The sequence below is a fragment of the Pedobacter boryungensis genome (assembly GCF_013204825.1).
Lineage (GTDB): Bacteria > Bacteroidota > Bacteroidia > Sphingobacteriales > Sphingobacteriaceae > Pedobacter > Pedobacter boryungensis.
In genome coordinates this window covers 1-57,671 of record NZ_JABMKV010000001.1, presented here as the reverse complement: position 1 = coordinate 57,671, position 57,671 = coordinate 1, and the positions used below count along the sequence as shown (strand labels likewise).

The following is a 57,671-nucleotide window of genomic DNA, read 5'->3' as shown; positions in this document are numbered from 1 at the left end:
TCTACAACAGTTGCAACAGTATTAGTATCATCACCATGCAATTGAATTTTTTCCGTTTTCTGAAAAACCAACAGTCCCGTAATCACAACAGCAATACTTGCAGCGGCCATCCAATAAATCGGGATAACACGTTTACGTTTCGGCTCCAACTGTTGTTCTATATTAGCCCATAAATTTGCAGACGGTTCAATCTCCGCATCCTCAAACTTATTTCTAATAAAATTATCGAATTCCTTATCCGGCATGTGTTGCATAACCAAAGCCCTCCATTTTAATAATTTCTTGTTGCAATATTGCTCTCGCCCTACTTAATTGAGATTTACTAGCACCCTCCGAGATGCCTAACGTTTCTGCAATTTCCTTGTGCGAGTACCCCTCTATAATGTACATGTTAAATACCATCCTATAACCATCAGCCAACTTCTGTATCACCTTCATTAAATCCTGCATACCTAAACTGCTAAAATCAAATCCAGCCGATGGTTGCTCATAAGCATCTTCAATTGGCACTACATTTAGCATACGCAAATTTTTACGATAACTTTCTATCGCAGTATTCACCATTATTCTTCTAATCCAACCCTCAAAAGACCCATCACCACGATAGTCCTTAACCTTTTGGAAAATCTTAACATAGCCCAATTGTAAAACATCTTCAGCCTCCATACGGTCTTTGGCATAGCGCATACAAACAGCCAACATTTTCGATGCAGTTTGCTTATACAGCAATTCTTGCATTTTCCTGTCGCCAGCTTTGCAGCCTTCCAGTAAGTCATCAATCGTATATGTTTTAGTCACCTTCATTTGTTGTTTGTATAGGGTAGATGAACCCTAGAAGTAAAAGGTTGCACGGGGTTGCAAATATTTTTTTATTTATTAATTTCACAGCATAAAAATACAATTTTAAGCACTTAAGAACATAAAATTCTTAATTAGCTAAATTTCTTACCGATGAAAAAATTATTTGTGAAAACGAATGTTAGTGTTTTATAGATTCTATAGCCCCGCTATTCGTTACAATCTTTTTGGCATTGTCAACCTAAGCTATCAAAGAAAATGTAGCAAAAAGTATTTCCACTACTATCGGGTTTAAGAAACCAAAAACAGTACACCAACTACAACATGTAAAAATGAAATTGCTCATTGCAAGCTTGTAGCTGAGCACTGCAAGTTTGTACCTAGCACCTGCAAAGTTGTAGCTAACACCTGCAAAGTTGTAGCTAGCACCTGCGAGTTTGTACCTAGTACCTGCAAGTATGTACCTAGCACCTGCAAAGTTGTAGCTAGCACCTGCGAGTTTGTACCTAGTACCTGCAAGTATGTACCTAGCACCTGCAAAGTTGTAGCTAGCACCTGCAAGTTTGTACCTAGCACCTGCAAGTTTGTACCTAGCACCTGCAAAGTTGTAGCTAGCACCTGCGAGTTTGTACCTAGGCACTGCAAGTTTGTAACTAAGCACTGCGAGTTTGTAGCTGAGCACTGCAAGCTGCAAAAAACAACATCCTATCTAGGCATCTAAACTTTCATACTTTCCCCACTTCCCAACTTTACCAACTCCCCTGACTTCCGAACTTATTTCCTTTTAAAAATTCTAAAATCTTCCTTATAGGTTAAGAAAAGCGAATGATTAAACTGCAAATCAGCATCCGGAGTTCCCAAATCAAAATGCGGTTCAAAGCGAACATCTAAATATAAATTAGGAATTAACTGCTTTTGGTAAACATACCTAACAGCTAAAATACTTCTGCTACTCTGTTTAAAACCTGCATCATATAAATTTTCAGAAACCGACTGATACAACGGCATTCCTTTTATAGTAAGAAACTTATTTCCCTTCCAATAAGAAGCAACTAAACTCCCCCACTTCGTATCCATACCCGCATTTAGCCAAACACCAAAACCACCCTGGTAAGCCCTAACTTTTGTTGGCGAAAAATCTTTGTAAACAGCTATATAATTATCCGTAAACACTTCCCTTACCTTATCACCAACCGTTTTATGTAACTTAAATCCAGCAGCGCCATTAAATAGTGTGCTAATCGGAATATTTTTTAATACATCAATTTGCCCACCCTGATGATAGGCCAAAAATTGCACAGGAATACTCAACTTCCAACCAGCTCTTTGCATCAAAGTTGATTCTGTACTTAATCCACCAACAATTTCTTCTTTTTCCGGAGAACCCTTGTAAATCATTTTCTGCCAAGAAATCCAGCTATCTAGTTTAAACTTTTCTCTATCAATTAATAATTGCGTTCCGTATTCAATTGGCGTGGTAATTTTACGCTCAAAATCATAGATTGGCTCAATATAATTATGCTGAATGTTACCCTCTAAACTTCCAAAAACCAGCGTTAAATTTCTTTTATGGTATTTTAAGCTAAATAAAGGTTTAGCATCATAAACCCCTTCATTGCCAAAATCTTTACGCAAATAAGCCCCAGCCACAATAGCCAAATTCGGATTAGCATAATAAACCAATTGCGGTTCTATCTGCGTTCCGTATAAAGTATAACCATCGTGAAATTTATTCGAATATTCGTAATTACGAACGTAATTGAAATTGTAAAAATTAAAATGTAGTTCTTTTTCTAAACTATCTGCAGGTCTAATTCGATTGAAAATAGCTTCATTGTTAAATTGAGCCTTTGCAGCAATGGAAAACAAAAAGATGAAAGCTAATAGTAGATTTTTTTTCATTGTATAAAGATGAGATTGCTTCGTTCCTCGCAATGACGTTACCTGTTCGTCATTGCGAGGAGGCACGACGTGGCAATCTTAGCAAAAAACTATTTTTTCTCTCTATATCTTTTATAAATCTTAACCGCCATCATAATAATCACCGAAAAAGCAATTAATCCAAGTAAACCGTAAATCCAGTTAACAGCGCTTTTCAAAATTACAGTAAATACAATTGCAACCAATAAAATAGTAGCAACTTCATTCCATAAACGTAATTGATTAGAAGAAAACTTAAATACTCCATTTCTCAATTGCTTCATTATACCCTGACAAATGAAATGATAAATGATGAGTAAAATTACAAATGCAATTTTTACCCACATCCAGTTTTGAGTAACTAAAAAATCGAAACGAGTATAATACATTAAACCACCCGCCACAATTGTTAAACACATTGCCGGAATGGTAATGATATTCCATAAGCGACCTTCAATTTTTGTGAATTCTTTTTGAAGGATATTTTTTTCTAATTCTGGCCTATCGTTAGCCTCAGTATGGTAAATGAATAATCGAACACCATAAAACAATCCAGCCATCCAACTTACTACAAAGATGATATGAACCGCTTTAAAATATTCGTAATATTCTTCCATAATTCAGGAGAAGCTTTTGTTTAATATCTAAATTCCTTCACTACTTCAATGGCATATTTCACATTATCAAAAGGAATATCTGGCATAATACCATGACCTAAGTTAAAGATAAAACCTTCTGTACCACGCATTCTTTCAAACAATTGATAAATGTGTTTTTTGATAACAGGTTGGTCTGCATATAAAATATGTGGATCTAAATTACCTTGAACAGCAATTCCTTTTGGTAAAGCGTTTTTGATATTTAATAAATCTGCATTCCAATCAACAGAAATCACATCAGGTTTTGCCTCTGCCATAATTGGTGCAAAAACTGAACTCCCTTTACAAAAAGAAATTACAGGAACATTTGTTCTATTTAATCCAGCAATAATTTGTTGGTTATATTGATGAGAAAACTCCTGATAATCGTTCCAAGATAAAGCCAAAGCCCAGCTATCAAATAACTGAACAGCATTCACACCAGCTGCAATTTGTAAGTTTAAATAATCGGTAGTTACCTTGGCAATTTTAGCTAATAAACGGTGGGCTAATTCTGGGTGATTATGCATTAACAACTTAGTTAACTTAAAATCTTTTGATGACCCCCCTTCAACCAAATAACTCATTACCGTAAAAGGTGCGCCAGCAAACCCAATTAATGGAATGCTACCATTTAAACGTTGTTGAATTACTTTAATCGCATCAGCAACATATTCCAGTCTATTTACAACATCAACTTCTAATTTGTCAATATCTGCAGCAGTACGAACAGGATTTGCGAATTTTGGCCCAATACCTTGAGTAAAACTTAAATCTCCGCCCATTGCTTCGCCTGTTACCAGAATATCACAGAATAAAATAGCTGCATCAATACCCAATAAATCAACTGGCAACATCGTTACGTCAGCAGCAATTTCAGGGTTTTTACACATTTCTAAAAACGAATATTTGTTTTTAATTTCCCAGTACTGAGGCATAAAACGGCCAGCTTGGCGCATCATCCATACTGGTGGGCGTTCTGTAGATTTTGAATTTGCAGCGTCTAAAAATAAGTTATTGTTCATCGTGTATTATCCCAAGCTATTTGCTTCTTTCTCTATAATTTTTATAATTTCTTTAGCTCTAGATGTTGTCGCCAACTCTTTTGCTTTCTCTATATATACTTTTGCCCTCTCGCCATCTTTTTTCCGCAAAGCGAGATTAGCTAAGTGGATCATCACAAAAGCCTTATCGTTTTTACCTCCCAATGGGAAACGACTAGCAATTTGAAAATGAAATTCAGCAGTTTCAAAATCTTCTCTTTGCAGGGCGATGTTTGCTTTCATGAACTCATAATAGCCACGGCGATTTTTTGCTAACCGATCTGGATTCTTAACTTCTGCTAAGACTTTTTCAGTTCTATCGTAATCGGCATTTTTAAAATGTTTAGATGCTAATAAAACCGAGCTATTTTTAAAGTGACTCCACAGAATAAATGCAAACAAAAAGCCAGCTATTGCAGCTAGCTGGTATTGACTGAAATATAAACTTACTAATGCAGAAAGGGCGAAAGTTGCCATTAATGCATATCTGCTCCAAGTGTTATACATTAATGTGTGCTATCTGTAAACTTATAACCTACACCTCTAATCGAGTGAAAATACACTGGATTTTTCTGATCAGGTTCGAAATACTTACGGAATGTTAAAATAAAGTTATCAATCGTTCTTGTAGAAGGATATACATCGTAATTCCAAACTGTTTCTAAGATTTGCTCACGCGAAACAGCTTCGTTTTTACGTTCAATCAATAATTTCAACAACATTGTTTCCTTTTTAGTTAAAGGCACAACAACACCATCGTCTTGTTTTAGTTCAAAAGAGTTAAAATAAATAGTTTTATCGCCGATTTTATAAGAATTTAATTCCTTTAAATCATCTGATTTTAAGCTGCGTTTTACTAAAATTCCAACACGTAAAATTAATTCTTCTAAGTTGAAAGGTTTTACTAAATAATCATCAGCTCCTTTTTTAAGGCCCATTACACGGTCTTCACTCGTATTTTTTGCAGTTAAAAACAAAATAGGAACTTCAGTATTTTCTAAACGTATAGTTTCACAAACTTGGAAACCATCCATTTCTGGCAACATTACGTCTAAAATAATTAAGTTGAAACGTTCTTCTTTGAAAATTTTTAGCGCAGTTTTACCATCTTTAACAGCATGAACTTTATAACCCTCTAGTTCGAGATTTAATTTAATGGCATCTAACAAATGATCTTCGTCTTCTACCAACAGTATTCTTAATTTTTGTTGCATATCAATTAAATGTTACTTCAAAAATTGCACCTTGCGGTACGTTATCTTTAACGCTAATATCAGCGTCGTGGTTTTGTAATACCTCTTTAACAATAAACAAGCCAAGTCCAGTACCCTTAGATTTGCGTACATTTTCATCGCCAACGCGGTAAAATTTATCAAAAATAAGCATTTTTTCACCATCTGGAATGCCCGGACCTTTATCAGAAACTGTTAAAAAGGGCTTACCGTCATTTTGACATAACTCTACTGCAATTTCGGCACAAGGACCAGAATATTTAACTGCATTTTCTACCAAGTTCGTTACTACCGATGATAAAGCAAATTTATCTCCCAGTAATTTAATGCCTTTTTTAATTTTAGTATTGATTAATTGTTGGTTTCCACACGAATGAACTTGCAATCGATCTGTTATTTTAGTTACCATTTCAGAGAAATCAAACTCTTCTTTAGGGAAAGAATAAGTACGGCTTTCAATCTTAGTGGCCAACAACATATTCTCTACCAAATCATCCAACCGCTCAATATCCTTTAGTGAATTATTTAGTAATGAGGTTTGCATTGTCTTCTCCAAATCTCGTTTTACGATAGTTTGCAAACTTAGTTTTATTGCTGCCAAAGGCGATTTTAATTCATGAGTAACCGACATTAAAAAATTCTGTTGTTGCTCTTTTAATCTATCTTCCTTTTTAATAGAAGCATGGATAAAATAAGCACCCACGCAAAGTAAAAAGATAAAAATCGAGCCCTCTCCCATTATCATTCCCATTTTTTGAGGTTGTAAATCGATTACAACAGAACCCCACCAAAACATTTCTAACAATGCGTAGAGGAGCAAAAAATAAAATATGAGAATTGATTTCTTCATTACGCTTTTCTAAAAACTAAATCTAATGCATCAAAAATTGCTCTTTTTGCTTTTTCTAATTCAATCTTTGTATGCGCTGCAGATACAAAACCAACTTCGTAACCAGATGGACCTAAATAAATTCCTCTATTTAATAGTTCGCGATGCATGATTTTAAATTTCTCCATACTAGCCGGATCAATGTCTTCTGCCGTCTTAATGTCTTTATCTGTAAAGGCAAACCAGAAAATAGAACCTATAGTAAACACTTTAAATTTATAGTTTCTTGCAGTTGCAAAACGCTGAATGCTATCTACAAACTCTTTTGTCTTTTGATTTATATCTTTGTAAAAGCCTGAGCGTAGTAACTCTGTTAAAGTGGCAATACCCGCAGCCATTGCTACCGGATTACCAGATAATGTTCCAGCTTGATAAACTCCACCATCAGGCGAAATGTGTCCCATTATTTCTGCAGAAGCGCCATACATTCCGACAGGTAAACCACCACCAATAATTTTTCCGTAAGTTACGATATCAGGTTTTATCCCATAATGTGCTGCTGCACCTTCAAAACCAACTCTAAAACCGGTAATTACTTCATCAAAAATTAACAAGGCTTTATTTTCTGTGCAAGCTTGTCTCAAAAACTCAATATATTCTTGATCTTGCATTAATAAGCCATTATTTGCAGGAATACCTTCTATAATAACCGCTGCAACTTGATCTTTAAATTGCTCAAATGCTTCAAAGATTGCTTGTTTATCATTTAAGGGAATGACAATGGTTTCAGCCGCAAAAGATTTAGGCACACCAGCAGAAGAAGTTTCGCCAAAAGTAACTAACCCAGAACCCGCTTTTACCAATAATGAATCGCTATGACCATGATAACAACCTTCAAATTTGATGATTTTATCTTTTCCGGTATAGCCACGTGCCAAACGAATTGCCGACATTACCGCTTCAGTTCCAGAACTTGTGAAACGTATTTTCTCCACATAACTGTTATTTTTAATAATCAGTTCTGCTAATTCATTTTCTAATGCAGTTGGTGCGCCGAAGCTCATTCCATTCTGCATAACGTCAATTACCTTTTCTCTAATTTTAGCATTATTGTGTCCTAAAATTAAAGGTCCCCAACTTGCACAAAAATCAATAAATTGGTTTCCATCTGCATCCCAAACGTAACAGCCATCACCTTTTTGAATAAATAATGGCGTTCCATAAACTGATTTAAATGCTCTAACTGGAGAATTTACTCCGCCTGGAAAATAAGTTTTCGATTTCGCATACAACTCTGCAGATTTCTCACGACTAATATCAGGTTTACTTCCTGTATTTATCGGCATTTCTTCTTCGGTTCCCGAAAATATTTTCTTTAACGATTCTAACATTTCATTAAGCTATAAAGTTTAAAGTTTAAAGTCCTTCCATCAGAAACTTTAACTTACAACTATTCTACATCCAACCTTGTTCTACTATATCTCTAATGTGGTAAGTGGTAATGATACTTGCCCCAGCTCTTGCAAAGGCATGCATCGTTTCCATTACTACTTTTTGTTCATCTATCCATCCTCTTTGCGCAGCTGCTTTGATCATTGAGTATTCTCCAGAAACATTGTAACAGGCAATTGGTAAATCAGAGTTCTGTTTTAATTTGCTAATCACATCTAAATAAGCCAGAGCAGGTTTAACCATCAATACATCTGCACCTTCACTTTCATCTAATAATGCTTCTCTAACTGCTTCGTTTCCATTTCTGAAGTCCATTTGATATGCCTTTCTATCGCCTTTATTTGGTGCACAATCGGCAGCCTCTCTAAACGGACCATAATATGCAGATGCAAATTTGGTAGCATGACTCATAATTGCCGTGTTTACAAATCCACTTCCATCCAATTTATTTCTTATTGCAGCTACACGACCATCCATCATATCGGAAGGCGCTAACATATCTGCACCAGCTTCTGCGTGATTCAAAGCCATTTTTGCAATTAATTCTACCGACAAATCATTTTGGATATAATCATCTTTCATGATCCCACAGTGACCATGTGTGGTGTAAGAACATACGCAAACATCGGTTACGATATATAAATCATCACCAAAGTTTCTCTTCAACTCTTTAACAGCAACTGGAACTAATGAATGTGGATCGTAGGCAGATTTAGCGTCTTCACTTTTTTCATCTCCAACACCAAAAAGCATAATTTTATTTACACCAAACTTTAATCCTTTTTCTACATCTTTCAATAAAGTATCAGTAGAAAAATGGTTTACACCTGGCATAGCATCAATTGCTTTGGTTACTCCATTTCCAGGAACCACAAAATAAGGATAAATAAACATGTCCTTTGATAATCGCGTTTCGGCAATTAACTCTCTTACAACTGGATTTTTTCTTAACCTACGGGGTCTGTGCATCATAATATCAAGTATATTGAATCAAGTTTAGACTTGATTCACTGAGGTTTATACATCAATTCCAAAAACAGCTTCTGCTAAACCAATTTCATCTGGTGAATAAGGCAATATGCATTTTACCCCCATTTCATCAAATTTCTTACCTGTAGAATTGCCAATAGCAATCACTTTCTGTTCTGGGTCTAATAAATTATCTGTAAAATATGCATCAACATTACTCGGACTTGTGAAAATCAATACTTCTGCAGTTGTTCCATCAATATCATCACTTACTACAGTTTCGTAAATTGGTAAATCGACAATTTTAGTTGTTTCACCTAAAGATTTTTGAATGCTTAATAATGAATCTTGTGCTCTCGGAAATAGTACAGTCTGACGATCAACTAATCTTGCGAACTCATCTGCAACTTCTTTAATATCTCCACTCTCGCCAACAAAATCAGCTAAATGCCCAAACTTTCTCAATGTATCTTCACTACCACGACCAACCACACCAAACTTCACTTTTTTACTTAACGAAGGATTTAACTTAAAGAAATACTCTACACCATTTCTACTACTGAAAAATATCCAATCGATATTCTTTAAATAAAATGGATCTAGAATATTCACAATAGGAAAAGTACGAATTAACGAACGTCCATCTATTTCTATATTGTGTTTTTCTAGCGCTTTTCTAAAATAACTATGTTCGCCAATTTCTCTCGAAATAAAAACCTTAGCAGGAAGTTTTCTTGCTTTATCAAATTTAGCAACAATTTTCTCTGCTAAACCTTCAGTAGTTGCAGTTCTTAAAAACAATCGATCTGGAAAATTTTCATCCGTTTCTGCTTTAGATGTCCAAACTTCGAATTCCCCATCTTCTTTTTTGCAATAACAGCCCAAAGGCATGTGGCAACCCCCTTCAAAAAGATTTAACACTTTACGTTCAACAGCAATTTCTTCTGCAGTTGCGGTATCGTGTATTTTCTGTAAAGCAGTAAAAAGTTCTGAATCGTTTTCGCGAATTTGAATAGCTAAAGCTCCTTGTGCAGGTGCCGGAACTAACTCTGTAGTGTCTACGACTTCCACATGAAATTCGCTTAAATCTATATTTAATCTATTTACACCAGCTTTTGCGAGTAAAATAGCATCGTAATCTTCATCACGTAGTTTTTGGATACGCGTAGGCACATTTCCACGTAAATCTTCAATGTTTAAATCTGAGCGTAAGGCTAATAATTGTGCTTTACGTCTATTAGAAGATGTACCAACCATTGCTCCTTTTTTTAAGGATAATTTTTGACTTACATCTACACAGTCTTTTAAAATTAATAATAATTCTGATGGATCTTCACGTTCTGTAACTGCCGCAATAATTAATCCTCCAGGATTGGTAGTTGGCAAATCTTTGTGAGAGTGAACGGCAATATCAATAGTCCCGCTTAACAATTCTTCTTCTAACTCTTTGGTAAAAAACCCTTTCCCTTCTAATTTATCAAGTCTAAGATTTAATATTTTATCGCCCTGCGTTTTAATAATTTTCAATTCTGCATCTATTCCAATACTTGCTAACCTATCTTTTGTGTTGTTAGCTTGCCATAATGCTAAATCGCTTCCGCGTGTACCAATAATTATTTTCTTCACCTTATGTTAGTTTTTGCGCTAAATTAAGAAATTTCAATGATTGAATGAGTTGAAAAGTTAGAACGTTGAAAGGTTGTAATGTTCAGTTGCCCGATACTTAAACTAACTACGTAAAACTGATAACCTAACTATTTTTTACTAGGATTTCTTTTGCCATCACCATTGGTATAGTAATGCATTTTTTCTCCATGTAATCCATTACTCGTTCCAAAACTGCTCTCGAATTATCATCTAAAGTATTTATTTCATCAGCAAAAACACCATTGATAGCCGTATGTTTTATCTCTTTGATTTTTTTAGGCACATCACTCATCGCAATTTCTATTTTGCGTTGGCGTAAAACGGATTCAAATTCTTTAATATTTTCGTCGATGATATGTTCTGCATTAACTAATTCATCGTAACGTTCTTGAATATTTTTGCGGGCAGTTTCTTTTAATGATTCTACTTCGATATAATGTAATGGAAAGTTTTTAACCACTTCTGGTGCTATATCATTAGGAACTGCTAAATCTACAACTATCTTTTTACCAGTATCTCCGTTCAATAATTTAGTATAAATTTCTTTGGTGATAATTGGTTCAGTTGCACCAGTACAGGTAATAATCACATCAAAGCCTTTTTCATAATCGGCCAATGCCGAAAGCGGATGAGCTATTCCGTTTAACTCTTTAGCTAAAGCTTCGGCTTTTTCTATTGTTCTATTAAATATAGAAAAATTTGAATATTTATGTTTTTTTAGATATTGCGCAATATTTTTATTGGTTTCGCCAGCACCTATAATTAATAAACGTGGGTTTGCACACATGGTCAGTTCTCGTAATTTGCGATACGCTAAAGAAACGATAGAAACTGGATTTTTTGAAATATTAGTGTGGGTATAAACTTCTTTGGCTGTTTTAACAACACGATTCATAACCATTCGCATATAATCGCCTGTAAATCCAGCAACTCTACAAGCTTCGTATGCTTTACGAATTTGAGCAAGAATTTCTTTCTCGCCAACCACTAAACTTTCTAACGAGCAAGAAGTACGTAACAAGTGATTAAATGCATCTACTTTTTCGTATACCGAAACATTTGAAATAAATTGCTCCATGTATTCTTCGGGCAAACCCATATCCAATACATATAAAAACCGATTGATAAATGCTTTATCTATTTCTTCTGATGAGGTAAATACAAACTCGACACGGTTGCATGTACCAACATAAAATATTTCTTTTATGTTTAATCCTGATTGGATATTTCTCAACCTATCGTCCAAAGTATGCTCACATATAACTAATTTCCCTAAAGCTTTTAGGTCAATCTGTTTATGTGTAAATGCAATAATCTTTAAATATTCCAAAATGGTACAGCCTATTAATTTAGTGCGAACAAAAGTACTAAACCCAAACCTGCAAAACTGTCATTATGCTGTAATTTAGGCTAATTTAGAAAGGTTTTAAATTAACTTAGAATTAACAAACCCAATCTTTTTAAAATTGTTATTAAAGTTTAAAATACTAAGTTTAAGATAGATTATGATACGTAAAGAAAATTTTTCGTTAATTGGGGCAGAGCAAAAAATCATCATTGGCGATATAACTTATGACGATAAGAATACAAAGGCACCATTAGTAATTTTTGTTCACGGATTTAAAGGTTTTAAAGATTGGGGTGCTCATAATTTGGTAGCTCGTTACTTTGCTCAAAATGGATATCGTTATTTGAAGTTTAATTTATCACATAGTGGAGTTACACAACAAAAACCAAACGACGTTAGTGATATGGATGCTTTTGCTGCCAATACTGTTTCTAAAGAAATGTTAGATGTTGATTTAGTAATCCATTATGCTTTAAAAAATTTAGATGTAAATGAGGTATTTTTGATTGGACATAGTCGAGGAGGTGGATTAAGTATTATAGAGGCCGCAAACAATCCACATATTAAAGGTTTAATTACTTGGAGTTCTATTGCAGATTTTAGTAGCCTTTGGGGAAAAGAACGTGAAAAAGAGTGGAAAGAAGAAGGCAAAATTTTTGTAATAAATGCTCGTACAAAAGAGAAAATGCCTTTAAATGTGACTTTGTTAGAAGATTTTGAAGCCAATAAAGAGCAGTTACACATTATTAATGCCGCAAAACAGATAAATATTCCTTGGTTAATTGTGCAGGGTGATGATGATGTAAATGTTCCATTTGAAGCGGCGCAAAAACTAGCCGACGCTAATCCAAGTAGTAAGTTAGTAAAAATCGAAGGCGCAAATCATGTATATGGGGCATCTCATCCTTATGATAAGGAAACTTTACCTGCAGAGTTATTGCAAGTTTGCGAAAAGAGTTTATTGTTTTTAAATGGGATTTGAGATAAATCTTATAGCAAAAAATAATAAAAAGGATACTACATAAAATCTAAATCTTTCAAAACTGTATCTTTATAGCCTATTGAAACATCATGAAAGAAGAAATTTTCCGTCAATTTGCCGATATTGAAGTGAAAGAAATGAGCCCTGGTTTCTTTTCCAAACTAATTCACACAGCCAATAATACTATCAATTTTATTGACATTAAAGCAGGTAGTGACTCTCCTATTCACAGCCATCCGCATCACCAATGTGCATTTGTTTTAAAAGGTCAGTTTGAAATGACAGTTGGCGGAGAGACCCAAATTTTAGATACAGGAAAATTTGTTGTTATTCCAGGCGGTGTATTACATGGTGGAAAAGCAATAACTGATTGTACTTTATTGGATATTTTTAGTCCAGGGAGGGAAGATTTTAAATATTAATTGAAGGATGATTTATGAAAATGCTTCAAAAAACGATTAGCTTAAAGATAAGAAATAGAGGTTTTCATTTAATTACCGATGAAATCTTAAAAGCTTTTCCAGAAATTGATGATTTGAAAACTGGAATGCTTCAAGTTTTTATTCAGCATACTTCAGCCTCTTTAACAATTAACGAAAATGCTGATCCAACTGTACGAATGGATTTTGAAATGTGGTTTGATAAAGCTGTTCCAGAAAATGATCCAGATTACAAACATGATTACGAAGGCTCAGATGACATGCCGGCTCATTTAAAATCAGCTCTGCTAGATACTTCTGTTTTAGTTCCAATAAGAGATGGAAGATTAGCACTTGGAACTTGGCAAGGCATTTATTTATGTGAACACCGTAATTATGGTGGGAATAGAAATGTAGTAATAACAGCTTGGGGTGAATAATTTTGTCACTCGGAGCAAAGCGAAGAATCTCATTCAATTAGTTATCATTTTGAGATTCCCCCAAAGTAGGAATGACAAATGTTAGTTAATTGTCTCCACCCAATTCCCATCTTCTCTAATAATTTCGATGAGTTCATCTAAAGCAGATGGTGTATTCACATTTTTCTTAACTACTTCTTTACCACGGTATAAAGTAATTTTTCCAGGGCCAGTCCCTACATACCCATAATCTGCATCGGCCATTTCTCCTGGTCCGTTCACAATGCAACCCATAATAGCAATCTTAATCCCTTTCAAATGATCTGTTTTTGAACGAATGTATTGTGTAGTTTCTTGTAAATCGAATAATGTACGCCCGCAGCTTGGACAAGAAATATATTCCGTTTTTGAGATACGAGTTCTTGTAGCTTGTAAAATTCCGAAACTAGTAGAGTTTACTAATGACAAACTAATGTTTTGAGGAGCATCAATCCACACTCCATCACCAAAACCATCTGTTAGTAAGGCACCCATATCGCTGGCCGCATATAGCATCAATTGATCTGAATCTATATTAATATATTTTCGTTTAATGATTACTGGAACTTGAATATTCTGTTGTTGCAGAGCGACAAAAAACCCTCTTTGTTGCTGTATACCTACGTATTGAGAAGTTTCTAGAATAACAATAGTAGTATTATCAAATTGTTGAATTGTTGAATTATTAAATTGTTCAGCATTTACACTTACAAAATTTAAAACCTCATCTTTAATTTTAACTTCGTTAAATTCTGCTTCGCTAAATAGTGGATAACAATTGTATTTATCCTTTAACATTAGCCAAGTCTGATAATTATAAACTTGTTTTAAATTTCCTGGCAAAGAGAATGAAGGCAAAGAGTCGCCTAAATAAACTAAATCGCAAGCTTGGTCTGTAAGATTGTATTTATCCAAACCTGCACTATAATTATAACCAATAGCACTTAAAAAATAAGGATCCTTTAAGTTTTGACCAGTAACATCGATTACAACAACTGGATGAAAATGTCCTCCAATTTGCTGAACTGGTGTTGTAATGCGACGAGTATATTGGTAAGGGCTATAAGTTGCGATTTGTCCTTCGCTAGGCTCAGAATGAGAAGCTTTGTAATGAGTTTGAACTTCCGACTTAGGACTCAAAACTTCAGACTTTCTCTCGTATCTATCTGCCAAAGCTCTTGCAACTGGCGCTTCAAATTCTGGATCTTCCGTTAAAGAAACCCTAATTGTATCTCCTAATCCATCAGCTAATAATGTTCCTATACCTACAGCAGATTTAATGCGCCCATCCTCTCCATCACCAGCTTCAGTAACACCTAAGTGCAATGGATAATTCATACCTTCTTTCACCATTGTTTCGACCAATAAGCGATATGCCTGCACCATTACCTGAGTATTGCTAGCTTTCATAGAAATACACAAATTATAAAAGTTTTGGTCTTCGCACATGCGGATAAACTCCATCGCGGATTCTACCATACCTCTTGGTGTATCTCCATAATGGCTCATAATTCGATCTGATAATGAACCATGATTAGTACCAATACGCATAGCGGTACCATATTCTTTACAGATTTTAACTAAAGGCGTAAATTTTTTATAAATACGCTCAAGCTCTGCCTGATAGGCGTCAGTAGTATATTCTAAGTTTTCGAATTTCTTTTTATCGGCATAATTGCCTGGATTTACACGAACTTTTTCTACAATCCGAGCAGCAGATTCAGCAGCATTGGGAGTAAAATGAATATCAGCAATTAAAGGAACATCGTATCCACGAAAGCGTAACTCCTTTTTAATATTAGCAAGATTTTCGGCTTCTTTAATGCTTGGCGCAGTGATACGTACATATTCACATCCAGATTCTACCATGCGGATGGTTTGCTCTACAGTCGCAATTGTGTCCATAGTATCAGTTGTAGTCATGGACTGAATTCGAATAGGATTTAAACCTCCCATTGGAATATTACCTATCTGAACTTCTCGAGTTAAAAATCGAGAATAATTGGTTAAACTGTTACAATAAACGCCATCTAACTGGTATGGTTTAACTTCTTTTTGCATGCATTGCAAAGATAATGTAAATGTTGAATTGTTATATTGATGGATTGTTAAATTAATCGTTGTTTAATTACGAGTGTATTTGCAATTAAATCATGAAAGCATTGCTGCTTTTTATTAAGAAAACTATAAAAATAACCCAAAAACAATGGTAAAACTGAAATAGTTTTTGCTAAATTTCTACCAAAAGAAACTCCCAAAGGAATGGGATTACCTAACATATCAGTGACTTTAATATCTAATAAGCGTTTGCCAATCGTGGCTTGTTTGACTGAAGCTTCTGCAAAACTGCTATACACCAATTTAGCTACTGGAATAAGTGCTAAAAACATCAAAGCAGTTGTAATGCGCATTGCCTTTTGATCAATAAAAATGAATAAAACCAATACAACTACCACATACGCAATCATTAAAAAGAAATAATCAATTGCTGATGCGAGTAGTCTTTGATCAAAAGATGCAAAATATTGTGGTGCTGTTTGTTGATAACGAAAACCTAACCATTCGCGTAACTCAGGTAATTCATGCGCTTCTTTATAATCATCCATACCCGGCGTTCTAATAAAAGTGCCGGGTTTTATATTTAGATCTTTTAATTCTGCTAAACTATATGGACCTTCTGGTTTCCCATTTATAATAACTGTATATTCCATTTAGGTAAAGTTACTGGTGTTAAGGTATAAGTTTATCTGCTACCTTACAAAAAATGGGTAAAAAATGATTTGATTTTCATCTTTTACCCATTTAAAAAAACTTATAATTAGTATCTATCTACCTCAAAGCTACTTAAACCACCATCAAAATTTATAAATATTTTTTTAGTTGAAGATTGATAGTTAGGTGTTTCATAAATGCCGTCGCTAACTTTTGTAAAACCGGTAAAATCTTTTGATGACAAACCTGTTTTAGTTTTAATACGACATCCAGAACCTGTCGGAATTTTAATTTTTACATCAGCTACCCCAGTTTTAACGTTCACATCTGTAATTGGCAATAAATCTCCTAATTTAACATCAAGTTCTGCTGCGCCTCCATCAAAATTGAATTTTCTTACCTTATAGTTGGATAAATCGAAATCTATTTGACCCGCTCCCATTCCAAAATGCATTTCCCAAATTGGTTTTGTATTTAAACGAACATCTACATTATTACCACCATTTCCAATCGACCATCCTCTGCGATTACGTTTATCCTGCATTTTAAAAGTTAATGTATTTACGCTATCAGATGTGGTTTTATCTAATGCAAAATTTCCATTTCTTTTTTTAACATCTGCGGAGAATAAGCTATCTGTTTCTCCTTTTAGATTGAACGAAGTACCTCCGCCAGAAATATTTAAGATCGTTTTTTTAACTGTATCCTCTGCAGTAAATGGTTCAGAAAAATTCAATTTTGTATAATCAGAATTATCGTCGTTATCATCATCCATATCTATATTTACATGATTATCATCATTCCACCAAAAACCGCGTTCTGGTCTTTGCTGTCCTTTTACGAATAAAACAGATAGTGTAATTATCAAAATACTTAAGGAAATGATATTCCCTGTTTGAGAATTGTTTCTGTTAAAAAGAATATTTACACCCAATATGATTAAAAATACTGGCCAAAAATCCCATACGTTACGCCAATAGAAATTTATAACGTTAAAATTATCTAACAATAGTACACCACCTATAAATAAAAGTAGCACACCCCATATTACTTTATCTAATTTCATCTTTTTTAAATTATTTGTACTTGGTGTGTAGTTCGCATGAAAACTATCCAACCCCAATTAATTATTTATCATGCTTGTTTGGTTTTTCTATTAAGGATTTGGTGTTGCCGAATCTTTATTTTCTTCAATTATTGTGACATCTTCAACTGGCTTTTCTGTAGCTGTATTTTGAGCTTCTTCAGTGGTTTTTTTAAAATTATCCCACTCGGTTTTTCTTTGATTTCTAAAGATTAAACTTATTCCTAATGCTACAATTGCTAAAGGCCATAATTTGTAGATTTTAAAAATGTTAAACCAATGAGGGATTACATCAAACTGTCTAAGTAAGAAATAAAAACCTAAAATTAATAAGATTAAACCTCCAATTGTACGGCCTGTATCATTCCCTTTTGGAAATTGATTGATCGCATTAGGGTCTTTAAAATCTGGGCCTGCATTTGGTGTATTCCATTTAGTTTGGTCGCCAAAGTTTGATGGGTTATTAAACGCATTTGGCGAATTAAACATAGAAGAATCTTGCTTGTTTTTATTAAAATACTCGTTAAACTTTGCATAACGAGCAGCAGGATCATTATTTACCGGCACAACAATCCACATTACTATGTAAACTAACAAACCTGTACCTGCTAAAAATATGGTTGCCAAAACAAATAACACTCTTATAATTGTGATATCTACTTGCATATAATCTGCCAAACCAGATGCAACACCTGCAACGGTTTTATTGTGTTCGTTTCTAAACAATCTCTTTTCCATAACGCTTTCTCCTTCTATTTATGTGTTAAAATTTAAAGGCTTCAAGACTATCTCTTCAACGTTTACTCCACTACTTAAATTTAAAATGGAGTATAAAGAATTAGCAATATCTTCTGGTTGTACAAATTTTTCTGGGCTTATGTTAGTGCCTTCCCATGAAGCAGTTAATGTAGAACCTGGCAAAATTGCTGTTACTTTAACGTTGTATGCTGATAACTCTTTCCGCAATACATTATTAAGACTTAGTATCGCGGCTTTTGTTACACTATAACTACCTGCATTATCAATTATCTCTGTACTCGCTATGGAACAAATATTAAAAATATGACCAAATTGCTGGTCTTTCATTATTTTTCCAAAATATTTAGATAGATAATAAGGAGCATTTACATTTACCGCATTTTGGTATTCGAAATTTTTATCTTCTTCATCCAACATATTTCCTGGTATAAAGACTCCTGCATTATTCACTAAAACATCAATTTTATCAAAAGAACTTTTTACTTGGTTGCAAAAACTATAAACTTCTTCCTTATTGCCCATATCCGCCTTTATAGCAATAATTTTAACCTTTAAGTGGGCTAATTCACTTTTGAATGTTTGCAAATCACTTTCAGTTCTAGCACAAATTGCAAGGTTAAATCCTTGTTGTGCTAATTTTAACGCAATTGCTTTTCCAATTCCTTTTGTTGCCCCAGTTATTATGGCATTCATAACTAATAAGATATTTGTTTATTGCAAAAAAGGGTATTAATATTGGGAAACAATAATATTTTTTAACAAATACACAAAGGCTGAACATTTTTTATTGTTTCTTTGTATTATATTGTATTACACTACAACTAATCTTTATTAAATGAACTTTACCAATTTTGGCAAGTATATCCTGCTATTAAAAGCAGCGTTCAGAAGACCCGAAAAAACTAAAATATATTTAAAATCCATTTTTCAACAAATGGAATTTATTGGCGTTGGCTCATTAGGCTTAATTAGTATTATTTCTACTTTTATTGGTGCCGTAATGACCTTACAGATTGCTTTCCAGTTGGTAAGTGATTTTATTCCAAAAACAATTATCGGTTCTGTTAATCGCGATTCAAGTATATTAGAGTTAAGCCCTACCATTAGTGCTATTGTATTAGCGGGTAAAATCGGCTCTGCTATCTCATCAGAAATAGGTACTATGAGAGTTACCGAACAAATTGATGCTCTAGAAATTATGGGGATCAATGCACCTGGTTACTTAATTCTACCAAAAATTATCGCAGGTATCACTATGGTTCCTGTTTTAGTAGTTATTTCAATGGTATTAAGTATTACTGGTGGTTATTTGGGAGGAACACTTTCTGGAGCAGTTTCTGCAGCAGAATATGTACAAGGTATTACTACAGATTTTAATCCATATACCATTACAGTTGCTTTGGTAAAAGCCTTTGTTTTTGGATTTATTATTACATCTGTACCAGCTTATGAAGGTTTTTATGTGAAAGGTGGTGCCTTAGAAGTTGCACAAGCAAGTACAAGAGCAGTTGTAGTAAGTTGTATTAGCATTTTAGCATGTGATTATATTGTAACCCAATTATTATTATGATCGAGATTAAAGATATTCACAAATCGTTTGGTGATAATGAAGTTTTAAAAGGAATTTCTGGAAAATTTGAAGAGGGTGTTACTAATTTAATTATTGGTGGTTCTGGCTCGGGAAAAACTACCTTATTAAAATGCATGATTGGCTTACACCAACCTGAAAAAGGCAGTGTACTATACGATGGACGAGAATTTACTCAGCTTAATTTTGAGGAACGAATAGAAATCAGAAAAGAGATTGGTATGTTATTTCAAGGTTCTGCATTATTTGATTCGATGACGGTTGAGGAAAACATTATGTTTCCTTTAAATATGTTTACGGACCAGGCACGAAGTGAAAAATTAGATCGTGTTAATTTTTGTTTAGAAAGAGTTAATCTTCCTGATAAAAACAAATTATTTCCGGCAGAGCTTTCAGGCGGAATGAAAAAACGTGTAGGTATTGCTCGGGCTATTGCTATGAACCCAAAATATCTTTTTTGCGATGAACCAAACTCCGGTTTAGATCCAAAAACTTCAATTGTAATTGACGAATTAATTAAGGAAATTACAGAAGAATATAAAACAACAACCATTGTAGTTACGCACGATATGAACTCAGTAATGGGCATTGGTGATTATATTATCTTTTTACACGAAGGAAAAAAATTCTGGGAAGGTTCTAACAAAGAAATAGCTAAAACAGATATTGAAGAACTTAATGATTTTGTATTTGCAAGCCGATTTATGAAGGCCGCGAAAGGCAAATTTTAATTTACAAACCATTTATGATTAGCCTTTTAACCCCAACACACTGGAAAGATTACGAGTTAATAGATTGCGGAGATTTTGAAAAATTAGAACGCTTTGGCAATCTTGTACTTTCTCGTCCAGAACCGCAGGCAGTTTGGAAAAAAGTATTATCTCCACAAGAGTGGAAGAAAAAAACTCATATTAATTTTAAAGGCCGTTCCGCAACCACTGGAGAATGGATTAAAATTGATAAAAATGTTCCAGACCGCTGGAATGTAAATTATAAAAATGATGATATCAGTATCAATCTACGATTAGGCCTTACTTCCTTTAAGCATGTGGGCGTTTTTCCAGAGCAAGCTGTTAATTGGGATTACATTTCATCATCAATCAAAAAGTTTAAAACTCCCATACCAAAAGTACTCAATTTATTTGCTTACACAGGTGCAGCATCTTTAGTGGCTAAAGCCGCAGGTGCAGATACCACTCATGTTGATTCCATTAAGCAAGTGGTGAACTGGGCAAATGAAAATCAGGAATTATCGAATTTAAAAGATGTACGCTGGGTTGTTGAGGATGCATTGAAATTTGTGAAAAGGGAATTAAAACGCGGTAAAAAGTACAACGGAATTATTTTAGATCCACCTGCTTTTGGCCATGGCCCAAATGGTGAAAAATGGAAATTGGAAGATCATATTCAAGAGATGATGCAAGATGTTGTTCAATTATTGGATGAAGAAGAACATTTCCTCATCTTAAATACGTATTCATTAGGCTTTTCATCGGTAATTGTAGAAAATTTAATCAAAACTTCTTTTCCACAGGTAAAAAATTTAGAAACTGGGGAACTTTATTTACAAGCCACATCTGGTATTAAACTACCATTGGGTGTTTTTGGCAAGTTCAACACTTTTAAAAAATAACTTTCTAATCTCAATAAAAATCAGCTTTTTTGACAGAATGTTAATCTGTTGATAATTATAACATACGTCCAAACCGAATTGGTGTATTTTTGATAAAAGATAACGCTAAAAACTAAAAATTAAATACTACTTATGAAATTAACCAAGATTGCGGGAATATTCTTAATCGGAATAGCTACAATTAGTACATTTTCTTATTGCACTTCTGATGCGAAAAAAAGTAATGGTAAAACTGCAAGTACAGACTCAACCAAAGTTGAAGAAGAAAATCAACGTACACCAGTTGATACGGCAAAATACAATGCCTTAATAAAAAAATTGGCCAATGGCGATACTACTGGAAAATGGCCAGTAAAAAATCAACCTTACCCAATTGATGGAGCAATTTTACCTTTTAAACGAATTGTAGTTTATTATGGAAATTTACACTCAAAAAAAATGGGCGCATTAGGAGAATATGCTCCAAAAGAGATGTGGCAACGCTTAAATGCTGAGGTTAAAAAATGGCAAAAAGTAGATCCATCTACTCCTGTACAAGTTGGCTTACATTACATTGCAGCAGTAGCTAGTGGTACTCCTGGTAAAGATGGGAAATACATTAATAGAATGGGAAATAAGCAAATTGATTCCGTTTTAAAGATTGCTAAAATGCACCCTAACACCATTGTATTTTTAGATTTACAAGTTGCTTTAAGTACTATAAAAGCTGAATTACCTCACATAGAAAAGTATTTAGAAATGCCTAATGTACATTTAGGTATCGATCCAGAGTTTTCTATGAAAGATGGTTCATTGCCAGGCAAAAAAATCGGTACTTATGATGCGGCAGATGTTAATTATGTAACTGGGTATTTAGCAGATATCGTTAAAAAGTATAATCTTCCTCCGAAAGTTTTTGTATTACACCGTTTCACTAAAAAAATGGTAACAAATAGTCAAAACATTAAATTGAGACCAGAAGTACAAATTGTAATGCACATGGATGGTTGGGGTGAACCAGATTTAAAATTAGGAACGTATCGTCACTTTATTTATGGCGAACCTGTACAGTTTACAGGGTTTAAATTGTTTTATAAAAACGATATTAAAAAGGCTCCTAATCGCATGATGACTCCAGAAGAGCTAATGAAATTAAAACCCTTACCTAGTTATATTCAATATCAATAATTAGATTAATAAAAAGGCTTCGAAAATTTCGAAGCCTTTTTATTAAAATTCTCCTTTTCCGGCTTTAGGTGGATCTCCTGTTCCTCCGATACTTTCAAAGCCTAGATAACCAAATTGATAATCTTTATTTATTACAATACTTACATCAGCTTCTATCAGATTTGTTTTTGCATAAAAGATATATTTATAAACATAGTCTTTGTAAGAAATAAATTTAATAGATTTCAATTTACCCATCATTCCAAAAACTTCCTTCATCTGTGCAGTTACTGTTTCTAAAGGCACTTTTTGTTTATAAACAGATGCATATAGATCATAAGCACCTCGATAATTCTTTTCATTAAAACAATCTATCCATTTATTTATAGCTACTTCAACATTTTTATCTTGAGCAAATGTGATTAAGCTAATAAACGATAACAATCCAATAATAAGTATTTTCTTCATATTAGTATCCTTAAAAAAAACCTAATTGTCCTTTATCATCAATCTTAATATCATCTGGATTGGTAATTTCAAAATCTACTTTTTTAGCAGGTTTTGGTTCATCAGTTTTAGGTTCAAGTTTTGCTTCCTTATCTTCTATTTCCTTTTTCTCTTCAACTTCACCTTTCTCCCCTGTCGCTGGTTGTTGCTCAATTTTAGCAGGTTTAGATTCGAAAACTAGCTTCTTCTTTTCCGGTTCTTCAATAAGTTTTTCCTTTTCTGCTTTTATTTCAGACAGTTGATTTTCTTGTTCTGTTGCTAAATTAATTTGATCCGGAGATATTTCTTCACCTATTTCAGTTGTATTTTCAGTTAAATCTTCTTCATAATTAGATTCATCAACATTTACTTTTGAAGTTTCAACCAGCACTGTTCCTATTTCTGATTCTGCATTTACCAAGTTCACTTTTTTCACATCATGTTGCGAAAGTCGATTGCCATTAGCTTTTAGTCCCTTCACATCAATTAATCCTGCTAAGTCTAATACTAAAGTTTCTGGAGTTTTAGATTTTCCTTTTTCTACGTCAACCTGAACTTGTGCATCTGCCTTTCCTGTGATAAAAATCATTTTAGACCCTGGTTCTTCGCTAATAATGCTTACTTCTTTACCAGCAGGTTGTAATTCGAACACAAAACGTTTTACATAATAGTTTTTCGCCTTGGCATCGTAATGTATTAATCCGTAAATTTTTTCAGGATCAAATTTTTGCATTAATACAATTCCTGGATCAAAGTGATTACTTAAATCGAATGATGTTAGTTCGTACCAACCTGCAGCATTAACTTGCAAAATTTTATCATCGCCATCAAATTCACCAAGGTATTTCCCTCTCCCATCTACATTTAAGCGTTTTAGTAATTCATCATACCAAATCTTTAATCCTGATAAGGTAGAAACCCCTTTACTCTTAAATAAAACTTTTTTAATAGGATATTTTGAAACTATATTTCCTTGAGACGCTCGTCCTTTTATAGCAGTTTCTGCAAAATCTATATCAAATTGTAGCTTTTTAAGTTTAGAATGTGGCTTAAGCTGTACGGTAATTACTTCTGCTTCGCCATTAGGATTTGCTGTAAAATATAAAATCTTAGATCCTTTTGTTCCTTTGGTTAAATCGTATTCTTTATCGCGAGTAACACCTAAAACCGAGAAACGTTTAATGTAACTTGTTCCGTTTGCACCATCTCTATAAATGAGATTATACACGGTTCTATCATCCCCTTTTTTAAATACTTGCGCATGAATAATTCCTTTACCTACAAAGGTTTTATCGGCCACCTTTGTCACAATACACTTTCCATCTTCACGAAAAACAATGATCTCATCAATATCAGAACAATCTGCAACGAACTCGTCCTTTTTTAAGCCTGTACCAACAAAACCGTCTTCTTTATTCACGTACAACTTTACGTTTGCTAACGCGACTTTGCTCGCTTCAACTCTATCAAATAAGCGAATTTCGGTTTTACGCTCCCTGCCTTTTCCGTATTTATCTTTTAGTTTCTGAAACCAAGCGATCGCATAATCAGTTAAATGGCGTAAATGACCTTTTACAACTTTAATTTCATCTTCTAAAGCTTTCATTTGCTCATCAGCCTTTTTCACATCAAAACGTGTGATGCTACTCATTGGCTTATCGATTAGCTTTTTAAAATCTTCTGGTAAAATTTCTCTATAGAGTGAGGCTTTAAAAGGTTCAAATAAAATGTTTAACACATTCACAACAGCGTCAAAATCACTTGCATTTTCATATTCAGGATTTTTATACATCCCTTCTTGAATGAAAATCTTTAACAATGAACTAAAGAAAATTCGCTCTTGCAATTCGTACAAACGTATTTCTAATTCACGTTTTAATAGGAATTTAGTGTGCTTAGTGTTTTGCTCTAATATATCATTTACTGTTAAGAAATGAGGTTTATCATCCTTAATAATACAGGTATTTGGAGAAATAGAAACTTCGCAAGCGGTAAAAGCATACAAGGCATCGATGGTTACATCTGGTGAAATACCAGGGGCTAATTGAATAACAATTTCCACATTTGCAGCGGTATTATCTTCAATCTTTTTTATCTTGATTTTGCCTTTATCATTAGCTGCTAAAATACTATCAATAACAGATCCCGTTGTGGTACTGTATGGAATTTCAGTAATTACCAACGTTTTTTTATCCTTCTCGGTAATTTTTGCACGAACTCTAATTCTACCACCACGCATTCCTTCGTTGTAGTTAGAAAAATCGGCCATGCCTCCTGTAAAGAAATCTGGTAAAATATTACTCCTGTTTCCTTTTAAAATTTCTATCGAAGCATCTAACAATTCAACAAAATTGTGCGGCATTACTTTAGTGGCTAAACCTACTGCAATACCTTCTGCTCCTTGTGCTAATAATAAGGGAAATTTAACAGGTAAGGTTACAGGCTCACTGTTTCTACCATCGTAACTTAATTGCCAAATGGTGGTATCAGCATTAAAAACTACATCATTTGCAAATTTCGATAAACGAGCTTCGATATAACGAGGTGCTGCAGCGCTATCTCCTGTGATAGGATCTCCCCAGTTCCCCTGGCAATCTATTAATAAATCTTTCTGTCCAATTTGAACCATGGCATCGCCAATTGAGGCATCACCATGTGGATGGTATTTCATGGTATTCCCAATAACGTTGGCCGCTTTGTTAAAACGTCCGTCGTCCATTTCCTTAAGCGAGTGCATAATACGGCGTTGCACGGGTTTTAAACCATCGTGTATGTGCGGAACTGCCCTATCTAGAATTACATAAGAAGCATAATCGAGAAACCAATTTTCATAAAGCCCATTAATTGGGGTAATTGTATGTTTATTTTCTTCGTTTAAGTTGTTTTCTAATTCTTCACTCATTCGCTATAAAAGTATTTGGGATGCGTAAATATAACGCTTGTTAATAGAATTTTAGTGAGAAGTTTTAAACAGGGTGTGAAATAAAATTACACTATTGAGTTTTAGATTTCAGGTCAGATTTGAAAAGCAAAAAACAGTAACTCTTTTTAAAGTTAGTCCCGCTGTTCGCTTTACTTCGTGTTCGCTACCATCGGGTTTAGTTAACACAGTAATGTGCAACTATCTTAGATTTTACCCGCCTAATCTATCCTCTACAAAACCAAAAGGTAATAAACTCTTTACTCCTTTTACTTTAATTATTTTGCCATCAATGCAATAAAACAACACATCAATAGGCAATTTTTGCCTTTGTTCATATTCTGCCATTACTTGTAAACAAGCTCCGCAAGAAGTAACAGGATTTTCTATTTTAAAATTTGCTGTTTGTGCTGTAATTGCCATCGATTTTATAACCGCATTCGGATAATTTGATCCGATGGTAAACAACGCAACCCGTTCTGCACACAATCCAGATGGGTAAGCTACATTTTCTTGATTGCTACCTAAAACTACTTGATCATTAGTCAATAGAACTGCTGTACCAACTTTAAACTTAGAATATGGTGAGTGTGAAGAAGTCAAGGCGTCTTTTGCTTTGTTGCATAGCATTTGGTCTGTTTCCGAAAGTTCTTCTATATTATCAAAAGTTTCGTAGCTGATTGTAAAATTTTGTGTAATCATAATAATTAGTTCCACAACTAATTTGCGGGGTATAAACCTAAGCTATTTTTTCTTTAAATACTAAAGAACATTTTTAGCTCAATTTTGTTTAAAAATTACATGTTATGGCATGGTTATAGTTTAAAGATTAAATCATCTCAATTTATTTCGCTTGAACAAGTATTTACGTAAAGGTTTAAAGATTATTTTATGGATAATTGCTAGTATAATTATGCTAGTTATACTTGTTGCAGTTTCTCTAAATATCCCTGCTGTACAAAATTTTGTTAAAAATAGAGCCATTAGTTATCTCAAAAACAAAACAAAAACAGAAATAAGACTAGAAAGTATTAAAATCGCTTTGCCAAAAGATGTTGTTTTAAACAAGTTTTATATTGAAGACCGAAAAGGCGATACGTTACTTTATGCAGAGAAATTACAGGTTGATATTAGTCTTTTTAAGTTGCTTAAAAACACCGTTGAGGTTAACAAAATTGAACTAAAAAAAATACGTGCTAACGTAAAACGAATAAATCCAGATACGAGTTTCAATTTTTCTTTTTTGGTAGATGCTTTTATGACGGAGGAGAAAAAAAATCCGGAAAAAGATACGTCTTCTGCACCGCTAAAATTCAGAATTGATAAGGTTTTATTTACAGATATTGGCATTACCTACCACGATGATGTAGCTGGAAATGATATGAAGTTACATTTGGGTGAGTTTAAATCGAGAATTAAAGATTTTGATTTGGCTAAACAAAATTATGTCATCAAGGAATTAAGCTTAAAAAATTCTTCGTTAAATTATCTTCAACAGAAACCTTTAACACAATTGGTACAACATATTACCAATAGCGTTGATAGCACACAAAAAACGACTGGAAAATTACCAACGATCACTGTGCAGGATTTTTCATTTAATAATGTAAAAATCAATTATGATGATCAGTTATCAACTACAAAAGCTATAGCAAATCTTAATGATTTAGGTTTAGTTAATTTAAAATTAGATTTAACGAATGGCAAGTATAATGCCGATGAAGCAAAATTAAACAAGTCTAAAATCTTGTTTGCGTTTAAGCCTGCACCTAGCAATAATTTAAAAAAAGTAAAAGATACGGTTGTTGTAGAAGCATCGCCCTTGGCCTTATTTTTAAAGAAAGTTGACTTTAATGATAATGAAATTCAATATGATAACGTTGCTACAAAGCCAACAAAAGGTTTTGATTTTAATCATCTTAACATTACTAATTTAACTTTAGGTGTAGATGATTTAAATTTCAGCAATGGAGGGATAACTGTTAAGGTTAATAATGGTTCTTTTAAAGATAAAAGTGGTTTTATTTTAAATGATTTAAAAGGTGATGCGATTTATAACGACAAGCAAATTAAATTGGCCAACTTCATTTTAAAAACTCCAAATACAACTATTGAAAATGCTACTGAATTAAGCTTTACCTCGATAGATGATTTAACCAAACATCCTGAAAAGGTAAAACTAAGTTTAAACTTTAAAAATACCACTATAGGTTTAAAAGATGCTGCCTTTTTTAGTAATGCAATTCCTACAAATTATCGAAATGAAAAAATTAAAATAAATGCGAATGTAAACGGATATCTAAACAATTTGAATATTCCACAATTGCAGATTAGCGGTTTAAAAAACACTCAAATAGATATTAGTGGTAAAGTAAAAGGGTTACCGGATTTAAATAAAACTTATCTCGATTTAACGATTAAAAAACTTCATTTAACTAAAGGCGATATTTTAGTTGTTGTGCCGAAAAAATCGTTACCTCCTTCTATAGAATTACCTAATGTGGTTAATGCCAGAGGAATTTTCAAAGGTTCGATGACTGATTTTAATACCAACCTTAATATACAAACTGATATGGGTGGGGCAGTGATAGTTGCGAATATGAAAGGGCCTAAAGGTAGGGAGAGTTATAAAGCGAACATCAGTTTAAACAATTTTAATGTAGGCAGATTGTTGAAACAACAGGCAACTTTAGGTAGAATTACTGCTAAAGCTGATGTAGTTGGAACAGGGTTAGATCCTAAAAAAATTAATGCAAAGTTTAACGCGAAGGTATTAAGTGCGACTTACAATAAATACAATTATCGAAATTTGAGTTTGAGTGGAACATATGCTAATCAATTAGTAAATGTTAAAAGCACTATGCCTGATAGTAATGCAAACTTTAATTTAAATGCACAGATAAATTTGGCTGGGAAATATCCTAGTATAAAAGCTAATGTAGATTTGAAACAAATTGATCTGCAAAAATTGAATTTTAGTAGCACAGAGTTTAAAGTTGCTGGTAATATTAAAGCAAATTTAAGTACTGTTGATGTAGATTATTTGAATGGTGATGTTTTTGCTACTGGTTTGCAATTGGTAAAAGAAGGCAGAAAATTTAATGTTGATACTGTTGAGTTGCATGCACTTTCTACGGCAACATCAAATAGTTTAATTCTAAAATCAGAATTGTTAAGTGCAAAAATTGATGGTAAATATCAGTTAAGTAAAATTGGAAATGCTGTTATCAATCAAATCAATAAATATTATCAATTTGGGGAAGTTACTTCCATTCCAGATCAGCGAATTAGGTTTGCCATTAACATTTACAATCCGAAATTTTTAAAAGATTTTGTACCAGAGCTCACTACTTTTTTACCTTCAAAAATTAATGGACTATTGGATACACAAAAGGATAGTTTATTAATGAATGCTTCCTTTCCAAAAATAGTTTATGGCGATTATACAATAGATAGCAGTCGAATTGCGGTAAACAATACCAATCAAAAGCTAAATTATAATTTCACTATTAAGAGTATTCAAAGTCCTGCTATCGTGTTATTTAATAGCGAAATTTCTGGTGATGCGGCGAATAATCAGTTGAATTTAAATGTATTTCTTAGAGATAGACAACGAAAAGACAAGTACGTAATTGCAGGAATTTTTAAATCGTTTAATAAAGATTTTAGATTTAATCTTGATCCGAACAAACTCTTATTAGATTATGAAAAATGGACTGTTGATCCAGCAAATTACATACAATTTGGACGTTCGGGTATTTTGGCCAATCAGTTTAATTTAAGTCAGGGCTCACAATTATTGAGTATTAATAGCATTACTAATACTCCAAATTCGCCATTACAAGCAGAATTTAAAAATTTCCAGATTGAAACACTTACCAAATTTGCTGAAACTGATACTACTTTAGTTGGTGGTACAATTAACGGAAAAGTGAATGTTAAAGACTTAGTATCAAACCCTAAGTTCGAAGCTGATTTAACTGTCAGTAAATTGCGTTATCAAAAGGATGAACTTGGAGATTTGAGTTTATTAGTAAACAATAATACAGCGAATGCTTTTGAAGTAGACGCGAGATTAAAAGGCGTTCATGAACTGAGCGCAAAAGGTTTCTATTATACAGCTCCAGAAAGTGCATTAGACTTAGCGGTAAATATTGATAAAATAGATCTTAAAGAAATAGAAAGTGTTAGTTTGGGTCAGATTAGAAATGGAAAAGGAACATTAACAGGACAGTTCTCGGTAAAAGGAGAATTAACGTCACCTAAAATATTGGGAAATCTTAAGTTTAATAATGCTGGATTTAATGTTGCCTACATCAATTCTTATTTTACAATGCCAAACCAAGAAATAACTTTTAATAATGAAGGAATTAGGTTTGATGATTTTACACTAATTGACTCTTTAGGGCAAAAAGCAATTATCGATGGAAATATTTATACCACAGATTTTAAAAACGTAAGGTTTGGTTTAGACATTAGAACAAACAACTTTAGAGCAATAAATTCTACAGCAGCAGATAATGACATGATTTATGGTACGGTATTTTTAACCAGTACAATAAAAGTTCGTGGAGATTTAAATCAACCAGATGTTAACATGGATATTAAAGTTAACAAGGGAACAAAATTCTTTTATGCCTTGCCAATAAATGATCCATCGGTAATTGAACAAGAGGGAATTGTACAATTTATTGATAAAGATGCGCCACCTTTTAACGGCAAAAAAGATTTAAAAGCAGACAGTGTAAGTAAATCTCCACTAAAAGGATTAAATCTTGTTGCAGACATAACCATAGATCCAGAAGCTGAGTTGAATGTAGTTGTAGACCCGCAAAATGGAGATAACTTAAGCGTAAAAGGCAATGCCAATTTGAATGCAACAATTGATCCGAGCGGAAAAATTAGTTTAACAGGACGCTACGAGGTTGAAGAAGGTTCTTATAGTTTAACAGTTGCCCCATTAGGAAAAAGACCATTTAAAATTGTAAAAGGAAGTACCATTATTTGGACTGGTGAACCCACCGCAGCAACTGTTAATTTAACCGCTTTATATGAAGTAAACGCAGCTCCAATTGATTTAATTAACGAACCAGATAATATTAGAGCTAAAACAAAATTGCCATTTCAGGTTTATTTATACATGAAAGATGAGTTGTTAAAACCAACTATCTCTTTCAAAATTGATTTACCTGAAAACGAACGTGGCGCATTAGAAGGAACCGTTTATACCAAATTGCAAAATGTAAATAGAGATGAAAATGAGTTGAACAAACAAGTTTTTGCACTGCTCGCCTTAAACCGATTTATTGCGAATAATCCTTTCCAAAGTTTAGTAGGTGGCGGTGGGGGAGCTTCGACGTTAGCTCGTTCTAGTGTAAGTAAATTATTAACGGAGCAATTGAACAATTTAGCATCTGATTTAATTCAAGGTGTAGATTTAAACTTCGGTGTAAATTCTTCAGAGGATTACTCAACTGGGTCATTGCAGCAAAAAACAGATTTAGAAATAGGTTTATCTAAAAAATTATTAAGTGATAGATTGACGGTAACTGTAGGAAGTTCGTTTGGATTAGAAGGCCCTAAAACACCTGGACAAAGCTCATCAAATATTGCTGGCAATGTAAATATTGATTATGCACTATCTGCTGATGGAAGATATAGATTAAGATTTTATCGTCGTAACCAAAACGAAGGAATAGTTGAAGGTCAGATTATAGAGACTGGACTTGGATTTACTTTAGTTGTAGACTATAATAAGTTTAGAGAAATTTTCCAATCACGTAAGAAAAAATTAAGAAATCAAATAGAACGTAAACCAAAAGATGAAACAACTAATTAAATCGATATTATTTTTATTGGCTTGTTTGGTTGTGGCGAGTTGTAGTACAACCAGCAGATTAAAACCTGGACAATATTTATATACTGGGGCGGATATAAATATCAATCCAGATTCTTCTACAAGAATTGATAATCAAAAAGAGGTTAAAAAAACGTTAGAAAGTAAAACCAGACCACGACCAAATAAATCAATATTAGGTATTAAATATAAGTTGTTGATTCACAATTTAGCCCCTGATACTGTTAAGCCAAAGGGAATTGGAAATTGGTTAAAAAACAAAATTGGCGAACCACCAGTTTTACTCAACGATGTAAAAATTAAATATAATAATGACGTTTTAAAAAGTTACTTAATTAGTCAAGGATATTTACAATCTGATGTTACTGGCGATACAGTGATTAAGGGTAAAAAAGGAAAAGCTGTATATACTGTAAACACAGGAATTAGGTATAAAATTAATAGCATTACTTTTCCAAAAGACACAGGGGATTTAACGCATATCATCAATTTAAATAAAGATAAAACACTATTAAAAGTTGGAGATTTTTATGATTTGGATACTTATAAAAATGAAAGAATTAGAATTGATAACGATTTAAAAGAAAGTGGCTATTTCTATTTCAATCCAGATTATTTGATTTTACAGGTAGATAGTACAATTGGAAAAAATTTAGTTGATGTTAATGTAAATATCAAAAACACTTCTCCAGATGCTGCATTAAAACCTTACACTATTCATAACATCAATATTTTCCCTAATTATAATTTGCGTAGAGATAGTTTGTTGAGGAGTTTAAAACCTATACAGTACAATGATTTCAATATTTATGATAATAGAAACACTTTCAAACCTAAATTATTCGATCGGTTAGTTTTCTTCAAAAAAGGAGAAAATTATAATAGAAAAGATCATAACCAATCTTTAAATAGAATGGTAAATATTGGTGCTTTTCAAGATGTTAGAGCAGAATTTTTGCCAATAGATAGTTTCAGAAATAATCAGTTGAACTTAAATATCTATTTAACTCCTTTGAAGAAAAATTCACTGACTTTTTCGGTTACTGGAACAAGTAAATCGAATAATTTTGTTGGTTCTGAAGTTAAATTAACTCAAACTACACGTAATTTATTTAGAGGTGCTGAACAGTTAGATATAAGTGTAAGTGGTGGTTTTGAAACACAAGTGAGCGGAATTGCTAAAGGCCTAAATTCTTATTCATTTACAGCAGAAGGTAAATTAACATTCCCTCAATTTATAGTTCCTTTTTATAAGCCAAAAACCACCAATGCATTTATTCCAAAAACCATTGCTTCTCTTTCTTATCAATTATTAAGTAGAGGATCTCAATATTCATTAAATGCATTTAAAACAGAATTTGGTTACAATTGGAAAGAGAACATCAGAAAAGAACATAATTTCAATCCAATTTCAGTAAACTTCGTACATGCAAGTTTTCCAGATAGTGCAACAAAAGAAAACCTTTTTAATTCAAACCCAATACTAAGGAGTTCTTTAGAAAATCAATTTATTATTGGAAGTAACTACAATTTCACTTATTCCAATCAGATGGAAACTGCTAGGAGAAATAATATTTATTTTAATGGTGGAGTAGAAACTAGCGGAAATGTATGGGGACTTTTTGTCTCAAAAGATGAATTAGGCAGAAGGGGATTATTTGGAACATCACTTACCCAATTTGTAAGACTTGAAACAGATTTAAGAGATTATTATAAAATTAATAAGAATGTAACTTGGGCAAATAGACTAAATCTTGGTTACGGTTATGCCTATGGCAACAGTACATCTTTACCTTTTGTTCGTCAATTCTTTGCTGGCGGAAGTAATGATATTAGAGCATTTAGAGCTAGAACATTAGGACCAGGAACTTACAAAGTGCCAGAGAATAAGACATTTTCGGACCAAGGTGGGGACATAAAAATGATGTTAAATACCGAACTTCGATTTAAAATTGTTAGTGTATTGTATGGAGCTGTATTTGTAGATGCTGGTAATATCTGGCTAAGAAAAGAAGATAAAGGCGATCCTGCAATTCCAGGAAGTGCAAGATTGGGCTCAGGATTTAAACTCAAAAATGCGTTGAACGAATTGGCTGTTGGTACTGGTGCTGGTTTGAGAATTGATGCTCAAATATTTGTAATTAGATTAGATGGCGCATTCCCTATTAGAAAGCCATATTTACCTAGCGGACAACGCTGGGTGTTAGATCAAGTAGATTTTGGAAGCAAAATGTGGCGAAAAGAAAATCTTATTTTAAACATTGGCATCGGCTATCCGTTTTAATAGTATGATTGGTTTAATAAAGAAAGCAAAAAACTTAGTTATAGGTACATATCATTTATTTATAGCCGCAGGAAAAGGTTTTATAGAAGATCGTGTAATGAAATTGAGTGCCTCTTTGGCATATTATACTATATTTTCACTTACTCCATTAATCATTATTATCATCTCAGCTACTAGTCTTTTTTTAGGAGACAACATGGATCCTAACACAAAGTTATTTGGGGAAATTAGTAAAATGATTGGTAATGAAGCTGCCCATCAATTGAGAGGTTTTGTAGAAAACGCAAACCTTTCTGGTAAAAGCACAATGGGTTTAATTATCGGAATTGTAACCTTAGTAATAGGATCAACAGCAATTTTTATTGAAATTCAGGATAGTATAAATCAAATATGGAAGGTAAAAGCAGTTCCAAAAAAGGGATGGAAAAAGCTTATCACAAATCGCTTATTGTCATTTTCACTCATCGCGTCTTTAGGGTTTTTACTATTAGTTTCTCTTGTTATTAATAGCATTGTAGTAGGAATTGGAAACAAATTAGAAATTTATGCTTCTAAAATCGGTATTGAACAAATTTCTAGTTTTTTCATGCTTATTGTGACGAATATTTTAACATTAGCAGTAGTGACAGCCATTTTTGCTATTATTTTCAAAGTATTGCCAGATGTAGATTTGAAATGGAAACCAGCTTTAATTGGCGCATTATTTACCGCTCTTATGTTTAGTTTAGGTAAATATGCAATCAGTATTTATATCGAAAAAGGTAATCCTGGTTCTACATTTGGTGCAGCAAGTTCGATTATAGTAATTTTAGTCTGGATCTATTATACGTCTGTTATTTTATACTTTGGAGCAGAATTTACTCAAGCCTATGCCGAAAAATATTCTGACGGCATTGCGCCCTCAAAATACGCAGTTCACTTAAAAACCATTATTGTAGAAAAGAAAGTAGAAGTTTTACCACCTCAGCACCCTGAAGATACTGTAGATTGTCCTAAAACATAAACTACAATTTTATCCATCAATTCTTGCTCAGAAAAAGGTTTAAGCACCAAATCATTGATACCTGATTCAATATACTTTTCACGATCTTCTTTTAAAACATTTGCTGTAACTCCTAAAATCGGTGTATTCATCTTTGCAGGATCGGCATATAATCTAATTTTACGTGTTAATTCTACCCCTCCCATTTCCGGCATTTGAATATCAGTTAAAATTAAATCGTAAGTATTATGACGAAATAACTCAAACGCTTCTTTTCCATCATAAGCAACATCAGTTATTATTTTATATTTTTTAATAACAGTTTGTATCAGTAATACATTTAACTTATTATCATCTGCTAATAAAACTCGTTTCCCTTCTAAATTATCAAAAGTGCTAACAGTAGTTTTAATTATTTCTACACTTTTATTGCATAACTCATACGGAATTTCAAAACTAAATATCGAACCCATACCTAATCTACTACTCACACCTATTTTTCCATTTTGAAACTCTACTATTTTTTTACAAATAGCTAGTCCTAATCCGGTACCTTTTTGTTTAACTTTAGTTGATGAGTAGTATACTTGTGCAAATTCATCAAATATCATATCTAAGTTTTCAGGAGTAATTCCAATTCCTGTATCTATAACATGAACTTTTAATACTGCTTGCTTTTTATCATTTAAACTAAAATCAGCCTTTAATGTAACTGAACCTTTTTCAGTAAATTTAATAGCATTACTCAATAAATTCATTACGACTTGCTTTAAACGAAGTGAATCTCCAGAAAAGCAAATGCTATTGTTAAAGGAAATATCCTTTTTTAACTCAACTCCTTTTTTACTCGCTAGAATACTCATACTCGTGTATACTTCTGTAATTGCATCAAACGGGATAAAAGAAATCTTATCAAAGCTAACCTTACCGGTTTCGTACTTAGAAAAATCTAGGATATCATTAACTACATCTAACAGTATCCTCGATGAATTTTCTATTGCGGTTAGTTGTTCTGTTTGTTGATAGTTTAATTTACTATGACTTAATTGCTCGGAAAAACCAATAATCGAGTTTAAAGGTGTACGTATTTCATGGCTCATATTTGCTAGAAATCTGCTCTTAGAAATTGCATATTGTGAAGTTTTTTGACTATACTTTATTAATGCATTTTCATTTTTATAAATTTTCCAAATATTATATAGAATAGCTGAAACTAATATTAAAAGTATGAGGATGCTTAAGATAAAAATTGTGTCAAGGCTTTTAAACGTATCATGAATATCTTCATTTATTTGTTTCCGATTTTGAGAAACAAATGTCATCTCATGTTTTTTATAGTTTTGTAAAAGGGAAACTAATTCAGCAATTAGCCTATTATTGATTTGTAAAATAGCAATTTCATTCTTTTTGAGCATACTATTCGCTAAGTACAAATTATTTAACTTTTGCAGTTGTGTAATGCTAGAATTCTTGTTTTGTGATGAAGTATCAATCTTAGTTTCAGTTCTAACTACTTTGTAAGCTGTATCTTCAACCTTAGGTTTCTTTTTGGAAAAAACAGCTGCTAATCTTTCAAAAAATTTCGGTTTCGGTTGAACCTTAATAGGAGTGATAATGGTATCTACTTTAACAGTTCTTTTAATCTTTTTATAAGTAAAATTATTATTTGTATTAACTAGAACTCGAGTATTTGTATCTACGTTTGAAGAAATATTAATTAAGCTGTCTGTTAATAATCTTAATTTTAAATAGAGTTCTGTTCTACTTTTTTTTTGGTCAACTAAAGTTTTGATATTTTTTGAACCATTTTTTTCATTTTCATTCACCCTACTATTCATATCATCTAAGGTGTTTGAAACAAAATCTATATCGCTCGTAAATCTTTGGATATAGTTTTTCTGACCTGTTGCAGCAAATAATCGGCAATTATTATCTGCATTATATAATACGATAATACAAGAGTCTATCTGACTATAATCTTCTTTTAATTCAGAAAGTTGATGAATGTTATTTAATAAAACAGTAGTTCTATTATTTCGAACATAGAAAAAAATAGCACATAAAAATAAGGCTAATATTAAAAAAACTACAAGACTATAACGTGTTGAAGGATTTTGGGTAGAAGAAAAAGGCATAAACTTGTTAATTAAAATTATAATGCCCTAAAATTTAAGTTTAGGGCAATTTTTTTAATAACAAGTAGAGTGGTGCACAAACATACACAAAATAATATTGCTTATCAGTTAATTAAAAAAAATTAAGCAACCTCTAAATTTTCTGTATTAGCTTCGTTTCTCTCTCTTTCTTCTTCCTTAATTTCGTCTTTTTCTATCCTTAAATTTTTAATAATATGCTGTTGTCTTTCGGGAGTATTTTTTCCCATATAATATTCTAGCAAGCTCTTTATCGTCTGATCTTTCAAAATCACAGGGTCAAGTCTAATATCTTTACCTATAAATAAACCAAATTCATCAGGCGATATTTCTCCTAAACCTTTAAATCGAGTGATTTCTGGTTTTCCTCCCAATTTTTCAATCGCATCACGACGTTCATCTTCACTATAACAATAAATAGTTTCTTTTTTATTACGAACCCTAAATAATGGCGTTTGCAAAATATACACATGTCCTGCTCTAACCAAATCAGGGAAAAACTGCAAAAAGAAAGTCATCATTAATAAACGAATATGCATTCCATCTACGTCTGCGTCTGTCGCAATAACAATATTGTTATAATGCAATCCTTCTAGTCCATCTTCAATATTTAAAGCATGTTGTAACAGATTAAATTCTTCATTTTCATATACAACTTTTTTAGTGAGTTCGTAGCAATTTAAAGGTTTTCCCTTCAGACTAAAAACCGCTTGACAATCAACATCACGTGATTTTGTGATAGAGCCCGAAGCTGAATCTCCCTCTGTAATAAACAATGTAGTTTCGTATCTTTTATCGTGAGGAGTGTTAAAATGAACCTTGCAATCTCTTAGTTTTTTATTGTGTAGGGATGCTTTTTTAGCTCTATCGTTCGCTAGTTTTTTAATACCTGCAATATCTTTACGTTCTCTCTCCGATTGAACAATTCTTTTCAACAAAGCTTCGGCAACATCAGCATGTTTGTGCAAATAATCATCTAGTTCTTTTTTTACAAAATCGTTAATGAATGTACGAACAGATGGCCCTTCTGGACCCATATTTTGCGAACCTAGTTTAGTTTTAGTTTGTGATTCGAAAACAGGTTCCTGAACTCTAACCGAAACTGCAGCAATAATAGAAGCTCTTACATCACTTGCATCAAATTCTTTCTTATAAAATTCGCGAATGGTTTTTACCACCGCTTCTCTAAATGCAGCCTGGTGTGTTCCACCTTGTGTAGTATGCTGACCGTTTACAAAAGAATGGTAATCCTCCCCATATTGCTGACCATGAGTCATCGCAATTTCTATATCGTTTCCTTTTAAATGAATTATAGGATAACGAATATTTTCTACATCGGCTACTTTATTTAATAAATCGTATAATCCTCGCTCCGAGAAATATTTTTGATTATTAAAATTGATAGTTAAACCTGTATTTAAGAACACATAATTCCAAATCATGCTTTCTACAAAATCTGGAATGTAGTGGTAATTTCTAAAAATGGTATCGTCTGGATAAAAAGTAATTGCCGTACCATTTCTTTGTGTTGTTTCAATAATTGGTTGATCTGAAACAATCTCACCTTTGCTAAATTCTACTTTTTTGGTTTTGCCATCGCGATAGCTTTGCACCACAAAATTAGTTGATAACGCGTTTACAGCTTTTGTACCTACACCATTTAACCCTACCGATTTTTGAAAAGCATTGCTATCATATTTACCACCAGTATTTATTTTACTTACGCAATCTATAACCTTCCCCAAAGGAATTCCACGACCATAATCACGAATGTTCACTTTATGCTCTGAAAGTGTAATTTCGATAGTCTTACCAGATCCCATTACAAATTCATCAATAGAATTATCTACAATTTCTTTTAGCAATACGTAAATTCCATCGTCTTGAGCAGAACCATCACCAAGTTTACCAATGTACATACCAGGACGTAAACGGATGTGCTCTTTCCAATCGAGGGACCTTATACTATCGTCGTTATAAATAGGTTCTGCCATAATTCTTGTATGATAAATCGTCGTTTAGAGCTCAGCGAGAAATCTATTGATTGATTACCTAACAGTTTTCTCTTTCATTCCTCTGTCGAAACGACAAGAAGAAACTCAGCATTACAAATTTAATTTAATCTCTATGGAAATCAATTACAAAGTTTCCACAAATGAACATTTTAAGCCACAAGCTAGTTACTCAAGAGTATTGACTTTTGACTCAAGGCTAAAAAATTGTATCTTCCAAAATCAATTTAAACTCCATGCAAATTAAAAAACAGCTCTCTCTTTTCGATCTTTCTATGATTGTGGTCAGCTTGGTTATCGGAATGGGAATTTTTAAAACTCCTGTTAACGTGGCCGCTAAAGCTCAAATTCCTGAATTGTTTTTCTTAGCGTGGATTATTGGTGGAATTATAGCAGTTTGTGGCGCTTTAACTTATGCAGAAATCGGCTCTCGTTACCCTGTTACTGGCGGATATTATAAGATTTTCTCTGTCTGTTATCATCCATCTATTGCATTCGCTATCAATTGTATCATTGTAGTTTCTAATGCCGCCTCGGTTGCTGGCATTGCCTTAATTGGGGCTGAATATTTGAGCAAAATTATTCTCGCCCCTGAAATGCAAACAAGCGAATACCGAATCCTTATAGGAACCATTAGTATTATTATATTTTACGCTATTAATTTATTAGGGTTAAAAACGAGTTCGAAGACACAAAACGTTTTAACCATAATTAAAATTTTAATGGTGCTCACTTTAATATGTGCTGTATTTTTTGGGGAACAAACCACAGGCATCACTCCTATTTTTAAAAGTGTATCAGGTGGTTCCCCAGTTTGGAGCGATTATGGAAAAGCACTCGGTTTATGTCTAATTGCTGTTTCTTTTAGTTTTGGAGGATATCAACAAACCATCAACTTTGGTGGAGAAGTAAAAGAGGCAAAAAAGATTGTACCACGTTCAATTATTATCGGCTTAGCGATTATCATCACTTTATACATGGCAATAAATTATGCTTATGTTAAAGTAATTGGTTTTGAACAACTTAAAACAGCAGAAAGTATTGCGGCTATACTAGCTGGTAAAATTTTCGGTCCAATAGGATTTTCATTATTATCAATCTTAATCTATTTATCTGTTTTAGGTTATGTGAACGTAAATTTATTAAGTAATCCGAGGGCAATGTATGCCATGGGCGAAGAAAGAGCTTTACCTAAAATCTTTACAAAAACCACAAAAAAACATGGTGTAATGATTGTGAGCTTAACAGTTTTTACCATTATTGCAATTTTTACGCTTTTCTACGCTCAAACTTTCGATAAAATTTTAAACTACTCTATATTTTTAGATTGCATAGGATTTGCAACTTCTGCAGCTTCCATTTTTATTTTACGTAAAAAAACTGCTCATTTAACCAAAAAAGACATTTATACTGTTCCATTAGGGCCAATATTGCCTATTTTATTTATTGCGGCTTATTTATTTGTGGCATTTAGTATTTATACTGATGATCCTAATGCCGCCTTAAATGGCTTGTATATATTTATAGGATTTATCATCATTTATTTCATTATCAGATACTTTAACAACAAAAAAGAAAGCAATATTTAGTCACTATAAATGCCGATAAAAACTCTACCTTTTAAAAAACAAGTAATTTATGCATCAGGAATGATGGGCTGGAGCATTATGACCAATCTTATCATTGTAATGCTACCCTATTTTTATTTGCCACCAACTAATTCTGGTTTGTCACCTTTGGTACCGCAACTTTTAGTTTTTGGCGCTTTTAATATTTTATCATTAATTGCTGCATCAGGCCGATTATTTGATGCTGCTTACGATCCTTTCATTGCGTCAATAAGTGATAGTAGTAAGAACCCAAAAGGCAGACGGTTTCCTATAATGCGTTGGGCAATTTTACCTGCTGTCGTTTGTTGTGGTTTGGTTTTTACTCCATTGGTAAAAGGAGAAAGCATAAGCAATGCATGGTGGCTAACGCTAATTTTAGCAGGGTTTTTCGTTTCTGTAACAACTTACATCATTCCTTATAATGCGTTATTGGCGGAGTTAACGCACACACCTGAAGAAAAAGTAAAGCTATCTACTTTTCAACAAGTTGGTTTTGTCTTAGGAATGATTTTAGGAGCACTTTGCAATAATTTTGCTGATTTAATTCAAACCGTATTTCAGGTAACAGAAAGATTTGAAGCATTACAATATACCATTTGGGGCTTAAGTATTTTCTCTGGAATAGTAATGACTTTACCTATTATTTTTATCAAGGAAAAAGAATATGTACAAAGTAAACCAACGCATATTCCCTTATTGCCTGCTATTAAGAATACATTCAGAAATAGCAATTTCAAATATTATTTGATCTCAGATTTCACCTATTATACCGCTTTGAGTTTAATGAGTAGTGGATTGTTATTTTTTGTGACAGTATTACTTGGCTTACCCGATTCAGATGGTGGTAAATTTATGGGTCTAATGGTAATTTTATCATTGGTTTTTTATCCATTTATCAATTATGGATCTAAGAAATTTGGAAAAAAAACACTAGTTTTATTAGCATTTGGTGTTTTAAGCCTAATCTTTGTAACCATTTTCTTTTTAGGGAAACTGCCTTTTACCCCTACTAATCAGATGTATTTATTGGTGATCTGTGCATCTTTTCCTTTAGCTGCATTAGGCATATTACCAAACGCAATCTTGGCCGATATTGCTCAAAAAGATACATTAGAAACTGGCGAGAACCATGAAGGAATGTTCTTCGCAGTTAAATATCTCTTTGTAAAATTGGGTCAAACAATTGGTATTGCAATTTTTGCGATGTTAACTATTTATGGTAAAGATCCAGGAAATGATTATGGATTAAGGCTAAATGGTGTAGTTGGTTTTGCACTTTGTATTTTGGCACTTTTGTTCTTTACACGATTTAAGGAAAGAAATTAATGTTTTACCCTTACACTACCTAGTTTCTTTACTGACTTTTCGGTCTTTCGAACTGTCTTTCGTTCTTAAACCTGATTGCCGCGAAAATCCTTTTTTGTAATGCTGAGCTTGTTGAAGCACAAAAAAGATTGCAGCAAAAAGCAGGGATACATCTCACCAAAAAGTGCTAGCTTTCATTTCAAAAAATCAACAAGTTAGGCATATTACAATAAAGTAATTAATTTCCGTACCTTTGCAGCGAAGCAGAATTTCTTTATCATTTAAAGCAACTCGCAAGTTAGTCCTTCCAGCAATGATTGCTCTAGCTTCTTCGATATTTACATTTAAAAATTATACTTTGTTATTTTCAGAATTAAACCTCATAGCCCCTATTTTAAAGGCGCTTGAAACCGAAGGTTATACACAACCTACACCTATACAGGAGCAATCTATACCTTCTATTTTACAAAAACGCGATTTATTAGGTTGCGCTCAAACTGGTACAGGAAAAACTGCCGCATTCGCTATACCGATGTTGCAATTATTAGATAAACCACACTCAAACATTAAAGGTCCAAAGCCAATTAGAGCTTTGATTTTAACACCAACTAGAGAACTAGCTATCCAAATTGAAGAAAGTTTTAAGGCCTATGGCAGAAATTTGTCATTAAAACACTTGGTAATTTTTGGTGGTGTTGGACAAAAAGCACAAACTGATGCTTTACACCGTGGAGTTGATATTTTAGTGGCAACGCCTGGTCGTTTATTAGATTTAATGAATCAAGGTTTTATAAACTTGCGTGATATCGAGATTTTCGTATTGGATGAGGCTGACCGTATGTTAGATATGGGGTTCATCCACGACGTGAAAAAAGTGATTGCTAAGTTACCTGCAAAAAGACAGACTTTGTTTTTCTCGGCCACAATGCCAACTGAGATTCAGAAATTATCGAGCACTATTTTAACCAACCCAGTTAAAGTTGAGGTCACGCCTGTTTCTTCTACAGCAGAAAAAATACAGCAAGCAGTTTATTTTGTTGAGAGAAATGACAAAAGAAGTTTGTTGGCTCATTTGTTAAAAGACAAAGCGATTGAAACCGTTTTGGTATTTACGCGTACTAAACATGGGGCAGATAAAGTTGTAAAAGATTTATTAAAAATTAATATTAAAGCTGAAGCCATTCACGGCAATAAATCTCAAAATGCCCGTCAAAGAGCACTAACAAACTTTAAGGCCCGTACTACTCGTGTTTTAGTGGCAACAGATATTGCCGCTCGTGGTATTGATGTTGATGAATTGGCACACGTAATTAACTATGAATTACCAAACATTCCTGAAACTTATGTGCATAGAATTGGTAGAACCGGAAGAGCTGGCTTAAGTGGTGTTGCGTATTCATTTTGCGATGGGGAAGAGAAAGAATTTTTAGACGATATTGAGAAATTAATTGGCATAAAAGTTCCTGTAAATGAAGATCATCCGTATGCAATGAGCTGGCAAAGTTTAATGAGCGCAGCAGCTGCAGCTAAAAGTGGTGGGAAGAAGAAAGGTAATCAACTTGAGCCTCGTGAACGTGAGCCCAACTTAAGTGGAGCAAAAAAGAAACCGCATTCAGGTGGTGCTAGAAAACCAAACCATACAGGTAGTACTGCAGGCGCAAATGCTGGTGGAGGAAATAGAAGGTTTAGTGGCGGCAGAAATAGAAGAAGGGATTAATTAATTGTCACGTTGAGCTTGTCGAAATGTATTCAGTAATATTCTTCGACAAGCTCAGAATGACACATTTTGTATAAAAATGGTTCGCTAAAAAGCGAACCTTTTTATTTTTCATCGTTCCGTATTATTCGGTCTAGTGTAAACCATTTGCATAACATTGATATTCCTCATTTCAAATGCTGCCTCGCAATAGTTCAAGTAATAATTCCATTTGCGGATAAAACGTTCATCGAAACCTAACGCTTTTACCTCATTTAGTTTGTGGTTAAATTCTATAAACCACAATTTCAAAGTTCGGGCATAATCTAAACCTAAGTCTTTTAAATCAACTAATGTTAAATCACTAGTGCTGTTAATCGCTTTATTAATTACTGCAACTGAAGGCAATAAAGAACCTGGGAAAATATGTTTTTGTATCCAATCTACACCTCGGCGTAAACTATCGTACCTACTATCTGGGCTTGTAATTACTTGAAAAGCTAAAATCCCGTTTGGTTTTAAAACTTCAGCACATTTAGCAAAATAAGTTTCTAAATAATTATGACCAACTGCCTCTAACATTTCTACAGAAACGATTTTATCGAATTGTCCTTCAATGTTTCTGTAGTCTTTAATAACAATTTCTATCTGATCTGATAATCCAGCTGCCGCTACTCTTTCTTGTCCAAGCTTTTGCTGTTCTTTAGAAATGGTTACTGTTGTTACTTTACAGCCATAGTTTTTTGCCATAAAAATAGCATTTGCCCCCCATCCACTGCCAATTTCTAAAACGTGGTCGCTCGCTTTTAGTTGCAGTTGCTCGCAAAGACGACGATATTTTTCATCCTGTGCTTCGGCTAAGGTTAATTCTGGTGTCTTAAAATAAGCAGCAGAATACGTCATGGATGGATCTAAGAAAGTGGCAAAGAAATCATTATTCAAATCATAGTGTTCAGCTATGTTTTTCTGAGAACCTGTAATGCTATTTGAGCGATTATTATGATAAATTCGATTAAACCATTTAAACAAATTTAAACCCAAAGCTTTTACCTTACTTCCAGAAACTGATGGGGCATTTTCGATATTTAAGATAATCCATTTGATTAAGTTGGTAATATTATCAGTATCCCAAAGCCCATTTACATATGCTTCTCCAAAACCAATGTCCCCATACAAAACCACACATTTAAAAAACCTTAAATCTTTAACTTCTAAATTGGCTTTTATAGATGCATTAACATTACCAATTTCTATACTCTCTCCATTAGGAAGTTTTAGATTTAGAAAACCTTTGTTCATTTTACTGAGTGCAGAAACAACTGCAATTTCATAAAAACCTGATTTATATTTTATAAGTGAAATTGATGACATTGATAATCTTAGTTGGTTTTATAAGGTTTATATACGTCTTTTTGTAAATCTTGGTTTGCCGCTTTTGGATGATATTTTATGCGCTTAATCCATAGCTTAAATGCTTGCCAATGAATTAAGCCCATTACACGTAAAGGTATCATAGGAATAGAAAAGAAATAACGCAACATGCTTGCATTCGTTAACTTCTTTTTTTCACCTATCAAAGTACTAATAAAAAATCGATTTCCTTGTTTATCATAATCATCAATCTTGATATTCAATTTTTGAGAAGGAATAGTGAGATTGAAATCAAAAAAATCATCTAAATCTATAAAAGGAGAAACGTAAAAATGTTTTTTTGTTCTTTGTTTAAACGTATCAACCTCTAATTGATCCTTTCCAAAAAAGAACATTTTCATTTCGTTATAGGTATTACTTATTTCTGCTACTGCACAAAGTGGGTTATTGTTTTCGTCAAAACAGAAATAAAAAGAAACAGGGTTGAAATTATAACCTAGTACGGACAAGTTAGTCAACAACATAATTTTTCCTTTACCAATCTCCACATTGTGGGATTTTAGATAAGTTGTAATTTGTTGTTTTACAGTTTTATTTCGATCTGGGTTTTGTATTGGAAGTTGTAAATGGTCTTTATCTCGAAAATTGAACAAATTAAATCGGTTACAATTAAACCAGCGAAGTTTTTGATTTAAAATCTCTAGTTCATCTAAATCTATGTAAAACATAAATACATTGTACCAAAAGCTGTGCTTCTTAGGCGCTAACCTATGATGCATCACTTTAGCTGCATATATAGACGAGTTGAAATTCATTTTAAACTAATCTTGTCATTCTGAGTGCAATGAAGAAGCTCTTTTAAAAAGCACTAAAAATGAGATTTTTCGCAAGTTAGGACAACAAATTTTTATAACATTTTACATAGTTCCACAGCACTTTTATACGCATCTTCATGAAAACCATACTTAAAATAACTGCCACAATAATAAATAGGACCAGTTTCATTGAGTTTGTAAAGCTCTTCTTGCGCTATCATTACTGGCACATCAAATAAAGGATGTTCATATGCAATTTCTTTAATTATTTTACTTCTGTCAAGCGTAGTTGATGGGTTAATCGAGACAAAATAATCAACGTTTTCAGATACACCCTGCAATTTATTCATCCAATATATAGTACTCGGCACTAAAACATTACCTTGCTTTTCTACCCTATAATTCCAACTACTCCATGCTAGTTTTTTCTTAGGCATCTGCGATTTATCGGTATGTAAAACTGCAATATTCGGCTGATATTTAAATTTAGACAGCAATCGCTCCTCGTCTTCCGTTTTACGATTTACAATTTGATAAGTTTGATCAGCATGACTTGCCATAATTACTTTATCAAATTCTAGGTTTTCACCTTTTGCCGTAGTGACTAAAACCTTTCCACTCTCTAAACGCTCAACACTCGTTATTTTAGTATTTATTCTAATGTTATTTCTAAAAGGTTCAATCAATTTTTCTCGGTAAGCTTGACTTCCATTATGTAATGTAAACCACTGGTGTTGTGTATTTAATCCTAAAAATCCATGATTTTTAAAAAACCTAATTAGTGAAACAGCCGGAAAATCTAAAATCTGTTCCATTGGTGTAGACCAAACCGCGGAACTCATCGGAATCAGATATTTGCGAACCATATCTTCACCATAACCAAATTCTTTTACATATTGGCCTAAAGAATAATTAGCATATGTTGGATTATCTAAAATTGCCACACTTTCTTTGTTGAAGCGGTTAATCTGCATCAGCATTTTTAAGAAAGAAGGATTAAGAACATTTCGTTTTTGCGCAAAAAGATGCTTTATACTTGAGCCAGAATATTCTAATCCACTAGGTAAATACTGAACACCAAAGGACATATCAGTTTTTTTTACTGGTGCATTAATTTCCTTAAACAGTTCGCACAAATTCGGATAGGTTTCATAATTGAAAACCATAAATCCAGTATCAATAAAAACTTCTTTCTCGCCTTCCTTTACTGTAACAGTATTGGTGTGACCACCAATATAATTGAGTTCTTCAAAAAGTGTGAGGTCGTATTTTTTATGAAGAAAATGTCCACAACCCATGCCCGCTATACCAGTACCAATTATTGCTAGTTTCTGCATTTTTATTTCTTCTCAAATAAATAGTGACAAACCATCCACTCGTTACCCTTATTGTAATTAAATAATTCTGCGCAAGCCATATAAAATAAACGCCAATACACCCACCACTTTACAGCTTGATTTTTACCATACGTATTTTGTAAAATTGGCATAATCTCCTTTTTATGCTTGTCCATATTGCTTAACCAAGCTTCAGAAGTTTTGCCATAATTTGTACCATTCACTACCCAATGTTCGGTAATTTTCAGATCATCATTAAAGTAAAAAAACAAATGGTTGGATGGCATTATTCCACCCGTAAAAAAGTATTTACTCATCCAATCACTTTCGTCAATAACCTCATACTTATAAGCCAAGGTTTTATGTGTAAAAATATGGACGAATAATTTACCATCAGGTTTTAAAAAGGATGACACTTTTTCAAGCAATAACTTATAATTACGCATGTGTTCAAACATCTCTACAGAAACCACTCGGTCAAAACTATCTGCAATGGTAAACGTGTTCATATCAGCGGTAAGCACCGTTAAATTCTGAATATCTCTTTGTTTAGCCACTTCATCAATAAAAATTTTCTGTGTCGATGAATTTGAAACCACTGTAAATTTGCTTTCTGGAAATTTTGCCGACATATACAATGACAATGAGCCCCAACCACAACCCAATTCAAGTACATTTTGTCCGCTCTGTAAATCAGCTCTTATACAAGTTAAAGCCAACATATCTTCTTCTGAAGTATCAATATTTTTAACACCTGGATTCCAATAACCACTACTATATTTTAGGTTTTTACCTAAGCAATATTGAAAAAATTCAGTTGGTAATTCATAGTGTTGTTCATTGGCATCTGTTGTATTAACTGCAATTGGTGATGACTTTAATTCATTAATCAAATTCATAAACTTGCGTTGCTGCAATTCTTCATCACCTATCGTTTCATCTGCTAAACGTTGTTTTAAAAGTTTTCTAATTCCTGCTCGCAAAACAGCATCGGGCAATTTATCTTTTTCTATCAATTTATCGTACCACATATTTAATTATGAGTTGTGAGTTCCAGTTATGTCTACTAGTTCATGTAAGACCTAACATATTAACTCTTAGATTTTAACCTTTCTTCCACCAAGGAAAAAAAGCACTAGTTGTTTGTTGGTATTTTTTATATGCTACTGGTTTACTTCGTAAATTCTGTTCCTCGTTGTTAGGTACGCCAGTCACTTTTAATAGTAAATATAAAATGATTGCAGGGCTGATGATTGCTAAAATACCCAAAGGAGATGCTAATGCAAAGATGAAGTAGGCCATCCATGCCAACCATTCGAAGAAATAATTAGGATGTCGACTATAATACCAAAACCCAGTTTCGCAAACCTTTCCTTTATTTTTTACATCTTTTTTAAATGCAGCTAGTTGGTTGTCGGCTATCATTTCTCCAATAAAAGCAATAATCCATATACCCAAACCAATGTATTCTAAAATCGAAATTTCTGTTGATGGATTTGCAGTGATGATAAAAAATGGAAGAGCTAATATCACATTTGAGATGGCTTGGAACTGAAAGAAAAAGAAAAAATTCCGATCAGCTTTATCACCCCATTCCTTGCGCAATTGTTCATATCTACCTTCTTCTTCATTTAAATGCCCAATTACACGTTTCCACAAGTGAATTCCTAAGCGTAATTCAGCGATTAAAAACATACCGCAGATTAACAATTTTCGCGATTCAGATCCTTCTGCAAGAAAAAAAGTTATGGTAGTGATAACTGGAAAATTGAGAGCCCAAAACACATCTACAACACCAGCATTTTTTATTTTTTTTGCCCACAACCACACTAAAAACATAATGGTGCAACAAGCGAGGAGAGAGAGGAGTGCGATAAAAAGTAGATGTTTGTAATCCATTCTTTTAAATATATGTTTTTAGAACTAGGAATGAATTTTTATTTATTTACTTCCTATTAATTCTTTAATGCCATCTGTTTCTTTTAGTTTAAATAATTTAATCAAAACATAAGCACAAGTAGCAATACTACCTAAACATACGAATAAAATTACCCAAACGATTTTAAGGAAGATAGATTTTTCCTTGTAAAACATCCACAGTGTGATAATGAATATATTGACATAGAAATCCCATAAAGTTGCTCTCATCCAAGGAATCGAGCCCAAAAAATCCCATTCTTTAATTAATGAACTTTCTAAACTGGTGCTTACAACGATATACGTAATCCAAATTAAAAGTGCAGAAAAAATAAGCTTTAAAAATGTAATCATATGTGCAATAACGAAAAAAGTAGAGCTCAGGTTTTTTTATAAATAAAAAAGGTTGGCACGAATACCAACCTTCTTGTTTTTATATGATGAATATAATTAGATTTTTCTAATCCTTATAATCCTCATCCAGTGCAAAACTTTCATCATAGGATAAGTTGGATCGAATTCCCACCATCTCGTAGCAAAATTCGGACTATTTGGTTTTTTATGGTGATTGTTTTGAAACAATTCGCCCATTAATAAGAAATCCCAAGGCAATGAATTTTTACTATGATCTTCATTATCATGATTTGAATAGCCATACTTATGTCCGCACCAATTTACAATAGCACCATGTAAGGGACCCATTAAAAAATGAATTGGCAATAAAATAAACATCCACCAATGCGCTGCAAAAGTGATATAAAACCAAATATAGAACAAGCCACAGGCTATTCTCCATACCCAAGAATTTCCAATTTTATCAACCAATGGCCATTCAGGATAATTGCCTCTAAAAGCTGGTTCGGGTTCTATTTTATATTGTAGATAATTCATGTACATGTTTTTTGTAGCAATCATCATCCCAAACACATCTTTAAAAAAGTGCGGAGAATGTGGATCCTTTTCAGTATCGCTGTAAGCATGATGCATTCGGTGTAAAATAGCATATGCTCTTGGATTTAAAAACGAAGAACCCTGAGAAATTAATAAAATGAGATAGAAAAAACGTTCCCAAAATAACTCCATTTTAAACATCTTATGTGATGAGTAACGGTGTAGAAAAAAAGTTTGGCTAAAAAGAGATAAAAACCAGTGAGCCAAAAAGAAAAATAAAATAATCATGAAGTAGAGTGTAATATAATAAACGAGTTTAAGTATAGTTTAGTTTTAGGGGCACTAAAAACTATCTTCCAAAATCGTCTTGAACACGAACAATATCACTCTCATCCGATGGATTTGAAGCGTCTGTATGTTGCCAAATCTCTGCCACAACTCCCCAATCTTCTAACCCAATTAAACGGTGGCGCTCACCTTGTTGTAATTTAATCTGATCTTTAGGGTTGTATTTTTTCAATTCGCCTTCTACATCAGTATCACTTATTTTAATACCAACTGTACCACTAACTACTTGCCATATTTCTGCTCTGCGGTGGTGGTATTGCCAAGATAAACGTGTGCCAGGCGCAACAATTAGCACTTTCGGACTTAATTTACCTCCAATTTTTAAGCTATTTACATCTAAACCATCAAAATAAGTATCTGCAAATTGTTGTGCTTGGGCTTCATCTATTACAAAAAAACCACCCCAAGGACGGGTTTCATCACGATTAACAACATTAAAACCTTCAATTTGTAAACGTTGAGCAACGGTATCGAATATATCTTTCTTCTGAGTTTCCATATTGCCGTAAAAATACGGGTTACAAATTAAAAAAGCCCAATCGGGCTCTTATTTTTTTATTTATACTCCTAAAAAGAGGATTTATTATTTAATATCATTCACTAGAATATCAATTGGCAAACCTGCAGTTTGTACAATAAATGGTAAGTTCGGATTATTCAAAATCCAAAGTTGTACCTTATTATCTTCACTTATTACTTGCACAACGTCTGCCTCTTTACCACCAAATTTCATAGGCGTAGAATCTGATGCCTTAACTTTAAATTTCATTCCGTTATACGTGAAACCTTTTGTATCTGTTAAAGTTTTAAATGCAGCTTTCGAAATCAGACTATAGGTTTCAATATCCGACAATTTGGTAGCACCTGTTCCAGGCTGACCAACAAACAAAGCTGTTCCATTTTGCATTCCCTTTTCACTAATTTCAAAAGTACCATCTCCATAGCCATCAACAGACCAAGCCAGTATTACAGGAGCAGTTAAACTCTTAACTGTCATAATTAATGGAAACTCTTGGCCCTGTACAAAGGCACTTGCAGTCATGGTAGTGCCTACTTTAATTTCAGGTAAAGTTTTTTGTGCTAATAAATTTATGGAGATACCTAGGCACAATAGCGATAAGATAATTTTTTTCATAAAATGAAGATATAAGTTTTTTTCCAGAAGAAAAATATTAATTCATTAATCCCTAGCATGCAACACTGAACATGTAAACGATGATATTCCATAAAACAAGCCTCTATATAAAAACAAAACCCGATCCATTGCTGGACCGGGTTCAACCATTAAAACAACCATTTATTAAAACCTTAGTCCCAGCCCCACCTCAAAGGTACCGTTGGTATAGCTGGTCAGGGCCGCCGTTGGCGAGTTGTAGATCGCATTGAGCTCATATCTTGATTTCATCAATAGACCCAAACCCGCACTCACGCTCTTTGAACTGTGGTAAACCACCATTCCGCGGGTCTTGGTCTCACCACCGCCCAGCGATACTTGTGCACCAACATCGAAGATGTCCGAATGCGAACGGATCCCTCGGTAGGCAAGCTTGGGCTCCACGTTGTAGCCATAATCCTCCTCGTCCTCGAATATCTTGTAGCTCACCGATGCATAATAAGTGCCCACATCCGCACTTTCCCGCTTGCTTCTATTCAGAAACGAGTTCAGGTTGGGTACTGAGGCCTGGGCATTCCATTGTTTGTTGGTATAGGCGATACCGAAGTCACCATCGATATACGTAGGCTTGTTGTTGAAGTTGCTGATTCCGGGATCCGAGATGTCACCATTCAGTGCCGCATCGTCTATGCGCTCGTTCATAAAGCCCACAGAAAGGCCAAAGCTCAGGGTTTCCGACACCCCGTTCAGCGGAAGGTGGTAGGCAAAGGTACCCACTACGCGTGTCCTTGACAAAAGGCCAGCCTTGTCGTTATAGGCATTCACACCAACCGAACTCTTCTTATCTGGCAAGGCAAACTCGCCGGTAAGGGCATAGTTCACTGGTGCACCGGGAACCGAGCTCCACTGGTTGCGGTAGTGCAAATTAAGCTTGATCCCGCCATCTGTCCCTGCCATGGCAGGATTTGACAGGTACTGATTTTGGTAGAACGAGGCACCCATGGGGTTAAGCTGTGCCTTTACTGGAGCTGTGCCCATTGCCGCCAGCAACAGCGTGCTGCATATCAATTGGATTGGTCTTTTGCCGAAAGTATGTGTTTTCATTGAATATAATTTCATTTTTATGTTGGTTTTGGCCACTGCCCATCTGAACAGTGGCTGTTATATGATTATGCTTGTTTATTTTCCTTAGCTAGTTGATAATAGTGATAAAGCCCCTAATCCTGCCAAATGATTTACCGAAGTCCACGATATAGTAATAAGTATTGTCCGAAAGGGGCTTGCCGTTATAGGTACCGTCAAAATCATTCTGGTAGTGTGTGCTCTGGTAGACCACACGTCCCTCCCTGTCCACAATCGTTAACTTGGCATCAGGGTACTGGTCCAGCCCCTTAATCACCAACTTATCATTCTTGCCATCCCCGTTCGGCGTCAGGATGTTGTTGGCATCTAGCTTGAAGTTAGCTGCCGATTTCAGTCCGATGCTCAGTGTCGATGGCACAAACGTTATCATATAGTTGCTGCCAGCACTTAGGGTTCCCTTTCCGATAGCATAAGTGCCCAGGCTTTCACCAGGAGCCCTGTCAAGGCTTCCCGAAAAGCTATCGCTTCCCACAAGGATTGGAGAATAGGTATAAGTCAGTACAGGGTCCGCATCACCGATGAATTTGCTCATAGGGTCTGCCTTCACCGTAATGGCCGCTGTCGTAATGGTCAGGTTGGCTGGAACTAGCGCAATGCTGTAGTTTGCTCCTGCCGTTAAGCTGCCCAAACCGATGGCATAGGCACCAACATTTTCTCCAGGTGCCCTGATCAGGGTCCCGCTGATCGCATCGCCCGCCAGTAAGGTACCAGAAGTCAGTACATAGGTAAATGTAGGGTCGTTGGTACCGTAAACCTTGGTCTTTGCATCAGCACTTAGCTGAAGCGGTGCCTGTTTGATGATTAGTAGCTGGCCTGCTTGCACTGCTGCCGTATAGTTCCCATTTCCAGACTGATCTGCATAGATGGTCACCGTACCGGCCTTCAGGATATGTACCTTGCCGTTCACGATCGTGGCCACACTGTTATCGCTGCTGCTATAGCTTACCGGCAGGCCTGAACTTGCCGTTGCCCCCGCATCGAAATCTGCATCGCCATAGGTCTTAACTGGCAAAGCATTAAAGCTAATACTCTGTACATTCTGTACAGGCGCTGCTGTAATTACAAACTGTGCACCTGTATAGTTGATCTTATAATCGCTGCCTAAGCTTAATGTATATTGGTCAATGGCATAGGAGCCTACATTCTCTCCGGCCACACGAGATAAACTGCCGCTGAATCCATCACCAGGAACCAGGCTCGGAGAATAGCTATAGGTCAGTGCCGGGTCTTGTGCATTTACCACCTTGCTCTGTGCATCAGCAACAACATCGATCTGTTTCTGGGCAATGGTTAGCACACGTGATACCTGCCCTGCGGCGTTGTAAAAATTATCCCCTGACTGGTCTGCGGATATGGTAACCGTACCTACATGCAGGATATGTACCGTACTGCCTGTTACCGTTGCAACGCTGTTATCGCTGATGGTATAGGTAACCGATTGACCTGAACCTGCCGTAGCCGTCAGGTCAAAGTCTGCATCGCCATAGATCTTATCGGCCAGTGGTCCAAAGGTAATCGTCTGGTCTATCTTGAGTGCCTGTCCAGGCTGTGGTGTACCGCTTACCTCATTCGAATAAGCGCTCACGGTTCCGTCTGTAAGCTTGGCTACGATACGGTAATGGTAGGTTGTTCCGTTGGTCAGGTTCATATCCGTATAGCTCTGCGTACCTGCAGAGACATTGGTGAGCAGCGTGGTCGGGTTTGCCGAGGTGCCACCATAAACATCATAGCCCGCAAGGTTGAGTTCAGGGTTGGCTATCCAGGTCAGCTTTACCAGTGCATCGCCCGGATTGGCACTCAGACCTTGTGGTATAGAGACCGTCTGGCCAGCTGCAGGGGTAATGGTAAAGTCGTCCTCTATAAAGGTCAGCTCATAGTCTCCATTGGAAACAACCGTGCCCTGATGGATCTTATAGATACCAGGTAGCTCTCCTACTTCACGCTGAGGCGTGCCCTTGAATACGTTTGTCGCCAGATCACCGTTGTAAAACTGGCCCTGGGCTACATAATAGCTCAGTACAGGATCTGCACCACTACCGGCAACCTTGCCCGTTGCAGTAGCCTGCACCGTGATCGGTCTTGGCAGGATGTCCAACACCTGTGAAACCTGTCCTGCTTCATTATAGGTTGCATCCCCACCCTGATCGGCATAGATCGTAGCCTTGCCCGCATGCAATATCTCTACATGGTTTTTGTTGGTGATCACTACCGCAGGGCTAGGGCTTGTATAGGTAATGTCCAGTCCCTGGTCGCTCTTGGCCGGCAAATCAAAGCCTGCATCTCCGTACATTACATCGGAAAGTGGTGCAAAGGTGATCGTCTGGTCCAGCTTCGGCACCAGACCCGCCTTCGGCGTACCGCTCACCTCGTTCGAATAAGCGCTCTCGTTGCCAGCACCATCCTTTGCCGTGATCCTGTAAAAATAAGTTGTTCCATTGGTCAGGTTGATATCTGTATAGCTCAGCGCACCACCTACAGCAATGCTCGTGAGCAGCGTGGTCGGGTTTGCCGAAGTACCTCCGTAGATCTCATAGCTTGCCAAATCACTCTCGTTATTGACAGCCCAGGTCAGCTTTACCAGCCCATCGCCAGGGTTGGCAACTAGACCAATTGGGGCTGCTGGAGCTCCCGCATCGATCGTATACGTATCGCCGGCAAATGGAAGTGCTACATTTAGGGTAAGGGGTTTCAAATTTGTATTTAGTAGTCCTGTAGCGTTAGCCAGATTCAGAGTCAATGTACCATCGCCCCCACTGCCTACATTCACCAATACATACCAAGAATTAACATTCATCGGATCCTTTTGAACATCGACAACGCTAGCACCACTCACTGCACCAGTTGTGGTCAAGCTAAAGTTTGCAGGGGTTAGTCCATTTATATCACCAGAAAAGTTTACCTTATAATCGACCGTAGTCAATGGCGGTATAACCGGGTTTGGCGAGGTAGCAGTAATGCTTACTACCTGTGCGGGAATATCCACACTCAGGATAGCGCCCTTAGCCTGCGTGCCATCTGCTACAGCAGTAGCGACGATGCGATAGTAAAACGTTACTGGATCCCATCCCTTTGTATCTACATAACTGTCTACAAAACCGCTACCAGCTTTAACAGTAGCATTGGAAGTGGCATTTAGTGTCCCACCGCCTGACATATCGGGTGATGAAGAAAACTCAAAAGCAACATTAACATCTCCTGTATTGGCTCTTACTTTCCCGTTTAACCTTGCCCCATCCGCAACAATATTGGTTGCCGGCAAAGTTTGTATATCGATTGGAACAATCTGGTCATTTAGTTTAATGTTTAACTCTCCCTTACCGTTGTAAAGCGAGATAAAATCTAGTTTACCATCCGCATCTACATCTTCTAATGCATTAAATCTGGTATTGCTCGTACTTGCACTATAAGCTTGGGTAAAGGAATTACCAGAAGCATTTTTAAATATAAAATGGTTGCCAAAGTTATTTCCTCCTACAGCAAGTTCAACTTTACCATCGCCATCCACATCACCTGCAGAAAGACCGATATTACCTGAAGGATTATTGGTATTGGTTTTAACCTCAGGCCCAAAAGTTAAGTCGCCGTTGCCGAATTTCACTATTAAACCATTTACTGAAGCATCAGAGTATATCAAATCTAGATTACCATCATTATTAGAATCACTTGCTAACAGAGAAGTAATAAGTGGAGTTGTTACTGCAGGTGTAGTGACAGAAAAGCCAATTAGACCGTTAGCCGAAGTATTTTTTAATACATTAATTACATTAGCTACATTACTGGTAGTAGCCAGATCTATTTTTCCATCCTTATCAAAATCGCCAATTGATAAATTGAAGGCACTAGGACTTATTGATACTGAACTCGGTTGATTGAATTTAATTTGTCCTTTAACTGAACTATTTTTAAATACAGATAAAGAGCCAGTTGAATTTTCTGTAGCTACATCAAACTTGCCATCTCCATCAAAATCAGCAATTTCAAGATTTACCGGGTCACCACCGGTAGTTAATGTTGATGATGCAGCGAAGGTAACCTGTGGATTTTTTGAACTAGTAACTGTGGTATTGTGAAATACCTTTAGTGTATTGTCTGTACTGTTTACCACTGCAATATCAGGTAAGCCATCGTTATCTAAATCAGCAATTTTAACGCCTTTCGGACTTGCACCTGTTTTTAGATGTATGGCAGTCTTAAAGGAAACTGCACCTGTAGTACTTTGGTTAATATACACCGTTAAGTCATTATCAGCTTCATTCGCTACCACAAAATCAATAAGACCATCTTTATTTAAGTCTTTAGCTGCTACCGCCCAAGGGTTTTGACCCGTTGCAACACCAACTTCTGGCTTGAAAGTTAATGGACCACTAGAAGTATAGGTAATATCAAATGCTTCGGTAGTACCTGCTGTTAATCCGGAAGCCAAATTTGTTAGAGATACAAAGCTATGATCTGAACCAATAGGTGCTGAAACGATTAACTCATTACTTGAAATCACCTTTTCTACTTTTGCGATTGCCCCACCAAAAAATACCAAGTTTTGGTTTGCAATGGTGTTAAAGCCCTTACCTTTTATGTTTACTTGTGTGCCTATAGGGCCTGAATTCGGTGTAAAAGAAGTTATAGTGGGTATTGGCACAATATTTTTATACACATAAAGTTCACCGTTACTGGCCCGAACACCAACTATATCGGGTCTTTCGTCCCCATCAATATCACCAATGATCAAGTCAGTTTGAGCTGATAATCCCAGATTTTTGGGTTTAGATAATTTTA

At 34.5% G+C, this 57,671-nt stretch carries 47 protein-coding genes (1 of these 47 running past the window's edge); 13 read left to right on the top strand and 34 right to left on the bottom strand.

The window, feature by feature from the left end; genetic code table 11:
* From HQN85_RS00235 to hemA, 13 genes are all read right to left on the bottom strand, one after another.
* Window positions 1-254 carry the beginning of a hypothetical protein gene (locus tag HQN85_RS00235; protein WP_173268338.1) on the bottom strand. It extends 487 nt beyond the left edge of the window, so 254 of the gene's 741 nt are visible here — the first part of the coding sequence; it begins with the start codon at window positions 252-254; the stop codon falls past the left edge of the window.
* Window positions 235-804, bottom strand: a complete 570-nt coding sequence (locus tag HQN85_RS00230) for an RNA polymerase sigma factor (RefSeq protein ID WP_173268337.1) — start codon at window positions 802-804, stop codon at window positions 235-237. The genes HQN85_RS00235 and HQN85_RS00230 overlap by 20 nt, the downstream gene beginning before the upstream one ends.
* A 235-nt stretch (window positions 805-1,039) precedes the next feature.
* Complete coding sequence (locus tag HQN85_RS00225) at window positions 1,040-1,492, bottom strand: hypothetical protein (protein ID WP_173268336.1); 453 nt, start codon at window positions 1,490-1,492, stop codon at window positions 1,040-1,042.
* A gap of 80 nt (window positions 1,493-1,572) precedes the next feature.
* The gene (locus HQN85_RS00220) at window positions 1,573-2,700 is read right to left on the bottom strand and encodes a hypothetical protein (RefSeq protein ID WP_173268335.1); all 1,128 of its coding nucleotides are present in this window, start codon (window positions 2,698-2,700) and stop codon (window positions 1,573-1,575) included.
* Window positions 2,701-2,789: 89 nt separating this feature from the next.
* Complete coding sequence (locus HQN85_RS00215; protein WP_173268334.1) at window positions 2,790-3,335, bottom strand: CopD family protein; 546 nt, start codon at window positions 3,333-3,335, stop codon at window positions 2,790-2,792.
* Window positions 3,336-3,355: 20 nt separating this feature from the next.
* The gene (hemE, locus tag HQN85_RS00210) at window positions 3,356-4,381 is read right to left on the bottom strand and encodes a uroporphyrinogen decarboxylase (RefSeq protein ID WP_173268333.1); all 1,026 of its coding nucleotides are present in this window, start codon (window positions 4,379-4,381) and stop codon (window positions 3,356-3,358) included.
* Between the two features lie 6 nt (window positions 4,382-4,387).
* A complete protein-coding gene (locus HQN85_RS00205; RefSeq protein WP_173268332.1) occupies window positions 4,388-4,906 on the bottom strand; it encodes a hypothetical protein in 519 nt (172 codons plus the stop codon).
* Complete coding sequence (locus tag HQN85_RS00200) at window positions 4,906-5,613, bottom strand: response regulator transcription factor (RefSeq protein ID WP_173268331.1); 708 nt, start codon at window positions 5,611-5,613, stop codon at window positions 4,906-4,908. The genes HQN85_RS00205 and HQN85_RS00200 overlap by 1 nt, the downstream gene beginning before the upstream one ends.
* A 1-nt stretch (window position 5,614) precedes the next feature.
* Window positions 5,615-6,481, bottom strand: coding sequence for a sensor histidine kinase (locus tag HQN85_RS00195; protein WP_173268330.1), 867 nt, complete (start codon window positions 6,479-6,481; stop codon window positions 5,615-5,617).
* Window positions 6,481-7,851 (bottom strand): glutamate-1-semialdehyde 2,1-aminomutase, encoded by a 1,371-nt coding sequence (gene hemL / locus HQN85_RS00190; protein WP_173268329.1) that lies wholly within the window; start codon window positions 7,849-7,851, stop codon window positions 6,481-6,483. Before hemL ends, HQN85_RS00195 begins: the two co-directional genes overlap by 1 nt.
* A gap of 64 nt (window positions 7,852-7,915) precedes the next feature.
* Window positions 7,916-8,884: a porphobilinogen synthase gene (hemB, locus tag HQN85_RS00185; protein ID WP_173268328.1), complete on the bottom strand. Its 969-nt coding sequence runs from the start codon at window positions 8,882-8,884 to the stop codon at window positions 7,916-7,918.
* A 45-nt stretch (window positions 8,885-8,929) separates the two neighbouring features.
* The gene (gene hemC / locus HQN85_RS00180; protein ID WP_173268327.1) at window positions 8,930-10,507 is read right to left on the bottom strand and encodes a hydroxymethylbilane synthase; all 1,578 of its coding nucleotides are present in this window, start codon (window positions 10,505-10,507) and stop codon (window positions 8,930-8,932) included.
* A 124-nt stretch (window positions 10,508-10,631) separates the two neighbouring features.
* Window positions 10,632-11,858, bottom strand: coding sequence for a glutamyl-tRNA reductase (hemA, locus tag HQN85_RS00175; protein WP_173268326.1), 1,227 nt, complete (start codon window positions 11,856-11,858; stop codon window positions 10,632-10,634).
* Window positions 11,859-12,033: 175 nt separating this feature from the next.
* Here hemA and HQN85_RS00170 point away from each other — a divergent pair, with 175 nt between their 5' ends.
* The 3 genes from HQN85_RS00170 to HQN85_RS00160 all read left to right on the top strand — a co-directional run bounded on the left by HQN85_RS00170 (window position 12,034) and on the right by HQN85_RS00160 (window position 13,717).
* The gene (locus HQN85_RS00170; RefSeq protein WP_173268325.1) at window positions 12,034-12,858 is read left to right on the top strand and encodes an alpha/beta hydrolase family protein; all 825 of its coding nucleotides are present in this window, start codon (window positions 12,034-12,036) and stop codon (window positions 12,856-12,858) included.
* Window positions 12,859-12,947: 89 nt separating this feature from the next.
* Window positions 12,948-13,280 (top strand): cupin domain-containing protein, encoded by a 333-nt coding sequence (locus HQN85_RS00165; protein ID WP_173268324.1) that lies wholly within the window; start codon window positions 12,948-12,950, stop codon window positions 13,278-13,280.
* Between the two features lie 14 nt (window positions 13,281-13,294).
* Window positions 13,295-13,717, top strand: a complete 423-nt coding sequence (locus tag HQN85_RS00160; protein WP_173268323.1) for a secondary thiamine-phosphate synthase enzyme YjbQ — start codon at window positions 13,295-13,297, stop codon at window positions 13,715-13,717.
* 81 nt (window positions 13,718-13,798) lie between these two features.
* Here the strand turns inward: HQN85_RS00160 and ispG are convergent, their stop codons facing one another.
* From ispG to HQN85_RS00135, 5 genes are all read right to left on the bottom strand, one after another.
* On the bottom strand, window positions 13,799-15,796 hold the full coding sequence (ispG, locus tag HQN85_RS00155; protein ID WP_173268322.1) for a (E)-4-hydroxy-3-methylbut-2-enyl-diphosphate synthase: 1,998 nt from the start codon (window positions 15,794-15,796) through the stop codon (window positions 13,799-13,801).
* Window positions 15,797-15,843: 47 nt separating this feature from the next.
* Window positions 15,844-16,446: an RDD family protein gene (locus tag HQN85_RS00150; protein WP_173268321.1), complete on the bottom strand. Its 603-nt coding sequence runs from the start codon at window positions 16,444-16,446 to the stop codon at window positions 15,844-15,846.
* 107 nt (window positions 16,447-16,553) lie between these two features.
* The gene (locus HQN85_RS00145; RefSeq protein ID WP_173268320.1) at window positions 16,554-17,513 is read right to left on the bottom strand and encodes a LiaF transmembrane domain-containing protein; all 960 of its coding nucleotides are present in this window, start codon (window positions 17,511-17,513) and stop codon (window positions 16,554-16,556) included.
* 90 nt (window positions 17,514-17,603) lie between these two features.
* Window positions 17,604-18,269 (bottom strand): PspC domain-containing protein, encoded by a 666-nt coding sequence (locus HQN85_RS00140; protein WP_173268319.1) that lies wholly within the window; start codon window positions 18,267-18,269, stop codon window positions 17,604-17,606.
* Between the two features lie 18 nt (window positions 18,270-18,287).
* Window positions 18,288-18,983, bottom strand: coding sequence for an SDR family oxidoreductase (locus tag HQN85_RS00135; RefSeq protein ID WP_173268318.1), 696 nt, complete (start codon window positions 18,981-18,983; stop codon window positions 18,288-18,290).
* 142 nt (window positions 18,984-19,125) lie between these two features.
* Between HQN85_RS00135 and HQN85_RS00130 the strand changes: the two genes are divergently transcribed.
* The 4 genes from HQN85_RS00130 to HQN85_RS00115 all read left to right on the top strand — a co-directional run bounded on the left by HQN85_RS00130 (window position 19,126) and on the right by HQN85_RS00115 (window position 22,678).
* Window positions 19,126-19,860 (top strand): MlaE family ABC transporter permease, encoded by a 735-nt coding sequence (locus tag HQN85_RS00130; protein ID WP_173268317.1) that lies wholly within the window; start codon window positions 19,126-19,128, stop codon window positions 19,858-19,860.
* A complete protein-coding gene (locus tag HQN85_RS00125; RefSeq protein WP_173268316.1) occupies window positions 19,857-20,609 on the top strand; it encodes an ABC transporter ATP-binding protein in 753 nt (250 codons plus the stop codon). Before HQN85_RS00130 ends, HQN85_RS00125 begins: the two co-directional genes overlap by 4 nt.
* A 14-nt stretch (window positions 20,610-20,623) precedes the next feature.
* On the top strand, window positions 20,624-21,511 hold the full coding sequence (locus HQN85_RS00120; RefSeq protein WP_173268315.1) for a class I SAM-dependent methyltransferase: 888 nt from the start codon (window positions 20,624-20,626) through the stop codon (window positions 21,509-21,511).
* Between the two features lie 132 nt (window positions 21,512-21,643).
* Entirely contained in the window at window positions 21,644-22,678 is a 1,035-nt protein-coding gene (locus tag HQN85_RS00115; RefSeq protein ID WP_173268314.1) for a hypothetical protein, read from the top strand.
* Between the two features lie 42 nt (window positions 22,679-22,720).
* On the opposite strand, the gene HQN85_RS00110 is transcribed toward HQN85_RS00115, so the two are convergent.
* The 3 genes from HQN85_RS00110 to HQN85_RS00100 form a co-directional block, all read right to left on the bottom strand.
* Window positions 22,721-23,125 (bottom strand): hypothetical protein, encoded by a 405-nt coding sequence (locus tag HQN85_RS00110; protein WP_173268313.1) that lies wholly within the window; start codon window positions 23,123-23,125, stop codon window positions 22,721-22,723.
* A 10-nt stretch (window positions 23,126-23,135) separates the two neighbouring features.
* Window positions 23,136-26,045, bottom strand: a complete 2,910-nt coding sequence (locus tag HQN85_RS00105) for a DNA gyrase/topoisomerase IV subunit A (RefSeq protein ID WP_173268312.1) — start codon at window positions 26,043-26,045, stop codon at window positions 23,136-23,138.
* 231 nt (window positions 26,046-26,276) lie between these two features.
* Window positions 26,277-26,798: a cytidine deaminase gene (locus HQN85_RS00100; protein ID WP_317170024.1), complete on the bottom strand. Its 522-nt coding sequence runs from the start codon at window positions 26,796-26,798 to the stop codon at window positions 26,277-26,279.
* A gap of 178 nt (window positions 26,799-26,976) precedes the next feature.
* Between HQN85_RS00100 and HQN85_RS00095 the strand changes: the two genes are divergently transcribed.
* From HQN85_RS00095 to HQN85_RS00085, 3 genes are read left to right on the top strand one after another with little or no spacing between them, the layout of a single operon-like run.
* On the top strand, window positions 26,977-31,902 hold the full coding sequence (locus HQN85_RS00095; protein WP_246249566.1) for a translocation/assembly module TamB domain-containing protein: 4,926 nt from the start codon (window positions 26,977-26,979) through the stop codon (window positions 31,900-31,902).
* On the top strand, window positions 31,886-34,204 hold the full coding sequence (gene tamL, locus HQN85_RS00090; RefSeq protein ID WP_173268309.1) for a translocation and assembly module lipoprotein TamL: 2,319 nt from the start codon (window positions 31,886-31,888) through the stop codon (window positions 34,202-34,204). The genes HQN85_RS00095 and tamL overlap by 17 nt, the downstream gene beginning before the upstream one ends.
* A gap of 7 nt (window positions 34,205-34,211) precedes the next feature.
* The gene (locus HQN85_RS00085; RefSeq protein WP_379115653.1) at window positions 34,212-35,207 is read left to right on the top strand and encodes a YihY/virulence factor BrkB family protein; all 996 of its coding nucleotides are present in this window, start codon (window positions 34,212-34,214) and stop codon (window positions 35,205-35,207) included.
* Here the strand turns inward: HQN85_RS00085 and HQN85_RS00080 are convergent.
* Window positions 35,168-37,321, bottom strand: a complete 2,154-nt coding sequence (locus HQN85_RS00080) for an ATP-binding protein (RefSeq protein WP_173268307.1) — start codon at window positions 37,319-37,321, stop codon at window positions 35,168-35,170. The two genes, HQN85_RS00085 and HQN85_RS00080, sit on opposite strands and share 40 nt — an antisense overlap.
* Window positions 37,322-37,443: 122 nt before the next feature.
* On the bottom strand, window positions 37,444-39,333 hold the full coding sequence (locus HQN85_RS00075) for a DNA topoisomerase IV subunit B (RefSeq protein WP_173268306.1): 1,890 nt from the start codon (window positions 39,331-39,333) through the stop codon (window positions 37,444-37,446).
* A gap of 254 nt (window positions 39,334-39,587) precedes the next feature.
* Between HQN85_RS00075 and HQN85_RS00070 the strand changes: the two genes are divergently transcribed.
* The 3 genes from HQN85_RS00070 to HQN85_RS00060 all read left to right on the top strand — a co-directional run bounded on the left by HQN85_RS00070 (window position 39,588) and on the right by HQN85_RS00060 (window position 43,983).
* Window positions 39,588-40,940: an APC family permease gene (locus tag HQN85_RS00070; RefSeq protein WP_173268305.1), complete on the top strand. Its 1,353-nt coding sequence runs from the start codon at window positions 39,588-39,590 to the stop codon at window positions 40,938-40,940.
* Between the two features lie 9 nt (window positions 40,941-40,949).
* The gene (locus HQN85_RS00065; protein WP_173268304.1) at window positions 40,950-42,287 is read left to right on the top strand and encodes an MFS transporter; all 1,338 of its coding nucleotides are present in this window, start codon (window positions 40,950-40,952) and stop codon (window positions 42,285-42,287) included.
* Between the two features lie 337 nt (window positions 42,288-42,624).
* Complete coding sequence (locus HQN85_RS00060) at window positions 42,625-43,983, top strand: DEAD/DEAH box helicase (protein WP_173270162.1); 1,359 nt, start codon at window positions 42,625-42,627, stop codon at window positions 43,981-43,983.
* Window positions 43,984-44,094: 111 nt separating this feature from the next.
* Here HQN85_RS00060 and HQN85_RS00055 read toward each other — a convergent pair whose 3' ends face one another.
* The 11 genes from HQN85_RS00055 to HQN85_RS00005 form a co-directional block, all read right to left on the bottom strand.
* Window positions 44,095-45,333, bottom strand: a complete 1,239-nt coding sequence (locus HQN85_RS00055) for an SAM-dependent methyltransferase (protein ID WP_173268303.1) — start codon at window positions 45,331-45,333, stop codon at window positions 44,095-44,097.
* An 8-nt stretch (window positions 45,334-45,341) separates the two neighbouring features.
* Entirely contained in the window at window positions 45,342-46,148 is an 807-nt protein-coding gene (locus tag HQN85_RS00050) for a DUF1365 domain-containing protein (protein ID WP_173268302.1), read from the bottom strand.
* 92 nt (window positions 46,149-46,240) lie between these two features.
* The gene (locus tag HQN85_RS00045) at window positions 46,241-47,485 is read right to left on the bottom strand and encodes an NAD(P)/FAD-dependent oxidoreductase (RefSeq protein ID WP_173268301.1); all 1,245 of its coding nucleotides are present in this window, start codon (window positions 47,483-47,485) and stop codon (window positions 46,241-46,243) included.
* Window positions 47,486-47,487: 2 nt separating this feature from the next.
* The gene (locus HQN85_RS00040; protein WP_173268300.1) at window positions 47,488-48,516 is read right to left on the bottom strand and encodes an SAM-dependent methyltransferase; all 1,029 of its coding nucleotides are present in this window, start codon (window positions 48,514-48,516) and stop codon (window positions 47,488-47,490) included.
* Between the two features lie 73 nt (window positions 48,517-48,589).
* Window positions 48,590-49,384, bottom strand: coding sequence for a DUF1295 domain-containing protein (locus HQN85_RS00035; protein WP_173268299.1), 795 nt, complete (start codon window positions 49,382-49,384; stop codon window positions 48,590-48,592).
* A gap of 42 nt (window positions 49,385-49,426) precedes the next feature.
* Window positions 49,427-49,756: a DUF1475 family protein gene (locus HQN85_RS00030; protein ID WP_173268298.1), complete on the bottom strand. Its 330-nt coding sequence runs from the start codon at window positions 49,754-49,756 to the stop codon at window positions 49,427-49,429.
* A gap of 96 nt (window positions 49,757-49,852) precedes the next feature.
* On the bottom strand, window positions 49,853-50,581 hold the full coding sequence (locus HQN85_RS00025) for an acyl-CoA desaturase (protein ID WP_173268297.1): 729 nt from the start codon (window positions 50,579-50,581) through the stop codon (window positions 49,853-49,855).
* Window positions 50,582-50,642: 61 nt separating this feature from the next.
* Window positions 50,643-51,140 (bottom strand): cupin domain-containing protein, encoded by a 498-nt coding sequence (locus HQN85_RS00020; protein WP_173268296.1) that lies wholly within the window; start codon window positions 51,138-51,140, stop codon window positions 50,643-50,645.
* A gap of 84 nt (window positions 51,141-51,224) precedes the next feature.
* A complete protein-coding gene (locus HQN85_RS00015) occupies window positions 51,225-51,776 on the bottom strand; it encodes a hypothetical protein (RefSeq protein WP_173268295.1) in 552 nt (183 codons plus the stop codon).
* A 165-nt stretch (window positions 51,777-51,941) separates the two neighbouring features.
* Window positions 51,942-52,874 carry a PorP/SprF family type IX secretion system membrane protein gene (locus HQN85_RS00010; RefSeq protein WP_216847198.1) on the bottom strand — a complete coding sequence of 311 codons (933 nt, stop codon included), beginning with the start codon at window positions 52,872-52,874 and terminating at the stop codon, window positions 51,942-51,944.
* A gap of 73 nt (window positions 52,875-52,947) precedes the next feature.
* Complete coding sequence (locus HQN85_RS00005) at window positions 52,948-57,624, bottom strand: MBG domain-containing protein (RefSeq protein ID WP_216847197.1); 4,677 nt, start codon at window positions 57,622-57,624, stop codon at window positions 52,948-52,950.
* Window positions 57,625-57,671 lie beyond the last annotated feature (47 nt).

What these genes read in the sequence shown, in the direction of transcription:
- HQN85_RS00230 (WP_173268337.1), bottom strand. Translation starts at nt 804, where the DNA reads ATGAAGGTGACTAAAACATATACGATTGATGACTTACTGGAAGGCTGC.
- HQN85_RS00220 (WP_173268335.1), bottom strand. Translation starts at nt 2,700, where the DNA reads ATGAAAAAAAATCTACTATTAGCTTTCATCTTTTTGTTTTCCATTGCT.
- HQN85_RS00215 (WP_173268334.1), bottom strand. Translation starts at nt 3,335, where the DNA reads ATGGAAGAATATTACGAATATTTTAAAGCGGTTCATATCATCTTTGTA.
- hemE (WP_173268333.1), bottom strand. Translation starts at nt 4,381, where the DNA reads ATGAACAATAACTTATTTTTAGACGCTGCAAATTCAAAATCTACAGAA.
- HQN85_RS00205 (WP_173268332.1), bottom strand. Translation starts at nt 4,906, where the DNA reads ATGTATAACACTTGGAGCAGATATGCATTAATGGCAACTTTCGCCCTT.
- HQN85_RS00200 (WP_173268331.1), bottom strand. Translation starts at nt 5,613, where the DNA reads ATGCAACAAAAATTAAGAATACTGTTGGTAGAAGACGAAGATCATTTG.
- HQN85_RS00195 (WP_173268330.1), bottom strand. Translation starts at nt 6,481, where the DNA reads ATGAAGAAATCAATTCTCATATTTTATTTTTTGCTCCTCTACGCATTG.
- hemL (WP_173268329.1), bottom strand. Translation starts at nt 7,851, where the DNA reads ATGTTAGAATCGTTAAAGAAAATATTTTCGGGAACCGAAGAAGAAATG.
- hemB (WP_173268328.1), bottom strand. Translation starts at nt 8,884, where the DNA reads ATGATGCACAGACCCCGTAGGTTAAGAAAAAATCCAGTTGTAAGAGAG.
- HQN85_RS00170 (WP_173268325.1), top strand. Translation starts at nt 12,034, where the DNA reads ATGATACGTAAAGAAAATTTTTCGTTAATTGGGGCAGAGCAAAAAATC.
- HQN85_RS00165 (WP_173268324.1), top strand. Translation starts at nt 12,948, where the DNA reads ATGAAAGAAGAAATTTTCCGTCAATTTGCCGATATTGAAGTGAAAGAA.
- HQN85_RS00160 (WP_173268323.1), top strand. Translation starts at nt 13,295, where the DNA reads ATGAAAATGCTTCAAAAAACGATTAGCTTAAAGATAAGAAATAGAGGT.
- ispG (WP_173268322.1), bottom strand. Translation starts at nt 15,796, where the DNA reads ATGCAAAAAGAAGTTAAACCATACCAGTTAGATGGCGTTTATTGTAAC.
- HQN85_RS00150 (WP_173268321.1), bottom strand. Translation starts at nt 16,446, where the DNA reads ATGGAATATACAGTTATTATAAATGGGAAACCAGAAGGTCCATATAGT.
- HQN85_RS00145 (WP_173268320.1), bottom strand. Translation starts at nt 17,513, where the DNA reads ATGAAATTAGATAAAGTAATATGGGGTGTGCTACTTTTATTTATAGGT.
- HQN85_RS00140 (WP_173268319.1), bottom strand. Translation starts at nt 18,269, where the DNA reads ATGGAAAAGAGATTGTTTAGAAACGAACACAATAAAACCGTTGCAGGT.
- HQN85_RS00135 (WP_173268318.1), bottom strand. Translation starts at nt 18,983, where the DNA reads ATGAATGCCATAATAACTGGGGCAACAAAAGGAATTGGAAAAGCAATT.
- HQN85_RS00130 (WP_173268317.1), top strand. Translation starts at nt 19,126, where the DNA reads ATGAACTTTACCAATTTTGGCAAGTATATCCTGCTATTAAAAGCAGCG.
- HQN85_RS00125 (WP_173268316.1), top strand. Translation starts at nt 19,857, where the DNA reads ATGATCGAGATTAAAGATATTCACAAATCGTTTGGTGATAATGAAGTT.
- HQN85_RS00120 (WP_173268315.1), top strand. Translation starts at nt 20,624, where the DNA reads ATGATTAGCCTTTTAACCCCAACACACTGGAAAGATTACGAGTTAATA.
- HQN85_RS00115 (WP_173268314.1), top strand. Translation starts at nt 21,644, where the DNA reads ATGAAATTAACCAAGATTGCGGGAATATTCTTAATCGGAATAGCTACA.
- HQN85_RS00110 (WP_173268313.1), bottom strand. Translation starts at nt 23,125, where the DNA reads ATGAAGAAAATACTTATTATTGGATTGTTATCGTTTATTAGCTTAATC.
- HQN85_RS00105 (WP_173268312.1), bottom strand. Translation starts at nt 26,045, where the DNA reads ATGAGTGAAGAATTAGAAAACAACTTAAACGAAGAAAATAAACATACA.
- HQN85_RS00095 (WP_246249566.1), top strand. Translation starts at nt 26,977, where the DNA reads ATGCTAGTTATACTTGTTGCAGTTTCTCTAAATATCCCTGCTGTACAA.
- tamL (WP_173268309.1), top strand. Translation starts at nt 31,886, where the DNA reads ATGAAACAACTAATTAAATCGATATTATTTTTATTGGCTTGTTTGGTT.
- HQN85_RS00080 (WP_173268307.1), bottom strand. Translation starts at nt 37,321, where the DNA reads ATGCCTTTTTCTTCTACCCAAAATCCTTCAACACGTTATAGTCTTGTA.
- HQN85_RS00075 (WP_173268306.1), bottom strand. Translation starts at nt 39,333, where the DNA reads ATGGCAGAACCTATTTATAACGACGATAGTATAAGGTCCCTCGATTGG.
- HQN85_RS00070 (WP_173268305.1), top strand. Translation starts at nt 39,588, where the DNA reads ATGCAAATTAAAAAACAGCTCTCTCTTTTCGATCTTTCTATGATTGTG.
- HQN85_RS00065 (WP_173268304.1), top strand. Translation starts at nt 40,950, where the DNA reads ATGCCGATAAAAACTCTACCTTTTAAAAAACAAGTAATTTATGCATCA.
- HQN85_RS00055 (WP_173268303.1), bottom strand. Translation starts at nt 45,333, where the DNA reads ATGTCATCAATTTCACTTATAAAATATAAATCAGGTTTTTATGAAATT.
- HQN85_RS00050 (WP_173268302.1), bottom strand. Translation starts at nt 46,148, where the DNA reads ATGAATTTCAACTCGTCTATATATGCAGCTAAAGTGATGCATCATAGG.
- HQN85_RS00045 (WP_173268301.1), bottom strand. Translation starts at nt 47,485, where the DNA reads ATGCAGAAACTAGCAATAATTGGTACTGGTATAGCGGGCATGGGTTGT.
- HQN85_RS00040 (WP_173268300.1), bottom strand. Translation starts at nt 48,516, where the DNA reads ATGTGGTACGATAAATTGATAGAAAAAGATAAATTGCCCGATGCTGTT.
- HQN85_RS00035 (WP_173268299.1), bottom strand. Translation starts at nt 49,384, where the DNA reads ATGGATTACAAACATCTACTTTTTATCGCACTCCTCTCTCTCCTCGCT.
- HQN85_RS00030 (WP_173268298.1), bottom strand. Translation starts at nt 49,756, where the DNA reads ATGATTACATTTTTAAAGCTTATTTTTTCTGCACTTTTAATTTGGATT.
- HQN85_RS00025 (WP_173268297.1), bottom strand. Translation starts at nt 50,581, where the DNA reads ATGATTATTTTATTTTTCTTTTTGGCTCACTGGTTTTTATCTCTTTTT.
- HQN85_RS00020 (WP_173268296.1), bottom strand. Translation starts at nt 51,140, where the DNA reads ATGGAAACTCAGAAGAAAGATATATTCGATACCGTTGCTCAACGTTTA.
- HQN85_RS00015 (WP_173268295.1), bottom strand. Translation starts at nt 51,776, where the DNA reads ATGAAAAAAATTATCTTATCGCTATTGTGCCTAGGTATCTCCATAAAT.
- HQN85_RS00010 (WP_216847198.1), bottom strand. Translation starts at nt 52,874, where the DNA reads ATGAAATTATATTCAATGAAAACACATACTTTCGGCAAAAGACCAATC.